Annotated in this window: 51 protein-coding genes, 1 tRNA gene and 3 pseudogenes (2 of these 55 running past the window's edge); 31 read left to right on the forward strand and 24 right to left on the reverse strand. The window is 54.7% G+C overall.

The features are described from left to right. Nucleotides 1–379 carry the 5' portion of an AraC family transcriptional regulator gene (locus tag ACMGGH_RS20830; protein WP_045259735.1) on the reverse strand. Its footprint begins 419 nt before the window's first position, so the window shows 379 of its 798 coding nt (coding positions 1–379); the start codon lies at nt 377–379; its stop codon lies beyond the left edge, outside the window. 59 nt (nt 380–438) lie between these two features. Here ACMGGH_RS20830 and ACMGGH_RS20835 point away from each other — a divergent pair, with 59 nt between their 5' ends. From ACMGGH_RS20835 to ACMGGH_RS20860, 6 genes are all read left to right on the forward strand, one after another. Beyond that, the gene (locus tag ACMGGH_RS20835; protein WP_028013853.1) at nt 439–1,143 is read left to right on the forward strand and encodes a type 1 glutamine amidotransferase; all 705 of its coding nucleotides are present in this window, start codon (nt 439–441) and stop codon (nt 1,141–1,143) included. 190 nt (nt 1,144–1,333) lie between these two features. After that, nucleotides 1,334–1,729 (forward strand): CidA/LrgA family protein, encoded by a 396-nt coding sequence (locus ACMGGH_RS20840; protein WP_047363090.1) that lies wholly within the window; start codon nt 1,334–1,336, stop codon nt 1,727–1,729. Then, entirely contained in the window at nt 1,726–2,421 is a 696-nt protein-coding gene (locus ACMGGH_RS20845) for a CidB/LrgB family autolysis modulator (RefSeq protein ID WP_041909023.1), read from the forward strand. Before ACMGGH_RS20840 ends, ACMGGH_RS20845 begins: the two co-directional genes overlap by 4 nt. A 129-nt stretch (nt 2,422–2,550) precedes the next feature. Continuing rightward, nucleotides 2,551–3,435 (forward strand): cytidine deaminase, encoded by an 885-nt coding sequence (gene cdd, locus ACMGGH_RS20850; protein ID WP_126300525.1) that lies wholly within the window; start codon nt 2,551–2,553, stop codon nt 3,433–3,435. Nucleotides 3,436–3,561: 126 nt separating this feature from the next. Continuing rightward, complete coding sequence (gene sanA, locus ACMGGH_RS20855) at nt 3,562–4,281, forward strand: outer membrane permeability protein SanA (RefSeq protein WP_028013857.1); 720 nt, start codon at nt 3,562–3,564, stop codon at nt 4,279–4,281. A 121-nt stretch (nt 4,282–4,402) separates the two neighbouring features. Then, nucleotides 4,403–5,791, forward strand: coding sequence for a glutamine synthetase family protein (locus ACMGGH_RS20860; protein WP_193051510.1), 1,389 nt, complete (start codon nt 4,403–4,405; stop codon nt 5,789–5,791). A gap of 49 nt (nt 5,792–5,840) precedes the next feature. Here the strand turns inward: ACMGGH_RS20860 and mglC are convergent, their stop codons facing one another. The 7 genes from mglC to ACMGGH_RS20895 all read right to left on the reverse strand — a co-directional run bounded on the left by mglC (nt 5,841) and on the right by ACMGGH_RS20895 (nt 14,033). After that, nucleotides 5,841–6,851: a galactose/methyl galactoside ABC transporter permease MglC gene (mglC, locus tag ACMGGH_RS20865; protein WP_013097952.1), complete on the reverse strand. Its 1,011-nt coding sequence runs from the start codon at nt 6,849–6,851 to the stop codon at nt 5,841–5,843. A gap of 15 nt (nt 6,852–6,866) precedes the next feature. Then, entirely contained in the window at nt 6,867–8,387 is a 1,521-nt protein-coding gene (gene mglA, locus ACMGGH_RS20870) for a galactose/methyl galactoside ABC transporter ATP-binding protein MglA (RefSeq protein ID WP_028013859.1), read from the reverse strand. Between the two features lie 79 nt (nt 8,388–8,466). Further along, nucleotides 8,467–9,465, reverse strand: coding sequence for a galactose/glucose ABC transporter substrate-binding protein MglB (gene mglB, locus ACMGGH_RS20875; RefSeq protein ID WP_008500923.1), 999 nt, complete (start codon nt 9,463–9,465; stop codon nt 8,467–8,469). 294 nt (nt 9,466–9,759) lie between these two features. Continuing rightward, nucleotides 9,760–10,782 carry an HTH-type transcriptional regulator GalS gene (gene galS, locus ACMGGH_RS20880; protein ID WP_126300527.1) on the reverse strand — a complete coding sequence of 341 codons (1,023 nt, stop codon included), beginning with the start codon at nt 10,780–10,782 and terminating at the stop codon, nt 9,760–9,762. Nucleotides 10,783–10,937: 155 nt separating this feature from the next. Next, nucleotides 10,938–12,095: a DUF418 domain-containing protein YeiB gene (yeiB, locus tag ACMGGH_RS20885; protein WP_028013861.1), complete on the reverse strand. Its 1,158-nt coding sequence runs from the start codon at nt 12,093–12,095 to the stop codon at nt 10,938–10,940. Between the two features lie 18 nt (nt 12,096–12,113). Beyond that, a complete protein-coding gene (gene folE / locus ACMGGH_RS20890) occupies nt 12,114–12,782 on the reverse strand; it encodes a GTP cyclohydrolase I FolE (protein WP_116338692.1) in 669 nt (222 codons plus the stop codon). A 102-nt stretch (nt 12,783–12,884) separates the two neighbouring features. Then, entirely contained in the window at nt 12,885–14,033 is a 1,149-nt protein-coding gene (locus tag ACMGGH_RS20895) for a YbfB/YjiJ family MFS transporter (protein WP_045259730.1), read from the reverse strand. Between the two features lie 138 nt (nt 14,034–14,171). On the opposite strand from ACMGGH_RS20895, the gene fghA reads away from it, so the two are divergent. Beyond that, nucleotides 14,172–14,999, forward strand: coding sequence for an S-formylglutathione hydrolase (gene fghA / locus ACMGGH_RS20900; RefSeq protein WP_028013863.1), 828 nt, complete (start codon nt 14,172–14,174; stop codon nt 14,997–14,999). Between the two features lie 268 nt (nt 15,000–15,267). Next, nucleotides 15,268–17,253 (forward strand): ligand-gated channel protein, encoded by a 1,986-nt coding sequence (locus tag ACMGGH_RS20905; protein ID WP_028013864.1) that lies wholly within the window; start codon nt 15,268–15,270, stop codon nt 17,251–17,253. A 54-nt stretch (nt 17,254–17,307) separates the two neighbouring features. On the opposite strand, the pseudogene ACMGGH_RS20910 reads toward ACMGGH_RS20905, so the two are convergent. Both ACMGGH_RS20910 and yieE read right to left on the reverse strand, forming a co-directional pair. Beyond that, nucleotides 17,308–18,778, reverse strand: a pseudogene (locus ACMGGH_RS20910) (amino acid permease). A 158-nt stretch (nt 18,779–18,936) separates the two neighbouring features. Then, nucleotides 18,937–19,803 (reverse strand): DNA-binding transcriptional regulator YeiE, encoded by an 867-nt coding sequence (yieE, locus tag ACMGGH_RS20915; protein ID WP_048960972.1) that lies wholly within the window; start codon nt 19,801–19,803, stop codon nt 18,937–18,939. Nucleotides 19,804–19,900: 97 nt separating this feature from the next. On the opposite strand from yieE, the gene ACMGGH_RS20920 reads away from it, so the two are divergent. Both ACMGGH_RS20920 and nfo read left to right on the forward strand, forming a co-directional pair. Next, complete coding sequence (locus ACMGGH_RS20920) at nt 19,901–20,947, forward strand: YeiH family protein (RefSeq protein ID WP_028013867.1); 1,047 nt, start codon at nt 19,901–19,903, stop codon at nt 20,945–20,947. 64 nt (nt 20,948–21,011) lie between these two features. Then, on the forward strand, nt 21,012–21,869 hold the full coding sequence (gene nfo / locus ACMGGH_RS20925) for a deoxyribonuclease IV (RefSeq protein ID WP_048960970.1): 858 nt from the start codon (nt 21,012–21,014) through the stop codon (nt 21,867–21,869). A 44-nt stretch (nt 21,870–21,913) separates the two neighbouring features. Here nfo and fruA read toward each other — a convergent pair whose 3' ends face one another. Genes fruA through fruB form a run of 3 tightly spaced genes read right to left on the reverse strand, consistent with a single transcriptional unit; the run spans nt 21,914 to nt 25,684 of the window. Next, the gene (gene fruA, locus ACMGGH_RS20930; protein ID WP_028013869.1) at nt 21,914–23,599 is read right to left on the reverse strand and encodes a PTS fructose transporter subunit IIBC; all 1,686 of its coding nucleotides are present in this window, start codon (nt 23,597–23,599) and stop codon (nt 21,914–21,916) included. A 16-nt stretch (nt 23,600–23,615) separates the two neighbouring features. Beyond that, on the reverse strand, nt 23,616–24,554 hold the full coding sequence (gene fruK, locus ACMGGH_RS20935; protein WP_010433510.1) for a 1-phosphofructokinase: 939 nt from the start codon (nt 24,552–24,554) through the stop codon (nt 23,616–23,618). Beyond that, entirely contained in the window at nt 24,554–25,684 is a 1,131-nt protein-coding gene (fruB, locus tag ACMGGH_RS20940) for a fused PTS fructose transporter subunit IIA/HPr protein (protein WP_028013870.1), read from the reverse strand. The genes fruK and fruB overlap by 1 nt, the downstream gene beginning before the upstream one ends. Nucleotides 25,685–26,045: 361 nt before the next feature. Here fruB and setB point away from each other — a divergent pair, with 361 nt between their 5' ends. After that, nucleotides 26,046–27,227, forward strand: a complete 1,182-nt coding sequence (gene setB, locus ACMGGH_RS20945; protein ID WP_193030466.1) for a sugar efflux transporter SetB — start codon at nt 26,046–26,048, stop codon at nt 27,225–27,227. On the opposite strand, the gene ACMGGH_RS20950 is transcribed toward setB, so the two are convergent. Next, nucleotides 27,224–27,478: a YkgJ family cysteine cluster protein gene (locus ACMGGH_RS20950; RefSeq protein ID WP_028013872.1), complete on the reverse strand. Its 255-nt coding sequence runs from the start codon at nt 27,476–27,478 to the stop codon at nt 27,224–27,226. The genes setB and ACMGGH_RS20950 overlap by 4 nt on opposite strands. Before the next feature lie 162 nt (nt 27,479–27,640). On the opposite strand from ACMGGH_RS20950, the gene yeiP reads away from it, so the two are divergent. Then, nucleotides 27,641–28,213, forward strand: coding sequence for an elongation factor P-like protein YeiP (gene yeiP, locus ACMGGH_RS20955; RefSeq protein WP_008500940.1), 573 nt, complete (start codon nt 27,641–27,643; stop codon nt 28,211–28,213). 45 nt (nt 28,214–28,258) lie between these two features. Here the strand turns inward: yeiP and uxuA are convergent, their stop codons facing one another. Then, a complete protein-coding gene (uxuA, locus tag ACMGGH_RS20960; RefSeq protein WP_048960966.1) occupies nt 28,259–29,449 on the reverse strand; it encodes a mannonate dehydratase in 1,191 nt (396 codons plus the stop codon). Between the two features lie 205 nt (nt 29,450–29,654). Between uxuA and ACMGGH_RS20965 the strand changes: the two genes are divergently transcribed. From ACMGGH_RS20965 to yejF, 9 genes are all read left to right on the forward strand, one after another. Continuing rightward, nucleotides 29,655–31,121: a mannitol dehydrogenase family protein gene (locus ACMGGH_RS20965; RefSeq protein ID WP_045629871.1), complete on the forward strand. Its 1,467-nt coding sequence runs from the start codon at nt 29,655–29,657 to the stop codon at nt 31,119–31,121. Between the two features lie 123 nt (nt 31,122–31,244). Beyond that, entirely contained in the window at nt 31,245–32,231 is a 987-nt protein-coding gene (locus ACMGGH_RS20970) for a CobW family GTP-binding protein (protein ID WP_048960965.1), read from the forward strand. A 33-nt stretch (nt 32,232–32,264) separates the two neighbouring features. After that, on the forward strand, nt 32,265–32,978 hold the full coding sequence (locus tag ACMGGH_RS20975) for a phosphatase PAP2 family protein (RefSeq protein ID WP_028013876.1): 714 nt from the start codon (nt 32,265–32,267) through the stop codon (nt 32,976–32,978). Nucleotides 32,979–33,393: 415 nt separating this feature from the next. Then, a complete protein-coding gene (gene mepS, locus ACMGGH_RS20980) occupies nt 33,394–33,963 on the forward strand; it encodes a bifunctional murein DD-endopeptidase/murein LD-carboxypeptidase (protein ID WP_028013877.1) in 570 nt (189 codons plus the stop codon). Between the two features lie 127 nt (nt 33,964–34,090). Further along, nucleotides 34,091–35,647, forward strand: a complete 1,557-nt coding sequence (locus ACMGGH_RS20985) for a cyclic di-GMP phosphodiesterase (protein ID WP_232948432.1) — start codon at nt 34,091–34,093, stop codon at nt 35,645–35,647. Nucleotides 35,648–35,721: 74 nt separating this feature from the next. Then, entirely contained in the window at nt 35,722–37,527 is a 1,806-nt protein-coding gene (locus ACMGGH_RS20990; protein WP_028013879.1) for an extracellular solute-binding protein, read from the forward strand. A gap of 9 nt (nt 37,528–37,536) precedes the next feature. After that, on the forward strand, nt 37,537–38,631 hold the full coding sequence (locus ACMGGH_RS20995) for a microcin C ABC transporter permease YejB (RefSeq protein WP_232948431.1): 1,095 nt from the start codon (nt 37,537–37,539) through the stop codon (nt 38,629–38,631). Further along, nucleotides 38,631–39,656 carry an ABC transporter permease gene (locus ACMGGH_RS21000; protein ID WP_028013881.1) on the forward strand — a complete coding sequence of 342 codons (1,026 nt, stop codon included), beginning with the start codon at nt 38,631–38,633 and terminating at the stop codon, nt 39,654–39,656. Before ACMGGH_RS20995 ends, ACMGGH_RS21000 begins: the two co-directional genes overlap by 1 nt. Before the next feature lies 1 nt (nt 39,657). After that, a complete protein-coding gene (gene yejF / locus ACMGGH_RS21005; RefSeq protein WP_232948430.1) occupies nt 39,658–41,247 on the forward strand; it encodes a microcin C ABC transporter ATP-binding protein YejF in 1,590 nt (529 codons plus the stop codon). Nucleotides 41,248–41,250: 3 nt separating this feature from the next. On the opposite strand, the gene ACMGGH_RS21010 is transcribed toward yejF, so the two are convergent. From ACMGGH_RS21010 to rsuA, 3 genes are all read right to left on the reverse strand, one after another. Further along, nucleotides 41,251–41,595, reverse strand: a complete 345-nt coding sequence (locus ACMGGH_RS21010) for a YejG family protein (RefSeq protein WP_028013883.1) — start codon at nt 41,593–41,595, stop codon at nt 41,251–41,253. Nucleotides 41,596–41,874: 279 nt separating this feature from the next. After that, nucleotides 41,875–43,071, reverse strand: coding sequence for a Bcr/CflA family multidrug efflux MFS transporter (locus ACMGGH_RS21015; RefSeq protein ID WP_048958051.1), 1,197 nt, complete (start codon nt 43,069–43,071; stop codon nt 41,875–41,877). Nucleotides 43,072–43,086: 15 nt separating this feature from the next. Further along, nucleotides 43,087–43,794 (reverse strand): 16S rRNA pseudouridine(516) synthase RsuA, encoded by a 708-nt coding sequence (gene rsuA, locus ACMGGH_RS21020; protein ID WP_232948429.1) that lies wholly within the window; start codon nt 43,792–43,794, stop codon nt 43,087–43,089. Nucleotides 43,795–43,946: 152 nt separating this feature from the next. On the opposite strand from rsuA, the gene ACMGGH_RS21025 reads away from it, so the two are divergent. Both ACMGGH_RS21025 and rplY read left to right on the forward strand, forming a co-directional pair. After that, on the forward strand, nt 43,947–45,707 hold the full coding sequence (locus tag ACMGGH_RS21025) for a DEAD/DEAH box helicase (protein ID WP_048958749.1): 1,761 nt from the start codon (nt 43,947–43,949) through the stop codon (nt 45,705–45,707). 125 nt (nt 45,708–45,832) lie between these two features. Beyond that, nucleotides 45,833–46,117, forward strand: a complete 285-nt coding sequence (gene rplY, locus ACMGGH_RS21030; RefSeq protein WP_028013887.1) for a 50S ribosomal protein L25 — start codon at nt 45,833–45,835, stop codon at nt 46,115–46,117. A gap of 50 nt (nt 46,118–46,167) precedes the next feature. Here rplY and yejK read toward each other — a convergent pair whose 3' ends face one another. Further along, nucleotides 46,168–47,175, reverse strand: coding sequence for a nucleoid-associated protein YejK (gene yejK, locus ACMGGH_RS21035; RefSeq protein WP_008500957.1), 1,008 nt, complete (start codon nt 47,173–47,175; stop codon nt 46,168–46,170). Nucleotides 47,176–47,309: 134 nt separating this feature from the next. On the opposite strand from yejK, the gene ACMGGH_RS21040 reads away from it, so the two are divergent. The 8 genes from ACMGGH_RS21040 (at nt 47,310) to ACMGGH_RS21075 (ending at nt 53,022) form a co-directional block, all read left to right on the forward strand. Beyond that, nucleotides 47,310–47,537: a YejL family protein gene (locus ACMGGH_RS21040; RefSeq protein WP_014884596.1), complete on the forward strand. Its 228-nt coding sequence runs from the start codon at nt 47,310–47,312 to the stop codon at nt 47,535–47,537. Between the two features lie 19 nt (nt 47,538–47,556). Further along, nucleotides 47,557–49,317: an LPS biosynthesis-modulating metalloenzyme YejM gene (gene yejM / locus ACMGGH_RS21045; RefSeq protein WP_232948428.1), complete on the forward strand. Its 1,761-nt coding sequence runs from the start codon at nt 47,557–47,559 to the stop codon at nt 49,315–49,317. 72 nt (nt 49,318–49,389) lie between these two features. Further along, nucleotides 49,390–49,466 (forward strand) — tRNA-Pro (locus ACMGGH_RS21050). A gap of 212 nt (nt 49,467–49,678) precedes the next feature. Further along, nucleotides 49,679–49,918: a DinI family protein gene (locus ACMGGH_RS21055; RefSeq protein WP_063157299.1), complete on the forward strand. Its 240-nt coding sequence runs from the start codon at nt 49,679–49,681 to the stop codon at nt 49,916–49,918. 226 nt (nt 49,919–50,144) lie between these two features. Continuing rightward, nucleotides 50,145–50,816, forward strand: coding sequence for an SOS response-associated peptidase (locus ACMGGH_RS21060; RefSeq protein ID WP_232948427.1), 672 nt, complete (start codon nt 50,145–50,147; stop codon nt 50,814–50,816). 248 nt (nt 50,817–51,064) lie between these two features. Continuing rightward, on the forward strand, nt 51,065–51,496 hold the full coding sequence (locus ACMGGH_RS21065; protein ID WP_232948426.1) for an AAA family ATPase: 432 nt from the start codon (nt 51,065–51,067) through the stop codon (nt 51,494–51,496). 162 nt (nt 51,497–51,658) lie between these two features. Continuing rightward, nucleotides 51,659–52,279: an AAA family ATPase gene (locus tag ACMGGH_RS21070; RefSeq protein WP_420299212.1), complete on the forward strand. Its 621-nt coding sequence runs from the start codon at nt 51,659–51,661 to the stop codon at nt 52,277–52,279. Further along, nucleotides 52,276–53,022 (forward strand): HNH endonuclease, encoded by a 747-nt coding sequence (locus ACMGGH_RS21075; RefSeq protein ID WP_142484301.1) that lies wholly within the window; start codon nt 52,276–52,278, stop codon nt 53,020–53,022. Before ACMGGH_RS21070 ends, ACMGGH_RS21075 begins: the two co-directional genes overlap by 4 nt. Nucleotides 53,023–53,160: 138 nt before the next feature. On the opposite strand, the pseudogene ACMGGH_RS21080 reads toward ACMGGH_RS21075, so the two are convergent. From ACMGGH_RS21080 to ACMGGH_RS21100, 5 genes and pseudogenes are all read right to left on the reverse strand, one after another. Then, nucleotides 53,161–54,430 (reverse strand): annotated as a pseudogene (locus ACMGGH_RS21080) (Y-family DNA polymerase). 2 nt (nt 54,431–54,432) lie between these two features. Further along, on the reverse strand, nt 54,433–54,852 hold the full coding sequence (locus ACMGGH_RS21085) for a translesion error-prone DNA polymerase V autoproteolytic subunit (RefSeq protein ID WP_232948424.1): 420 nt from the start codon (nt 54,850–54,852) through the stop codon (nt 54,433–54,435). A 184-nt stretch (nt 54,853–55,036) separates the two neighbouring features. Further along, nucleotides 55,037–56,191, reverse strand: coding sequence for a phage tail protein (locus tag ACMGGH_RS21090; protein ID WP_232948423.1), 1,155 nt, complete (start codon nt 56,189–56,191; stop codon nt 55,037–55,039). 71 nt (nt 56,192–56,262) lie between these two features. Continuing rightward, nucleotides 56,263–56,625, reverse strand: a pseudogene (locus ACMGGH_RS21095) (terminase small subunit); the annotation flags it as partial. Between the two features lie 536 nt (nt 56,626–57,161). After that, nucleotides 57,162–57,671: the 3' portion of a hypothetical protein gene (locus tag ACMGGH_RS21100; RefSeq protein WP_232948422.1), read on the reverse strand. Its footprint extends 420 nt past the window's final position; 510 of the gene's 930 nt are visible here — the last part of the coding sequence; its start codon lies beyond the right edge, outside the window — the gene reads right to left on this strand; its stop codon occupies nt 57,162–57,164.

Below are 57,671 nucleotides of genomic sequence, written 5' to 3' on the forward strand. Positions count from 1 at the left end.
GGTATTCCGCGCTGAACAGCCCGGCAATCAGCTCTTTGAACAACGCTGTGGCCATAATCACGTGAACCTCGTCTTTCCGCTTAAAAGGTTCGCATTGCGAAATCAGTGCCGGGCTAAACCAGACCGCGCGAAGCTCCGTTGCGGATAACACGCTGTAGGTATGCTCCTGAAAGGGAGGGATCCACAGCGCGCGCTGCGGCGGTATGACCCAGCGTTTGCTGCCGGTTTCAACCAGCATAACCCCCTTAATGGCAAACAAAAGTTGTCCCTGCGAATGCTGGTGAGGCGGATCGACTTCGCCGCGCGTATAGCGAATTGCCCCTCTTGACCATCCGATAGCATCGTCGTGAATTGGCGTTTTATCGATAACGGTTGGCATTTCACATTCCCCCCTTCCTCTTATGATGCTGCTTGTACACGTAACCAGAGAGAGACGCAATGCACATCCATTTTATTATTCATGAACATTTCGAGGCGCCAGGCGCCTATGAAATCTGGGGGAAAAGTCGCGGCTGCAGTCTGAGCTACACCAGAGTGTATCAGGGCGAACCTTTACCTGAGGAACTGGGGGGCACAGACCTGCTTATCATCATGGGAGGCCCGCAATCCCCCGCCACCACGCTTGAGGAATGCCCCTGGTTTGATGCGCAGGCGGAAAAGGCACTCATCAGCCGCGCGATAGAGGCAGGTAAAACGGTGATAGGCGTTTGTCTGGGCTCACAGCTTATCGGCGAAGCGCTGGGCGCAGCGTTTTGCCACAGCCCGGAAAAAGAGATCGGCAAATTTCCCGTCAGGCTCACAGATGCAGGCAAGGCGAACCCGCTGTTTGAGGACTTTGGCAGCGTGCTGAACGTCGGTCACTGGCATAACGATATGCCTGGGTTGACGCCGCAGGCTAAGGTTCTGGCTTACAGCGAGGGCTGTCCCCGCCAGATCGTGCAATACAGCGAACGGGTTTACGGTTTCCAGTGCCATATGGAGCTGACGCCGGAGGTGGTAGAGTTGCTGATTGAGCATTCGCAGAATGACCTCCGCCGTGCGGGTGAATTCCGTTTTGTCGAAACGGCGGAAAAACTCCGCTCGCATGATTATCGCGAAATGAACCAGGTGCTGTTTTCTTTTCTCGATAAACTGACCGCCTGACGCTGATACCTTCTCTGGCGCGTGACTTCGCCAGCGCAATCCCTTTCCTCTAAACTGTAGCCTGCACCAGTAAGGTGATACCGGACGTTCCATTCCGGAATGTCTGGTATGCTCAAAATTCATGATGTGATCCGTGGCACATTTTTAGGTTTAATTGTATGATGAATGCGTTTCAGCAAGGACTATCACCATGAGCAAATCATTGAACATTATCTGGCAATATCTGCGCGCATTCGTCCTGATTTACGCCTGCCTGTATGCCGGCATTTTCATCGCGTCGCTGCTGCCCATCACCATTCCCGGCAGCATTATCGGTATGCTGATCCTCTTCGTTTTACTGGCGCTGCAAATTCTGCCTGCAAAGTGGGTTAATCCAGGCTGCTTCATTCTTATCCGCTACATGGCGCTGCTGTTCGTGCCTATCGGCGTGGGCGTCATGCAGTATTTTGATTTGCTCAAGGCGCAGTTCGGCCCGATTGTCGTTTCCTGCGCGGTCAGCACGCTGGTGGTTTTCCTGGTGGTGAGCTGGAGTTCTCATCTGGTACATGGAGAACGTAACGTGGTCGGGGAGAAAACAAAAAAATGATGGCTAATATCTGGTGGTCACTGCCGTTAACCCTGCTGGTATTCTTCGCCGCGCGCAAGCTTGCCGCACGATTTAAAATGCCCTTGCTGAACCCCCTGCTGGTGGCGATGGTGGTGATTATTCCCTTCCTGCTGCTCACCGGCATTCCTTATGAGCGTTACTTTGCGGGCAGCAAAATTTTAAACGACCTGCTGCAGCCCGCCGTTGTCGCGCTTGCCTTTCCTTTATATGAGCAGCTGCACCAGATCCGCGCACGGTGGAAGTCCATCATTACTATCTGTTTTGTGGGAAGCTTGGTGGCGATGATTACCGGCACGTCGGTGGCGCTGTTGATGGGGGCCTCCCCGCAAATTGCCGCCTCTATCCTGCCTAAATCAGTGACCACGCCTATCGCGATGGCGGTAGGCGGCAGCCTCGGCGGTATTCCGGCCATCAGCGCGATGTGCGTGATTTTCGTCGGTATTCTCGGCGCGGTGTTTGGCCACACTCTGCTGAACGGGATGCGTATTCACACCAAAGCGGCGCGCGGGCTGTCGATGGGCACCGCCTCGCACGCGCTGGGTACCGCCCGCTGCGCGGAGCTGGACTATCAGGAAGGGGCGTTTAGCTCGCTTGCGCTGGTGATCTGCGGGATTATCACCTCCCTGCTCGCCCCGTTCATTTTCCCGCTGATTCTGGCGGTGATGGGCTAAAATTTGCGATGCGTCGCGCAAATTTCGTTTTGATTTCATAAGTTGCATACATAATGAGATGTGGATCACATATAAAGGCCTTGCGGCTCCGTAAACTACCGATCCATTAACCTTTATGAGGCAAACGCCATGCACCCACGTTTTCAAGCTGCCTTCGCTCAGCTTGCAGAGAATTTGCAGTCAGCCCTGGCTCCCGTTCTGGCAGATGCACATTTCCCCGCCCTGCTGACGGCGGAGCAGGTCACGGTGCTTAAACAGGCAACCGGGATGGATGAAGACGCGCTGGCTTTCGCACTGCTGCCCCTGGCTGCCGCCTGCGCCCGGGCCGATCTTTCCCACTTCAACGTCGGCGCCATCGCGCGCGGCGTCAGCGGAACCTGGTACTTCGGCGGGAACATGGAGTTCCTCGGCGCAACCATGCAGCAGACCGTTCACGCGGAGCAGAGCGCCATCAGCCACGCCTGGCTGCGCGGTGAGAAAGCCCTGAGCGCCATCACCGTAAACTACACCCCATGCGGCCACTGCCGCCAGTTCATGAACGAGCTGAACAGCGGGCTGCAGCTGCGCATTAACCTGCCGGGCCGCGCGCCGCACACGCTGGGCGATTACCTGCCGGATGCCTTTGGCCCGAAAGATCTTGAGATCAAAACTCTGCTGATGGACGAGCAGGATCACGGTTTCGCCCTGTCCGGCGATGACCTGAACCAGGCGGCCATACGCGCGGCGAACAAGAGCCACACCCCGTACAGCAACTCCCCGAGCGGCGTGGCACTGCAGTGCCGCGATGGCCGTATCTTCACCGGCAGCTATGCGGAAAACGCCGCGTTTAACCCAACGCTGCCGCCGCTGCAGGGCGCACTCAACCTGCTGAGCCTGAACGGCTACGATTATCCGGACATTCAGCGTGCCGTTCTGGCCGAAAAGGCCGATGCGCCGCTGATTCAGTGGGATGCCACCGCCGCAACGCTCAAGGCGTTAGGCTGCACGACGATCGACCGCGTCCTGCTGGCGTAAACCTTCCGGCGGACAGAAATGTCCGCCACGTTGCTGAAAAACCCCTCAGTTGAGTCGCTGTTTCTTGCGCTAACCAGGCGGGTAAAGTAGCCTGAGTTAAATTTCATCCACGAACGAGCCATCTTCATGTTAAAGCGCGTTTTTTACAGCCTGTCTGTCCTGGTCGGCATACTGCTGTTTATCGTGCTGGGTCTCGACCGCTGGATGAGCTGGAAAACGGCCCCCTACATCTTTGATGACCTGCAGGATCTCCCCTACCGTCAGGTGGGCGTGGTGCTCGGCACCGCCAAGTATTACCGCACCGGGGTTATCAACCAGTATTACCGCTACCGCATTCAGGGCGCGCTGAACGCCTACAACAGCGGCAAGGTAAACTACCTGCTGCTGAGCGGCGATAACGCGCTGCAAAGCTATAACGAGCCGGTGACGATGCGGAAGGATTTGATTGCCGCGGGCGTCGATCCGGCCGATATCGTGCTCGACTACGCCGGGTTCCGCACCCTGGACTCCATCGTGCGCACGCGCAAAGTCTTCGATACCAACGACTTCATCATCATCACCCAGCGCTTCCACTGCGAGCGCGCGCTGTTTATCGCCCTGCACATGGGCATTCAGGCCCAGTGCTACGCGGTGCCGTCGCCGAAAGATATGCTGAGCGTGCGCGTCCGCGAGTTTGGTGCCCGCTTTGGTGCCCTGGCCGATCTCTATATCTTCAAACGCGAACCGCGCTTTTTAGGCCCTCTGGTGCCCATTCCGGCGATGCATGAAGTGCCGGAAGACGCGCAGGGTTACCCGGCGGTGACGCCGGAGCAGCTGCTGGATATGCAGAAAAAAGAGAAAAAGTAGGCCTGCCTTTATACTTTCTTTACGCCGGCACTGACGCTTTTTATCCCCCCTTTACGCCAGCTCTTTTAACCTGAGTTCACTGCCGCTACGGCTTCATTGAAGAATGACTATGAACTCGATAATGAATGCGTTTTTCCTCAAAAGTCTCCGCCCTTACTTTAACTTTCCCGGATTATCACTCCCCGGCGCACTTAATTCTGGTCTCTGGCTGGATGAAAAAATTGACGCCCTCCAGCACAATATTGCCGTGGAAGTGGCCGACTATCTGGAACGCTACCCGCAGACGAAACACGTTGACGTTTACCTGAACGATATCAACGGCACGATGCGCGGCAAGCGCCTCACGGTGGAGAGCATGCTGAGTCTGGAAAAAGGCTGTTATTTTCCGCTTTCCGTCTACTCCATGGATCAGAAGGGAAAAATCGCAGCCCCGGTTTATGATGAACCCGACCGGCTGTGCGTCCCGGTCGCCGGTTCTCTGCGTCCCTGTCCGCAGGATCCGGAGCATACCGCGCAGATCCTGCTGACGATGAAGGATAGCGACGGTAACCCCTGCCCGCTTGAGCCACGCACGATACTGCAGAACGTCGTGGCCCGCTTCCACCAGCACGGCCTTTTTCCGGTCATTGCGCCGGAAATCGAGTTTTACCTGACGGGACAGGGCGATCGCGATCCGCAAAATCAGGGCTGTTTTCACATGGACACCTCGTCGGCGCACGCGGCGCTTTTTGACGAGCTGGAACAGCTGGCGCACCTTCAGCGCATCCCGCTGTCAGGGGTGGTAGCAGAAGCCGAGTCCGGACAGTACGAATTAAACCTGAAGCACAGCCAGCGCGTCGTAGAGATCTGTGATAACGTGCTGGCCCTGCGCCGCCTGACCCGCTATGTCGCTGAAAAGCACGGTCTTCAGGCTAACTTTATGGCTAAGCCTTTCAGCCAGCTCTCCGGCAGCGGTTTGCACATCCATTTCAGCCTTAACAACAGCCGTGGCGAGAACGTTTTTGCCTCGCCGGTGAACGCGCTGAGCAGCATGATGCGCTTGTGCATCGCGGGCCAGCTGGCGCTGATGCCCGCCTCCGTCGCCATTCTTGCGCCGGGGGTCAACGCGTTTCGTCGCCTGCGAAAAAACCTGACGGAACCCGTCTTTAACTCGTGGGGCTATAACACCCGCTCCGCCGCCTTGCGCATTCCCTGCTCGGAAGAGAGCAACCGTCGTATCGAGTACCGGCTTGCCGGAGCCGATGCGAATCCGTATCTGGTGGCGGCCACAATCCTGACCGGCATGCTGTACGGGCTGGAACATATCGACGAGGGGGAACTCCAGGAACCACAGCAGGATCAACCGGAACTCCCGCTGTTCCAGCAGGAGGCAATTGAGGCCTTCGCCCGCTGTCAGTATCTCACCGACAGCCTGGGCGACGCCTTTTCCGAACAGTGGGTCGCCTGCAAGCTTTCTGAACTCGAGTGGTTTGAGCGCATTGTGACGCAAGAAGAGTCCCATCTGGCATAGGCCATAAAAAAGCCCGCTCGGTGAGCGGGCCGGGTATGGCGAGTGACGATTACTTCTTACGGGCGTACTTCAGTGAATCCAGCGCCACCGCGAAGATAATGATGGCGCCCTTGATGATGTACTGCCAGTACGGGTTCACGCCGATGTAGGTCAACCCGTAGTTGATGACGGTAAAGATGATCACACCGGTGACCACGCCGAGCACGGTACCCACCCCGCCGCTGAAGGAGACGCCGCCGACCACGCAGGCCGCAATCGCATCCAGCTCGTACATGAAGCCAAGGTTGTTCGTTGCGGAGCCGATACGGCCTGCTTCCAGCATCCCGCCGAAGGCGTAGAACACACCGGACAGCGCGTAAATCATCAGCAGGTTCAGGGCAACGTTTACCCCGGACACTTTCGCCGCTTCCGGGTTACCACCGATAGCGAAGATGTTTTTACCGAAGCGCGTTTTGTTCCACAGGATCCAGACGAACGCCACCGCAATCAGCGCATAGAAGGTAATGTACGACAGGCGGAAGCTGCCCAGCGCGATAAACCCCTGCGTGAAGGTGGAGAAGCCGCTGTCAAAGCCCGAAATCGGCGACGCGCCCACAAAGTCGTAGTACAGGGAGTTGATACCATAAACGATGATCATCGTACCCAGCGTAGTGATAAATGGCGTCACGTTCAGGTACGCGATGATAATACCGTTGATCAGGCCAATCACCGCCCCGATGGCGCAGACAATCAGGATCACCACGAAAATCGGCATAGTCGCCATCTCCGGGAACACCTTGTTGGCGTTTTCCATCGACTGCAGCAGGGTTGCCGCAATAACCGCCGCCAGGCCGACCTGACGACCGGCAGAAAGGTCCGTCCCCTGGGTGACGATAAGGCCCGCCACGCCCAGCGCAATGATGATACGCACGGAGGACTGGGTCAGAATATTACTCAGGTTCAGCAGGCTTAAGAACGTAGGGTCCTGGAAAATAATAATGGCCAGCAGGACTAAAAGAACAACGTAAATACCGCCTTCTTTCAGGTAAGTGAGAAAACTTTTTTTATTTAACGCACTCATGAGGAGCCCCTGATCTTAAAGGTGCAAAGACGCAAGACGCAAAATTTCGTTTTGCGTTGTCGTTTTGGTGTCAACAATACCGGCAACGAGACCATTGCTCATAACCAGAATACGGTCCGTGATCCCTAACAGTTCCGGCATTTCGGAAGAAATAATAATGATCCCTTTATTCTTTTTCGCCAGCTCGGCAATCAGCTGATAAATTTCAAACTTCGCGCCGACGTCAATACCGCGGGTCGGTTCATCCAGCATCAGAATTTCTGGCTGGGTTAATAACCAACGGCCAATAATAACTTTTTGCTGGTTACCACCGGAAAGCGAACCGATTTGGGTACGGTGGCCTGGCGTTTTCACGCGCATGGAGTCAATTACCCACTGGGTATCGCTCTTCATGCGGGAGTTATCCAGCAGCCCGACTTTGTTTTTGTAATTGCGAATATTAGAGATTAACGAGTTAAAGTTAATATCCAGATAAGCATAAATACCGGTCGAACGACGTTCTTCCGTCACCAGCGCAAAACCGTTATTAATGGCTTCGTTGGCATTATGGTTGTTAATTTTCTTCCCGTGCAGCGTGATGGTGCCATCGGCCTTCTCGCGGATGCCAAACAGGGTTTCCACGATGTCGGTACGCTTTGCCCCTACCAGGCCAGCAATGCCAAGAATTTCGCCTTTGTGAAGGTCGAAAGAAACATCGCGGATGGACGGCTGGCGCAGCGAGGTCAGATTGCGCACTTCGAGGATTACTTCACCTGGCTTGTTCTCTTTGTCCGGGAAGCGCTGGTTCAGGGAACGGCCGACCATCATGGCGATGATCTTGTCCATGTCCAGCCCTTCAAGCGGCTGCGTGGCAATCCACTGGCCGTCGCGCAGGATGGTAATTTCATCGCACAGCTGGAAGATCTCTTCCATTTTGTGCGAGATGTACACAATGCCGCAGCCGCGCTCTTTCAGCTTACGAATAATGGTAAAAAGGTGATTAACCTCTTTTTCCGTTAATGACGAGGTAGGTTCATCCATGATGACGATTTTCGCATCATAGGAGAACGCTTTGGCAATTTCGATCATCTGCATCTGGGAAACGGATAATGTCCCCACGCGGGCGCGCGGATCGATATCAATATCCAGCTCATCGAAAATCGCTTTGGTGTCGCGATACATTTTATCCTGATCGACAAACACACCTTTAGTTGGGTAACGTCCCAACCACATGTTATCCATTACCGAGCGTTGCAGTACCAGGTTTAATTCCTGGTGAACCATCGAGATACCGTTTTCCAGCGCTTCTTTCGCTGAATGGAAATCGATCTCTTTCCCCTGAAAAAGAATGCTGCCAGAATCTTTTTGATAGATCCCAAAAAGACATTTTAATAACGTTGATTTACCCGCACCGTTCTCCCCCATTAATGCATGAATAGAGTGAGGACGGACTTTTAAATTAACATTATCAAGTGCCTTAACACCGGGGAAGGACTTGTTGACGCCTGTCATTTCCAACAAGTATTCACCGGACGACTGAGTAGTTGTGCTGACCATAATTATACCTTGTTGGCCTCGCATATCGCGTTATAAAAGGGCGCAACGAATTGCGCCCAGTGAAGACAAAACAAAGATCTTATTTACCGATAAACTCAGCCAGGTTGGACTGGTCTACGCCCACGTAAGGCACGCGAACGATTTTGTTGTCAATTTTCCAGTTGGTGCCATCCGCCGCGCCTTTACCGTCGGCGAGGTTTTTCGCCAGATCGAAGGTCGCTTTCGCCTGGTTGTTGGCATCGTTCAGAACAGTACCGGCCATTGCGCCAGATTTAACCAGCGCCAGCGCTTCCGGCAGGGCATCCACGCCAAATACCGGGATGGACGATTTATTGTGGGCTTTCAGCGCTTCAACCGCACCCATTGCCATCGCATCGTTGTTGGCAATGACCACTTCGATTTTGTTCGCGTTCGGGCCAGACAGCCACGCGTCCATCTTATCTTTCGCCTGAGCGGTGTCCCACATCGCGGTATCTAACGCCAGCTGCTGGGTTTTCAGGCCCTTGTCGTTCAGCTCTTTGATAACATAGGTGGTACGCGCTTCAGCATCCGGGTGGCCAGGCTCGCCTTTCAGCAGCACGAACTGGATCTGACCGTCTTTGTTCAGGTCCCAGTTCGGGTTCGCCGCCCAGTGCTTCGCGATCAGATCGCCCTGAATAATGCCGGACTCTTTAGAGTCAGTACCGACGTAATACGCTTTGTCATAGCTGTCCAGCGCTTTACGGGAAGGTTCTTTGTTGAAGAAGACGATTGGCACGTTCTGGCCGCGCGCTTTCTCAATAACCGTGCCTGCTGCAGCCGGGTCAACCAGGTTGATCGCCAGGGCCTTAACGCCTTTAGCCAGCAGAACGTCGATCTGATCGTTCTGTTTGGACTGGTCGTTCTGGGAGTCATTCATCAGCAGCTGTACGTCTGGCGCTGCTTTCGCATCTTTCTCAATTGCTTTACGCACAACAGACATGAAGTTGTCGTCGTATTTATAGATGGTCACACCAATACGGGTATCCGCAGCGTGCGCTGCTGCACCAAAAAGCATGCTTGCCATTACAGCAGACAGGGTCAACACCTTCTTATTCATGGTATCTCCGGTTTTTTTATGCAGGGTAGTTCTTGTGAATAACGATCGGCAGGCAGGTGTTAATAAAACGTTACTGACAGCCGACGTTCACTTATAAAATTTCTATCTTCCGTGGTCGGTAACGCTCCAGAAATGCGTTTTATTCGTTGTTTGCGGCACATTGGCTATGGTGAAAGCGAATAATCACCGTTACATAGCGTTTCAGCCCCTAAAACGCTGACATCATAGTCAGCGCCTTGTTAAGATACTGTGAATTTACTCACAGATTGAAAACGGTTACATCACCCGGTGTAATCAGTTAGTGATCGGAACCACAATTTGCCGGGCGGCGACGGAATGACGACGCACCAGCGTCGGCATGAAGCAGTGAGTTGCCCCCGGATCGAGCAGCCCAGCCGCTCCCTGTAGCGCCAGCTCGGTCGCCAGTTTTGCCATAGAAGCAATGGGATAGCGCACCGTAGTCAGCTGCGGGTCGGTGTAACGGGCAATCGGAATATCATCGAAACCAATCAATGACAAATGCTGTGGCACCGCAATGCCGTTATCCTTTAGCGCAGTCAGCGCGCCTGCCGCCATGCTGTCGTTATAGGCAAACACCGCAGAAAGCTGCAGATTGCGGCCCAGCAGTTCCACCATTGCCGCCTCACCGCCCTGCATATCCGGCGTGCCGGTGCCAATCCAGCTTTCTGATGGCGTAATACCGTGCTCTTTCAGGGCGTTTTGCCACCCCTCACGCCGCAGCTCGTCATCTTCAATGTGATGGCTGGATGCCAGATAGCCGATCCGCTGATGGCCGTTATTGATGAGCATTTTGGTGGCCATCATGGCGCCGCTGGCGTTATCCAGCCCGACACAGCGGTGGGCATAGCCCGGGACGATGCGGTTGATTAACACCATGCCCGGGATCTGCTCCATAAACCCGACCAGCTCTTCATCGCTTAAGGCTTTTGAGTGAACAATCAGGGCGTTGCAGCGCTGGCGGATCAGCACTTCAATGGCATAACGCTCCTTTTCCGCCTCGTGATAGCTGTTGCCAATCAGCACGTATTTCTGATGCTGCTGGGCGACCACATCGACCGCTTTCACCAGCGCACCGAAAAAGGCGTCCGAGACATCCATTACCACCACGCCGATGGTATCGCTGACCTGTGTTGCCAGCGCCTGCGCGTTAGCATTTGGCCGGTACCCGAGCTGGGTCACGGCTTTCATTACGGTTTCACGGGTTTCAGGGCTGACCAGCGCGCTGTTGTTCAGCACGCGGGAAACGGTAGCCACAGAAACGCCCGCCAGACGGGCGACGTCACGAATGGTGATCATATTCACCATCCTTCAAAGAATTGCAGCAACTCACAGACACCCCCTGTGTTTAGCAAGGTGGCTATTTTGGCAGCGAGAGAAAGGGGACTACGTGAAGAAGCTCACACTCATGAAAACGCTTACATCCGTTTTGTTAATGATTGTGATCCAGATCGTTATCTGGATGTATTACTCAATGATACCCCCGAAGCATGTGCGGTTAACTGACGCCACACCCACTCCAGCGGTCCCTGGCGGAAATAACGCAGCCAGATGACAGAAAACGCCAGGTTTACTATCCAGACCGGAATAACAAACGCCAGTAGTCCGAGGCGGTCGAATTTCATAAACAGGCCAAAGCGATAGAAAAGCGTGGTGCAGATCAGCGTCTGCAGAAGGTAATTGCTTAACGCCATCCGCCCAACGCAGGCTACGGCGCTGACGATCCACAGGCGAGAAAGCTGTGGCCAGAAACCATAGATCAGCGCCGCATAGCCGATGGTCTGGAACGGCGCGCTCAATTCACGCGGCGTCTGCAGCAGGAACGCGCACCAGCGGTAATCCCAGTGAAGGTGCCACTGCGCCATCACCGCCGGAAGGTTAATCAGCACGCCCAGCAGGACCAGCCCCGCGCCGGTGCGGCGGTAGTGCCGCAGGCTGAATTCCCCTTTCAGCCAGCCGGTGCGCATCAGTGACGCGCCCATCAGCATCATGCCCGCCAGCTGCCAGCCGTATTGCGCCCCCAGGGCAAGCAGATTGTCGCCCAGCATATCCGCACGGTTGCTTATCGCTTCCGTACCGCCCTTCAGCTTCCAGTACTGCTCGTACTGGAGGTTAGCGGCGTCCGGGATCCAGGAACGGTTTGTCGCGTCACCGGAGATCAGCCCCAGCAAAAGCAGTACGCCGAGTCCCATGAGATAGAGCATCACGCCGGTGTTAAACAGGCTTTTCACGCTGTGCGCGTCGCGAATCAGCCGCCAGCAGATCAGCCCGACTAACCCATAAGCGAGAAGAATATCACCATCCCAGAAGAACAGGCCGTGGATAAAGCCGAGGATTGCCAGCAGCGTTAAGCGCGACTGGATCCAGCGCGTGCCGCGTTTGAGCAGAAGCTGCAGGCCCGCGCCAAACAGCAGCGCAAACAGCGTGAGGAATTTAACCTGAGCAAACAGGTCGAGGATCGCCCACGTCCAGGCATCGCTTCGGGTGATGTCGCCGTACCAGGCGGGATTGAGGTAAGCGGCCTTCGGCAGACCGAAGGCGCTGATATTCAGCAGCAGGATACCCAGAATGGCGACGCCGCGAACAAAATCGAGCGTGACGTTTCGCTCCATGGTCCCTGCCCTGTCTGATTAGTTGTGGTGACGCACGGCGCGCAGGAACTCCTGGCGGGTGTTCTGGCTCGATTTAAACAGGCCGCCCAGCGAGGTGGTGGTGGTCGCACTGGTCGCATCACGCACGCCGCGCGCTTTCACGCAGTAGTGCACCGCATCAATAGAGACCGCCACGTTATTGGTACCCAGCAGCGTTTGCAGCGCGATCAGGATCTGCTGCGTCAGACGCTCCTGCACCTGGGGGCGCTGCGCGAAGAACTGCACAATACGGTTGATCTTCGACAGGCCAATCACCGTGTCTTTCGGGATATACGCCACGGTCGCTTTGCCGTCGATGGTCACGAAATGGTGCTCGCAGGTGCTGGTCAGCGTAATATCACGGACCGTCACCATCTCATCCACCTTCATCTTGTTTTCGATGACGGTAATTTTCGGGAAGTTGGCGTAATCCAGTCCGGAGAAAATTTCGTCAACGTACATTTTAGCGATACGCTTGGGCGTCTCCATCAGGCTGTCATCGCTCAGATCGAGATTCAGCAGTTGCATGATCTCGGTCATATGCCCGGAAATCAATTTTTTACGGGTTTCATTGTCCATATCCTGAACGGGCGGACGCAGTGGCGTTTCAAGACCGCGCGCGAGCAGGGCTTCGTGGACCAGGGCAGCTTCTTTACTGAGTGATGACATTTTGTTCTCCTGCAGGTGTGGCGTCTTTCGCCCTCGTTGTGGCAAAAGTATGCGCTCATTGTGCGTGAGGCGACGCACATAATCCAGTATTCACGACGATAATTATTGCAATTGCTGTTGCCTTTCAGCGTGGCGATTCCAGACCAGGGCACCCGCGACAAACAGCGCTACGCCAGCCAGCCCCAGCGCAGGCTCCAGACGGTGGGTTAGCCAGGTTGATAACGCCGAGGTCACCGGCCCCACCAATTGCCCGATGGCATACCCGGTGGTGAGCAGCCCCGCCATATAGCGCGTGTGGTTCGGTGCCAGCTCGCGGCCGTATAAAAGAGAGAGCTGCACCGCGCAGAGGAACCCGCCGCCGACCAGCAGCCCGCCCGTCAGCAAGCCGCCAATGCCCGGCAGCAGCCAGGCTGCCAGCACGCCCGCACCCTGTAACCACAGCACTATCGCCAGCCTGCGGTTAGCCGTTGAGGTGTGGCGCAAAAGAATGCTGAGCGCAATCCCCACCACGGCCGCGGCACCAAAAATCGGCCAGACAAACTGGGCAAACAGGCTGCCGGGAAAACGCACCGCCGCCATTTGCGAAAGAAAGGTCGCCGGAAGGATATAGCCAAATCCCGCCAGGCTGTAGCTCCAGACCAGGCGCTTGAGATCCGTCGTCAGCAACAGCGGCTCTGGCGCGCTGCCGGGTCGATGAAGCTGTCCGGAACGCGGCAAATAGCGCGCCACCAGCGCGACCAATACCAGCGCCAGCACGCCGTAGATTTGCCACGCCGCACCGGCCGAAAGGGATTTCGCCTGAATATAGACCGCGAGCAGGCCGCTCAGGGCGATGCCCGCGCCAGGACCGGCAAACACGGCGGCGCTGAGCCCCGGTTTACCCAGCTGCCCCAGCCGCTCGTTGCTCCAGGCGGCAATCAGCACCATTGACCAGCCGCTCATGCAGCCAATCACAAAGCGCAGCAGGCCGTGCACAACGGCGTTATCCGCGGCGGCGGAGAGCAGGGTCAATGCAACCGCACCGGTGATGCCAAGCCAGAGTCGCGTTTCAACAAAGCGGTGCGCCCGCATGGCATCCCATGCGCCCACCAGATAGCCCAGATAATTCATCGCCGCCACCAGACCTGCGCTGGTGAGCGTGAGTTGCCCGGCGGCAATCATCAGTGGCACCTGAGGCGTAAAGGCGAAGCGCCCTATCCCCATCGCCACCACCAGAACGACAAATCCACTAAGCGCAATACGCAGCGCCATGACCGCTCCAATTGTTAAAGAAAAGTAAATTTATGATGCAGCATCTCGCCGCTCCGCGAAAGTGAAAGTTGCTCACAGGTAAATGAAAACGCTGTATTATGGCTCTAATGAATAGCTATTCTCATTAAGGAGCCCTGCATGGAACTGCTCGAAGAGCACCGTTGTTTTGAAGGTCGACAGCAGCGCTGGCGGCACGACTCCACCACGCTGAACTGTGCCATGACGTTCAGCATTTTCCTGCCGCCGACGGAAAACCCGCCGGTTCTGTTCTGGCTTTCAGGCCTGACGTGTAATGACGAAAACTTCACTACCAAAGCGGGCGCGCAGCGTATTGCGGCCGAGCTGGGCATTGCGCTGGTGATGCCCGACACCAGCCCGCGCGGCGATGATGTGGCGGACGATGCCGGGTACGACCTGGGCAAAGGTGCCGGATTTTATCTCAACGCCACCGAGCAGCCGTGGGCGAGCCATTACCGCATGTATGACTACATTCGCGACGAGCTGCCAGCGCTGATTAAGGCCGAATTTACGGTGAGCGACCGCTGCGCCATCAGCGGGCACTCCATGGGCGGGCACGGGGCGTTAATCATGGCGCTGAAAAACCCGGGGAAATACACCAGCGTCTCTGCGTTCGCGCCGATTGTGAACCCAACGCAGGTGCCGTGGGGACAAAAAGCTTTCACAAACTATCTGGGTAAAGATGAAGAGAAATGGCAGGAATGGGACAGCTGCGCGCTGATGCTGGCAAGCCGGACGGAAGATGCGATTCCGATGCTTATCGACCAGGGTGATGCGGATCAGTTTCTCGCCGGACAGTTACAGCCTGCGGTTCTGGCTGAAGCGGCGCGCCAGAAGGACTGGCCGCTGACGCTGCGCATTCAGGCGGGATACGATCACAGCTATTACTTTATGGCGTCCTTTATTGAAGATCATCTCCGCTTCCATGCGGAACATCTGTTCAGGTAAGTTCAGCCTTTTTGCCCGGTAGCCTCCTGCATACCGGGCCTTTCCCCTTCCCCTCATTTACATAGTTCTATCCGCTTGAATCCAGGCTGGTTTCCTTCCACCCCCCTCAAACACAAATGATTTCAATTATCATTTGTGTTTACAATTCTACATTCTTTTGTACAATTCCAGGCTCTTCTCCATCTTAAAGAGTTCTTAAAAGACAAAATCATACAGTTCTCAGGGTTATCCCGATGGAGTTTTATTCATTTTTATACGGAATGTACAAATGACAATACCCCGCATTAAGCTCCTGGCCGTCGCCGTTGGCGCTGCCACATTCACCCCTCTCGTTCACGCAGCCGATCAGGACACCGTTGTCGTCACCGCGACGGGTTTTGAACAAAAGATCCAGAATGCCCCCGCCTCCATCTCTGTTATTTCGAAACAGCAGATTGAAGATAAAGCCTACCGTGATGTTACCGATGCCCTGAGAGACGTCCCGGGCGTGGTCGTCACCGGCGGCGGGAGTAGCAGTGATATCAGCATTCGCGGCATGGCATCTCAGTACACCTTGTTCCTCGTGAACGGCAAACGCGTCAGTACGCGAAGCACCCGCCCAAACAGCGACAACTCGGGTATTGAACAAGGCTGGCTGCCGCCGCTGGAGTCCATTGAGCGCATTGAGGTTATCCGCGGCCCAATGTCCTCACTTTACGGCTCCGATGCGATGGGTGGCGTCATCAACGTCATTACCAAAAAAGTCTCAAACACTAAAGCCTGGACCGGTTCGTTGCACGGCGATGCAACCTTCCAGGAAAACCATGATTCCGGCGATATCTTCCAGACCAACGCCTACGCTTCTGGTCCCCTGATTGACGGTCTGCTTGGCGCAAAAGTGACGGGGCTGTTGTCACGCCGCGCCGAAGATAAAATCGTGAACGGGTATAACGAGCAGAAAATGCGTAACGGTGGCATTACCCTGAACTTCACCCCGGATGAGAAGAACGATTTCGATCTTGATTTTGCTCGCGAGCTTCAGGACAGAAACAGCACGCCAGGGATGTCGAAAGCGGCTGAAACCTGCCGGGGAACGACCTGTAAGCCAAATACTAAAAGCGACTCACGCTATGAGCACACAACTTACTCCTTAACCCACAGCGGGTATTACGACGACTTCAATACCACCAGCTATATCCAGCAGGAAGAGACCAATAATCCAGGTCGCAAAATGCGCTCGTATAACACCACCTTCAACAACCAGAACCAGATTTTCCTCGGCGATCATACGTTGACCCTCGGCGGGCAGTATCGGTATGAGAAACTGCGCGACGAGGGCAATCAGCTGGAAGCTGCGGACGGCCTGAACAAACTGACGCGCTGGAGCTGGGCCCTGTTTGCCGAAGATGAATGGTCAATGACGGAAAGCTTTACATTGACCGGCGGCCTGCGTATGGACAAAGACCAAAACTACGGGACGAACTGGACGCCGCGCGGTTACGGCGTATGGCACCTGGCCGATCACTGGACGTTGAAAGGCGGGGTTTCGGCTGGCTATCGTGCGCCTGATCTGCGGCAGTCGTCTGCCAGTTGGGGCCAGGTAACGGGTGGCGGCCGTCTTGACGGTATCATCGTTGGCAACCCGGATCTGAAACCAGAGAAGAGCCTGAGCGAAGAGCTCGCCCTGCTCTGGGATAACAACGATAACCTGAATGCCGGCGTGACGCTGTTTAATACCGACTTCAAGGACAAGATTACGGAAGTTCGCCGCTGTAACAGCAGCGCCGATCCCGCCTGTACGATTGGCGATCACAGCTATGATTTCGTGAGCGACCGCGTTAACGTGGACAAAGCCAACATGCGCGGCGTGGAGTCCTCCTTCGGCTGGAAAATCTCGCGCGATGTAAACTGGACCGCAAACTATACCTATACCGAATCTGAGCAGAAGAGCGGTCAGTTCTCAGGCAAGCCGCTGAACAAGATGCCGAAGCACATGTTCAACACCACCCTGGACTGGCAGGCGACGCCCGACGTAGGTTTCTGGAGCCGTCTGAACCTTCGCGGTAAAACGTCTGAGTACCTGAGCCGCACGTCAATGTCCCAAGGCACACCGTCCTACACTCAGGTTGATGTCGGTCTGCGCTACAACGCGAACAAAAACCTGCTGGTTACCGCCGGTGTGTATAACGTGCTGGATAAGCAGATTGACTATGACACGTATGACACCGTGCTGGACGGGCGTCGCTATACGGTTGGCATGACCTACAGCTTCTGATCTGCCCATAAAAAAGCCCGCTCGGTTGAGCGGGCTGAAAGAGAGGAAGCGCGGTTATTGTTTAAATCGTTCCGGGAAATCCATTTCACTGTAGCGAACGAAGCGGGTTCCTTTCGTCAGTTTGTAGCCAAACCAGATGATCAGGAACAGCGGAATACCAATATAGGTCGCCGTGACGGCACCCCAGTCAATGGTGTCCGCAAGGAAGGCCTCATAGTTCTGACCCAGAGTAATGATCAGGCACAGAACGAAGGCGAAAATCGGCCCCAGCGGGAAGAACCCTGAACGGTACGGCAGGTTATTCAGGTCATGACCCTGCATGACGTAGCCGCGACGGAAACGGTAGTGGCTGATGGCAATGCCCAGCCAGGCGATAAAGCCCGTCATCCCGGAGGTGTTAAGCAGCCACAGGTACACCGTCTGGTTGCCGAACATGGAGGTCAGGAAGCACAGGCCGGCAATCACCGTGGTGGCATACAGTGCGTTGCGCGGTACGCCGCCGCGGGACAGTTTCGAGAAAATGCGCGGCGCTTTACCGTCGCAGGCCAGGGTATAAAGCATACGGGTGGAGGCGTACATGCCGGAGTTACCCGCCGACAGCACCGCCGTCAGGATCACCGCATTCATTACCGCCGCCGCTGAGAGCAGGCCCGCGTGCTGGAAGACCAAGGTGAACGGGCTGACGCTGATGTCTTTCACATCGTTACGCAGCAGGCTTGGATCGGTATACGGAATGATCAGGCTGATAATCAAAATAGCGAACACGTAGAACAGCAGGATACGCCAGAACACCTGACGCACCGCGCGCGGAATGTTCTTCTCCGGGTTTTCGGATTCACCGGCCGCGATACCAATCAGCTCCGTTCCCTGGAAGGAGAAGCCGACAATCATCGCCACGCCAATCATCGCCGAGAAGCCCCCGGCAAACGGCGCGTCGCCGATGGTCCAGTTACTCCAGCCCGCAGGTTCAGCCCCTTTGAAAATACCCACGATCATCGCCACGCCGACGACGATAAAGATGATGACGGTTGCCACTTTGATCAAAGAGAACCAGTATTCCGCTTCGCCAAAGCCGCGCACGGAGATGTAGTTCAGCAGGAAGATGACGGCGAGGAACAGGGCGCTCCAGATCCAGCCCGGCGTGTCCGGGAACCACCAGGGTCATCACCAGCTGCGCGGCGACGAGGTCCACGGCGATGGTGACGGCCCAGTTGTACCAGTAGTTCCAACCCAGCGCGAAGCCGAAGCCTTCCTCAACGTATTTTTGTCCGTAGGTCGAAAACGAACCTGACACCGGCATGTATGCCGCCAGTTCGCCCAGGCTGGTCATCAGGAAATAAACCATCAGGCCAATCAGGATATAAGAGAATAATGCCCCACCCGGGCCGGCTGCCGAAATCGTTGCGCCAGAGGCAACGAAAAGACCTGTACCGATTGAGCCGCCAATGGCGATCATCGTCAGGTGACGCGCCTTGAGTTCACGACGTAGCGTGGGCGCTTCTGTGGTTTTAGTTTCTGAAACCATGTGAAAATGCTGTCCATTTAATAAATGAGGCGCGATTGTAGCAGACGATCTGCGTTCCTTCCGGCAGAAATACCCTGTTATAAGAGAGCTTCATGACGCGTCCAGGATTATAAGTAACGCATTATTTTTCCCTCTCCCCTTTGGGGTGAGGGGCGCTTTTACATCTCGCAGTAGCGCAGAAAACGCTGCAGCGAACTGGACAGGTGTTTCTGACGATGGTGGATGCACCACAGCGTGCGCACAAGTTTTGGCAGCGGAACGGGGATTTCCACCAGCGATCCGGTCTCCAGCTGTTCGGCAATCACCCGCCGGGAAAGACAGCTGATGCCCAGACCATGACGCACCGCGTGCTTAATCGCCTCTGAGTTTCCCAGCTCCATTCCCAGCTGGAAATGCGGCAGATGCGACAGCAGCAGGTAGTCGACAATCTCACGCGTGCCGGAACCCTGCTCGCGGAGGATCCACTGCGCCTGCGCCAGCCGCTCCAGCGTCACCTCGCCCTGCAATAACGACGAGGCCGGAGACGCAAACACCACCAGCTCATCCTCCAGCCAGGGCTCGGCAATGATATCGACGTTGTGGCAAGGACCTTCGATAAGTCCGATATCCACGCGGAAATCAATCACCGCGTTGATCACGTCCTGGCTGTTACCCACGCTCATCTCCAGCGGCAGGGTCGGGAAATCCCGGCGGTAGCGGGCAATCACTTCCGGCAGGATGTAGTTGCCGATGGTGCTGCTGGCAAATACGCGGATCGCGCCGTTGTCCTCGCGGAACAGCTGCTCGATTTCAATAGCCTGCTCCAGCAGCGCCAGCGCGCGCGGGTAAAGCAGGCGGCCATGTTCGTTGACCACCAGTCGCTTCCCTACCCTGTCAAACAGCTGGACGCCCAGCTGGCCTTCGAGATCGGTCAACGCCGCGCTGACGGCAGACTGCGAGAGCGCCATCATTTGTGACGCTTGGGTCGTCGAGCCGCTTTTCAGCACCTCGGCAAACACTTCCAGCTGACGCAATGTAATGTGCATGGTTGCTTACCACTTATAAAGATTGATTATAAATATATAATCAATTTTATTTTTAAGCCAGCGCGCCGTAACCTTTAGCCAGACAAAGGAGAAGGTTATGTCAGAAATCACCTTACAACATCATCGTACAGTGTGGCACTTCGTGCCCGGCCTTGCGCTCAGCGCCGTCGTCACCGGCGTGGCCTTATGGGGCGGCAGTATTCCGGCAGTGGCCGGTGCAGGGTTCAGCGCGTTAACGCTGGCCATTTTGCTCGGCATGGTGGTCGGGAACACCGTTTACCCCCACATCTGGAAATCCTGTGACGGCGGCGTGATTTTCGCCAAGCAGCATTTATTACGTCTCGGGATTATCCTTTACGGCTTCCGTCTCACCTTTTCGCAGATTGCGGACGTGGGCGTCAGCGGGATTGCCATTGACGTCCTGACGCTGACCAGCACCTTTTTACTGGCGTGCTTTATCGGTCAGAAAGTGTTTGGCCTGGATAAGCAAACCAGCTGGTTAATCGGCGCAGGTAGCAGCATCTGCGGCGCGGCGGCAGTGCTGGCGACGGAGCCGGTCGTCAAGGCCGAAGCCAGTAAAGTGACGGTGGCGGTCGCGACGGTGGTTATCTTCGGTACGCTGGCAATCTTCCTGTATCCGGCCATGTACCCGCTGGTAGCGCACTGGTTTAGCCCGGAAACTTACGGCATCTATATTGGCTCAACCATGCACGAAGTGGCGCAGGTGGTGGCGGCAGGTCACGCCATTAACCCGGAAGCGGAAAACGCGGCGGTCATTGCCAAAATGCTGCGCGTGATGATGCTGGCCCCGTTCCTGATTTTCCTCGCGGCCCGTGTTAAGCAGCTGGCACCGGCTGGCGGCAGCGAGAAGAGCAAAATCACCATTCCGTGGTTTGCGATCCTGTTCATCGTGGTCGCTATCTTTAACTCCTTCCACCTGCTACCAAAAGCGGTAGTGGAGATGCTGGTGACGCTGGATACGGTGCTGCTGGCAATGGCGATGGCGGCGCTGGGGGTGACAACGCATGTCAGCGCGCTGAAAAAAGCCGGTGCGAAGCCGCTCCTGATGGCGCTGGTGCTCTTCATCTGGCTGATTGTCGGCGGCGGTGCGATTAACCTCGCCGTGCACAGCCTGATGGCATAAACCATCTCGTCCTTCTCCTGTTAACCCGCTATCATAAGCGTTTCGGGTTAACAGGAGTTTTTTTATGAAATACGTTGGAGCGCACGTCAGCGCTGCAGGTGGCCTCGCGAATGCCGCCATTCGCGCCGCCGAAATCGAGGCGACCGCTTTTGCCCTGTTCACCAAAAACCAGCGCCAGTGGCGCGCCGCGCCGCTCACCGCCGACGTGATTGATGATTTCAAAGCCGCCTGTGAAAAATACCATTACGGGCCGGGCCAGATCCTTCCCCACGACAGCTATCTGATTAACCTCGGGCATCCGGTGCAGGAAGCGCTGGATAAGTCCCGCGAGGCGTTCCTTGATGAAGTGCAGCGCTGCGAACAGCTCGGGCTGACGCTGCTGAACTTCCATCCGGGTAGTCATCTGATGCAGATTGATGAAGATGCCTGTCTGGCGCGCATTGCCGAATCCATCAACATGACGCTGGATAAAACCAAAGGCGTCACCGCGGTGATTGAAAACACCGCAGGTCAGGGCAGCAACCTCGGCTTTAGGTTTGAACATCTGGCGGCAATCATTGACGGCGTGGAAGATAAGTCTCGCGTGGGCGTGTGCATTGATACCTGCCACGCGTTTGCAGCCGGGTATGACCTGCGCACCACCGAGGCAACGAAAAACACGTTTGATGAGTTTGAGCGAATTGTCGGCTTTAAGTATCTGCGCGGTATGCACCTGAACGATGCAAAAAGCGCGTTCGGCAGCCGCGTTGACCGCCACCACAGCCTGGGCGAAGGCAATATCGGTCACGACGCCTTCCGCTTTATTATGCAGGACGCCCGCTTCGACGGTATTCCGATGGTGCTGGAAACCATCAATCCGGATATCTGGGCGGAAGAGATTGCCTGGCTGAAGGCGCAGCAAACCGCAGAACAGGCGGCATAAAAAAAGCCGGGTTGCATTAGCACCCGGCTTTTTTATTGCTTCGCTTACGCTGCTTTTGCCACAACTTCCGCTTCCGGACGTTTCAGCACCGCGTAAGACAGGCCCGCCACCAGCGTACCGGCAACAATCGCCAGCAGATAACCCAGTACCGGGGTGATGGCGCCAGGGATCAGCAGGACGAACAGACCGCCGTGCGGCGCCATCAGCTTCGCGCCAATCGCCATGGAGATGGCGCCCGTTACCGCGCCGCCGACGATACAGCACGGCAGAACACGCATTGGGTCACGCGCCGCGAACGGAATCGCACCTTCGGTGATGAAGCACAGGCCCAGCACCAGCGCCGCTTTACCGCCTTCCTGCTGCGCTTTGTCGAACTTGCGACGGGCAATAATCGTCGCCAGGCCAAGCGCCAGCGGTGGCACCATACCGGCCGCCATGATCGCCGCCATCGGCGCGTAAGTCTGGGTACTCAGCAGGCCAACGCCAAAGGCGTATGCCGCTTTGTTCACCGGGCCACCCATGTCGGTACACATCATGCCGCCGAGGATTGCGCCCAGCAGCACCGCGTTCGCCGTGCCCATGGTTTGCAGCCAGTGGGTCAGGCCCGCCAGGATACCCGCAACCGGTTTACCAATCAGGTAGATCATCGCCAGACCGACCACCAGGCTGGAGATGAGCGGAATGATCAGGATTGGCTTCAGCGCCTCCATACTCTGCGGCAGCTTCAGCTTCGAGCTAATCAGCTTCGCGACGTAACCCGCGAGGAAACCGGCGATGATACCGCCAATAAAGCCGGAGCCGGTGCTCACCGCCAGCATACCGCCGATAAGACCCGGGGTCAGACCCGGACGGTCAGCAATGGAGAAGGCGATAAAGCCCGCCAGCACCGGCACCATCAGCGCGAACGCTGAACCGCCGCCGATCTGCATCAGCGCAGCCGCAAGCGTCCCTTCTTCTTTAAATGCCGTAATACCAAACGCGAACGACAGTGCGATACACAGGCCGCCCGCAACCACCATCGGCAGCATGTAGGACACGCCGGTCAGCAGGTGACGGTATGCGCCCGCAGACTCTTTTTTGCCTTCGGTCGGCGTTTTTGCTGCGCCGGTGGCCTGATACGGTTTGGCTTCTGCCAGGGCCTTATCAAACTCCTGCGCGGTCTTTTTCAGCGCCAGGCCGGTAGAGGTGCGGTACATCGGTTTGCCGGCAAATTTCGCCAGATCCACTTCGATATCTGCCGCCACAATCACCAGATCGGCCTCAGCGACCTCTTCCGGCGTAATGGCATTGCCCGCACCCACGGAGCCACGGGTTTCAACCTTCACCCACCAGCCGCGTTTTTTCGCTTCGGTTTCAATGGCTTCAGCCGCCATAAAGGTGTGCGCCACGCCCGTCGGGCAGGCCGTGACCGCGACAACACGTTTCGGACCCGAGGCCGCAGCCGGAGCCGCTGCGACAGGCGCGCTGTAGACGGTCGCGTGACCTTTCGCTTCGCTCAGGAACAGTTCCGGGTGTGCCACCGCGCGATTAATATCGCCCAGCCACACTTTTTTGCCGTTCAGCGCGCTGTCAGCGGGAATTTTATCGCCCAGGACAATCGCCAGTTCGGCATCGCCTGGGTTATCAATGATGTCCAGGTGTGCTTTTTGTGCCGCCGCGCCCAGCAGGGTCTTCGCCATGTAGGCGCGAGCCTGTCCGAGACCGGAGTCAATGATCAGCAGCGTTTTCATTATTCCTCTCCTGCTGTTAGTTAAAAGGTTTTAAGTCAACGCGCGCCATCATCGCGGCTAACTGGGTACGATCGGTAATACCGACATTGCTCTGGCTCACGGCCAGGGCTGCAACGGCGGTGGCAAGACGTAACGTATGTTCACTGGATTCACGCATCAGCAGGCCGTAAATCAGGCCGCCAACCATAGAATCCCCTGCGCCAACGGTGCTCACTACTTCCATTGACGGCGGTTTGGCAATCCATTCACCTGAAGCGTTAACCCACAACGCCCCTTCTGCACCCAGCGAGATCACCACGTGAGCAATACCCTGCTCGCGCAGCGCATGGGCGGCCTCAATCACATCTTTTAATTCCGGCAGCTTACGGCCTGCCCAGATCTCCAGCTCGCGGCGGTTTGGCTTCACCAGCCACGGAGAGGCTTTCAGACCCGCCACCAGCGCATCGCGGCTGCTGTCGAAGATAATGCACGGGCACTGGCTGCGCAGGCGCGTCATCCAGTCGGTAAACGCTTCCGGGCTGACGCCGGACGGCAGGCTGCCGCTGACGCACACCATATCGAACTGGCCCAGCCAGGTCAGGGAGTCGGTCACAAAGCGCTCCCAGTCAGCTGGCGTCACTTCGAAACCGGAGAAGTTAAGATCGGTCACTTCGCCGTCTTTTTCCGTCAGCTTAACGTTGATGCGGGTACGGCCCTGCACAACCTGGAAACGGTTGGCAATGCCCAGCTCGCTGAACAGCTGCTGGAAGCCATCCTGGTTATCTTTACCGAGGAATCCGCCTACGGTGACGTCGATACCGAGATCCTTGAGCACCTTCGCGACGTTAATCCCTTTGCCCGCAGCATGCAGGCCAGTGGTACGCACGAGGTTAACTTCGCCGCGCTCAATTTCCGGGCAAAACCCCACCAGGTCATAAGCCGGGTTCAGCGTAATAGTCGCAACACGTCTGCTCATTATGCGCCCTCCCCCAGACCTGCCGCGATGGCGTCGCCAATTGCTTTCAGCGCCTGTTCAGCATCTGCGCCCTGCGCGGTGAAGCGCAGGCGATGGCCTTTCTTCACGCCCAGCGCGACGACTTTCATCAGGCTACGGCCGTTGGCCGGTTTGCCCGAACCATCCAGGTTGGTCACGGTAATCTCGCTTTCAAATTGTTTAATGGTGTTGACCAGCATGGTGCCCGGACGGGCATGCAGGCCGTGTTCGTTACGCACCACGAACTCGGCGTTCAGCACGTCGTCCGTTAGCGCGTCGTCGCTGGTCAGCAGCGCCAGCACGGTCGCCGCATCGGCGTTCAGCAGTTTTTCAGCTTTATTGTTCAGCAGCAGATCGCCCAGACGCTTCAGCACCGAAACCGGCTGCTCATCGTTCATCGCCACAGTCACCAGCATGGCTGCTGTCTCGCCCTCAACGTCGAACGCGGTGGCGGCGCGGCTCACTGCAATTGCGCTGCGCAGGTTGCCTTCAGCGCTGTCGTTCAGCCAGATGCCCTGGCCGAGATTCAGCGGTTTATCGTTAATCACGCGCGTCACAAAGGTGGCATCAGCGGCACCCGCTTCTTTCAGGCGACCCGCGTTCAGCGCCTGCAGCGTGACCAGATCGGAGGCCACAACATCCAGCGTCAGCGTGTCGTTATCCAGCTTCAGCGCTTCACTCTGTTTTTCGCCCATCAGCAACGCCCGCAGCTCTTCAGCGGTTGTTGCAGACTTCAGCTGTTCCGCCACGGAGTCATCGCTCAGGACATGCGTCAGCTGACGCAGCAGGCCTAAGTGTTCGTCGCTGCTCGCCGCGATACCGATAGCAACATAAGCCACCTGGCCGTCGCCCCAGAGCACGCCCTGCGGGAACTGATAGACCTTAACGCCGGTTTTCAACACCTGGTCGCGGGTGTCGGTTGTGCCGTGCGGAATGGCAATGCCATTGCCGAGGAAGGTGGAGGTCTGCTGCTCGCGCGCCAGCATACCGTTTACGTAGCCGTCCGCGACGTTACCCGCCTGCACAAGGGCAGCGGCAACCTGACGAATAGCCTCTTCTTTATCCCCGGCCTGAGCGCCCGGGTGAATATCCTGAACAGATAACTGGAACATGGTTCTCCTCTCCTGCTGAAAGTGAATCGTTTCAGCTTACATGAGAAAAAATGCGCTAGCCTGCTCCGTTTGTTAAAACAAGATAGCGCTGAAACGTTTCAAAAAGTCTTGCGCTTTCTGCATTGGCTTGCAAGAAATGTCGTATTTCCGATATCAGAATTTAGAGATACTGCACATTTCTTCTGCGTTCAGCTGAATTTTGCTGAACTTCAGCAAACCAGTTTCAGCTAAGTTCAGCCAGGTGGGGAGTAAGTTGAAATGCCATTTTGATTTTTCGTGGGGTAATTGACTTCACCCACTGTTTATTTTTTAACTGACGGCGTAAACTCCGCCCCTCTCTGTTACTCGCTAATTATAAAACATGCATAACACCCCTGCGGCCACCGCGCCGAAGCCCTTTGATTTAACGTCAACGGCGTTCCTGATTGTTGCCTTCTTTACGGGTATCGCCGGTGCGTTGCAAACCCCGACGCTGAGCCTGTTCCTGACTAACGAAGTTCACGCCCGTCCGGCGATGGTTGGCTTCTTTTTTACCGGAAGCGCCATCATCGGCATTCTCGTCAGCCAGTTTCTCGCCGGTCGTTCCGACCGCAAAGGCGATCGTAAAAGCCTGATCGTTTTCTGCTGTCTGCTGGGGGTGCTGGCCTGCATCCTGTTTGCCTGGAACCGTAACTATTTCATTCTGCTGTTCATCGGCGTTTTTCTGAGCAGCTTTGGCTCAACCGCCAACCCGCAGCTGTTTGCTCTTGCCCGCGAACATGCCGACCATACCGGGCGGGAAGCGGTGATGTTCAGCTCGATATTGCGCGCTCAGGTGTCGCTGGCATGGGTAATTGGCCCGCCGCTGGCCTACGCGCTGGCGATGGGGTTTGGCTTTACGGTGATGTACCTGAGCGCGGCGGTCGCGTTTGTGGCGTGCGGCGCAATGGTATGGTTTTTTCTGCCGTCAATGCGCAAAGAGCCCAAAGTGGCAACGGGCGTGCTGGAAGCGCCGCGTCGTAACCGCCGCGATGCCCTGCTCCTGTTTGTTATCTGCACGCTGATGTGGGGCACCAACAGCCTGTATATCATTAACATGCCGCTGTTTATTATTGATGAGCTACACCTGCCGGAGAAGCTGGCCGGCATTATGATGGGCACCGCCGCGGGTCTTGAGATCCCAACCATGCTGATTGCAGGCTATTATGCGAAGCGTTTTGGAAAGCGTTTTTTAATGCGCATCGCGGCCGTCGCCGGGCTGCTATTCTACGTTGGCATGCTGACGGTCCATACGCCAGCCCTGCTTCTTGCTTTACAGCTGCTGAACGCCGTGTATATCGGCATCCTGGCGGGGATTGGCATGCTCTACTTCCAGGATCTGATGCCGGGGCAGGCAGGTGCCGCCACCACCCTTTATACTAATACCACCCGCGTGGGCTGGATTATCGCGGGCTCGATGGCCGGTATCGTTGCCGAGATCTGGAACTACCACACGGTGTTCTGGATTGCGCTGGTGATGTGTACGCTGACGATTGGCTGTCTGGCGAGGATCAAGGACGTTTAAGGCGCGGTGAGCGCTTCCAGCTCCAGCAGCCATGTCATTGCCTGCGCGCGCGTGCTGCCGCACATTTCAGCTGATGGCTGAAGCCCGGAACAGACCTTCGGGCGCAGGGGAGACTCAAAGATCATACACAGGTTGGATTCAGAGAGCTGAACGCAGCGGGTATTGGCGGGCTTGCCTTCAGGCATGCCTGGAATGGGGCTTGAAATGGACGGAGCGGTACAGCACGCGCCGCAATCTGGACGACAATCCATACATGCTCTCTCGGTGGCGAACACCCGTACAGTCGGGCATCGGGCGCACAGTAACACCTTTTGCGTATTGATAGCAAAAGCCACGAATTCCACTTGCCTGAAAGGCCGCGCGCGAGTAATTTGGCGCGATATTTTTTACCTCCCGTAGACAGGATTACTGCAATGCCAAGAGCGAACGAAATTAAGAAAGGTATGGTACTGAATTACAACGGCAAATTGCTGATTGTGAAAGACATCGACATTCAGGCACCAAGCGCCCGTGGTGCAGCGACGCTGTACAAAATGCGTTTCGCCGATGTGCGTACCGGCCTGAAGGTGGAAGAACGTTTTAAAGGTGACGATATCGTTGATACCGTGACTCTGACCCGTCGCTACGTTGATTTCTCCTACATCGACGGCAACGAATACGTGTTCATGGATAAAGAAGATTACACCCCGTACATCTTCACCAAAGATCAGATCGAAGAAGAGCTGCTGTTCATTCCTGAAGGCGGTATGCCAGACATGCAGGTGCTGACCTGGGACGGCGTGCTGCTGGCGCTTGAACTGCCGCAGACCGTGGATCTGGAAATCGTTGAAACCGCGCCGGGCATCAAAGGCGCGTCAGCAAGTGCGCGCAACAAACCAGCGACCCTGACTACCGGGCTGGTTGTGCAGGTGCCGGAATATCTCTCCGCTGGCGAGAAGATCCGCATCCATATTGAAGAAAAACGCTATATGGGTCGTGCTGACTGATTATGGCATTTGTCGGGTGGCGGCTTCGCCACCCGACAATTCCGGTTACAAAAGCTCCGGATACTTCGTCATCTTCAGCGCCAGCTCGACCCCTCGCACTTCCGCCATCCCCTTCAGGCGGCCAATCGCCGAATAGCCCGGGTTGGTTTTCTTACGCAGATCGTCCAGCATCTGGTGTCCGTGATCCGGACGGAACGGAATAGGACGCATATCGCCCGTCTGCTTGCGACGCGCCTCTTCAGCCAGAATAGCGTCCACCACCGCGACCATATTCACATCACCGCCAAGGTGCGCGGCCTCGTGGAAGGTCTTTGGATTCTCCTCCCGGCAGGTCGCACGCAGATGCGTAAAGTGAATGCGATCGCCAAAGGTTTCTATCATCCGTACCAGGTCGTTATCAGCGCGCACGCCGTAGGAGCCGGTACACATGGTAAAGCCGTTGTGGATGCTGTCGACCGTCTCTTTCAGCCATTGCATATCTTCAATCGTAGACACGATACGCGGCAGGCCGAGGATAGGACGCGGCGGATCGTCCGGGTGTACCGCCAGACGCACGCCGGCTTCTTCCGCAACCGGAACGATAGCGCGCAGGAAATACGCCATGTTTTCACGCAGCTGCTGCTTATCAATATTGCCGTATTCCGCCAGACGCGCGCGGAACTGGTCCAGCGTGTACCCCTCTTCCGCACCCGGCAGGCCAGCAATGATATTGCGGGTCAGCTTCTCAACGTCCGCTTCACTGGCGGCATTGAACCATTCAAGGGCCTGCTGCTGCTCTTCAGCGGTGTAATCCGCTTCGGCGCCCGGGCGTTTCAGAATGTGCAGCTCAAACGCCGCAAAGGCAATCTGGTCAAAACGCAGCGCCTTCGAGCCGTCCGGCATCTGATATTCCAGGTCGGTACGCGTCCAGTCCAGAATCGGCATGAAGTTATAGCAGACCGTATCAATGCCGCAGGCCGCCAGGTTGCGAATGCTCTGCTGATAGTTTGCTATCCAGGTCCGGTATTCCCCGGAATGGGTTTTGATATCTTCGTGAACCGGAATGCTTTCTACCACAGACCAGGTTAACCCCTTCTCCGCCAGCAGCGCCTGACGCTGTTGAATCTCCTCAATCGGCCATACCTGGCCGTTAGGAATGTGATGCAGCGCCGTGACGACACCCGTTGCGCCAGCCTGACGCACATCATCAAGAGAAACCGGATCGTTCGGCCCGTACCAACGCCAGGTTTGTTCCATTGCCTCATCCTCTCAAGTTGTTATACCAATATGGGTTACTGCAATGACGACTACCATACATGTTTGCCGTGAAGGGTCAACACGCCGCCACACATTGATTGATCAAACTCACAGAACGGGGATATTTACGGCTTACCAATTTTATTTGCTGTCATATAACTTTAGACTGGCATTGTTAATTAATGGTTAATCAGGTGTGTATTTCATGAAGACAATTGCCTCAACCGCCCTTCCAGCCCAGGTTCAACAACCGCGCTACGATCGTCATCAACTGCGCTCCCGCATCGTCCATTTCGGCTTCGGTGCGTTTCACCGCGCGCATCAGGCATTGTTAACAAACCGGGTGCTGAATGAAAAAGGCGGCGACTGGGGAATTTGTGAGATTAGCCTGTTCAGCGGCGACGTGCTGATGAGCCAGCTGCGCGCGCAGGATCACCTGTTTACCGTGCTGGAGAAAGGTGCTGAAGGAAATCAGCCGATTATTGTCGGGGCCGTACATGAATGCCTGAATGCAAAGCTGGACTCTCTGCCCGCGATAATAGAGAAGTTTTGCGAGCCGCAGGTGGCGATTGTGTCGCTCACCATTACGGAGAAAGGCTACTGCATCGATCCCGCGACCGGTAAGCTGGATTTACAAAACGCCCGGATCGTCCACGATCTGGAAAATCCCGCTGAGCCGCATTCCGCGCCGGGGATCCTGGTCGAAGCCCTTAATCGCCGCCGCGAGCGCGGCTTGCCTGCGTTTACCGTGCTTTCCTGCGACAACATTCCGGACAACGGCCACGTGGTGAAAAATGCGGTGCTTGGCATGGCGCAAAAGCGCTCCCCGGCGCTGGCGGAGTGGATCGAGGGCCACGTGAGTTTTCCGGGAACGATGGTCGACAGAATTGTTCCCGCCGCGACGGAGGCCTCGCTTGCGGAAATCGCCGACGCGCTCGGCGTTGACGATCCCTGCGCCATAAGCTGCGAGCCGTTTATTCAGTGGGTAGTGGAAGATAATTTTGTCGCCGGGCGTCCGGAGTGGGAAGTGGCGGGCGTTCAGATGGTGCAGGACGTTCTGCCGTGGGAGCAGATGAAATTACGCATGCTTAACGGCAGCCACTCTTTCCTGGCGTATCTGGGGTATCTCGCCGGGTACGCGCATATTAATGAATGCATGGAGGACGCCACCTTCCGCGAAGCTGCCCGGCGGCTAATGCTGGATGAACAGGCGCCTACGCTGCGTATAAAGGATGTCGACCTGACTGCCTATGCCGACAGCCTGATTGATCGCTTTGCTAACCCGGCGCTGCAGCACCGTACCTGGCAAATCGCGATGGACGGTAGCCAGAAGCTGCCGCAGCGAATGCTGGATGGCATCCGCGTCCACCTTGAGCGTAAAACAGAATGGCCGCTGCTGGCGCTGGGCGTCGCTGGCTGGATACGCTACGTCAGCGGGTTCGACGAACGCGGCAACGCGATTGACGTTCGCGATCCCCTCAGCGATAAAATCCGCACGATTGTCGAGGCCAGCAGCGACGCCGACCGCGTCAATGCGCTGCTGGGGCTGAGCGAGGTCTTCGGTCACGATCTCGCGCAAAATAGCGTTTTCGCTGAGGCTGTCAGCCAGGCCTACCAGCGCATCACCCGCCGTGGCGCACGCCAGGCTGTTATTGAAACGTTAAATCTTTAGCGATTATTGCGCTTAATGCGAACGGACATTGCCTCCGTTCGCCCTCCCCCTTCTCATTGCGCCCGTTTTTCGCCAGGATAAGAGCATAGTGTTATAGCATCACAATTCTCTTGCGGAGCGCACGTGACCAAAACCAACCTCATCACCGGTTTTCTCGGCAGCGGTAAAACCACCTCTATTCTTCATCTGCTGGCGAATAAAGATCCCGCCGAGAAATGGGCCGTGCTGGTCAATGAATTCGGCGAAGTGGGGATTGATGGCGCGTTGCTATCATCCAGCGGCGCAATGATTAAAGAGATCCCCGGCGGATGCATGTGCTGCGTAAACGGCTTACCGATGCAGGTAGGCCTCAATACGCTGCTGCGTCAGGGCAAACCGGACCGCCTGCTGATTGAACCTACCGGTCTGGGCCACCCGAAGCAGATCCTCGATTTACTGACCGCCCCGGTTTACGAGCCGTGGATCGATCTTCGCGCCACGCTGTGCCTGCTCGATCCGCGTCAGCTTCTGGATGAAAAAGCGGTGGCCAATGAGAACTTTCGCGATCAGCTCGCCGCAGCAGACGTTATTGTCGCCAATAAAGAAGATCGCGCCACGGCGGAAAGCCGGGCCGCGCTGGACGCGTGGTGGCAGCATTTCGGCGGCAATCGGACGCGGGTGCAGGCCACGCAAGGGAATATTGATAGCGCCCTGCTGGATCTTCCGCGCCTGAACCTGGCGCAACTCCCGGCCAGCGCAGAGCATGCGCATCACCATTCTGCAAAGCAGGGTCTGGCCGCGCTTAGCCTGCCGGAACACCAGCGCTGGCGTCGTAACCTTAACAGCGGTCAGGGGTATCAGGCCTGCGGATGGATTTTCGATGCCGATACCGTTTTCGATACCATTGGCATCCTTGAGTGGGCCAGGCTTGCGCCGGTCGACCGCGTGAAAGGGATCATGCGCACGCCAGACGGGCTGGTGCGGATCAACCGCCAGGGCGACGATTTCTTTATCGAAACGCAAAACGTCGCGCCACCTGACAGCCGAATAGAGTTAATTAGTGCGGTTAACGCCGACTGGAATGCCCTGCAGTCCAGCCTGTTGAAGCTTCGTTTAAGTTCGGGCGGCTAACGTTGCCCCAGTTTTCACTCAATGCAGAACGTTATGACGACTCGAATTCCCCAGATACTACTGCTTAATGTCGCCGGTCTGGCGCTCTTTTTCTCCTGGTATATCCCGGTGAATCACGGTTTCTGGTTCCCGCTGGATTCATCCCTGTTTCATTTCTTCAACCAGGGGCTGGTGAAGAGTGACGCCTTTCTGTGGCTGGTGGCAATTACCAATAACCGCGCCTTTGACGGCTTTTCCCTGCTGGCCATGGGCTGCCTGATGCTCTCTTTCTGGCTCAAAGAGGATGACACGGGGCGTCGCCGCATCCTGATTATCGGACTGGTGATGCTTCTGGCTGCGGTGATCATTAATCAGCTGGCGCAACATCTGATGCCGGTAAAACGTGCAAGTCCTTCGCTCTCTTTCCCGAATATTTATCGCGTGAGTGAACTGCTGCATATTCCAACAAAAGATGCCTCGAAGGACAGTTTCCCGGGCGATCACGGCATGATGCTGCTTATTTTTTCTGGGTTTATGCTGCGCTATTTCGGTAAGAAGGCGTTCGCAATCGCCCTGCTTATTGTGGTGATATTTGCCTTCCCACGCGTGATGATTGGCGCGCACTGGCTGACGGATATTGTCGTGGGTTCCCTTTCCGCGGTGCTGATTGGTCTGCCGTGGGTTCTGATGACGCCTTTGAGCGATCGCCTAATTACCCTTTTCGATCGCTATCTTCCGCGTAGAAAGCAACAAAAATTGAACAAATAATTACCGTTTTTTAACGTAAACTATCGGGGATCATCACGATCCCTGATAATGCCCTTCCCGCGATCTTTCTGCGCTGTCATATTCTTGTCATCACATTCGTGATAAAAATGAATCAATTGCACGATTACGCGGCGGATCTGCCGCTATTTTGTGCAATGACAAATTTTTACTTTCTGTATCACAATTTCTTATAAAAAAAAGGCTCTTTTTACTCGCAATAGCCCTGGCAATCGGTTAATCTCGAACTCGTTTTGCCCCATGGAGATAATTATTTTGATGGTGAATAATTTTGTGCGCTGCACCACAAATGTCACCAGAAACAATTGTCTCAATGTGAACAGATAATTAGTCTCGTCACGTTTGGCATTTTTATAACGATATTTGTCGTTAAGGACTTCAAGGGAAAATAAACAAAATGGTCAAATCTCAACCGTTTCTGAGATATATCTTACGGGGGATCCCGGCGATAGCAGTCGCGGTACTGTTATCTGCATGTAGTACATCGAACACCGCAAAGAATATGCATCCTGAGACGCGTGTTGTGGGAATGGAAGATTCCTCTTCACTGCAAGCCTCTCAGGATGAATTTGAAAATATGGTACGTAATCTGGACGTGAAGTCCCGCATTATGGACCAGTATGCTGACTGGAAAGGCGTGCGTTACCGTCTTGGCGGCAGCACTAAAAAAGGCATTGATTGTTCCGGCTTTGTACAGCGTACCTTCCGCGAGCAATTTGGGTTAGATCTTCCGCGTTCGACCTACGAACAGCAGGAGATGGGCAAGTCGATTTCACGTACCAAACTGCGCACCGGCGATTTAGTGCTGTTCCGTGCAGGTTCTACCGGTCGACATGTGGGCATCTACATTGGTAATGACCAGTTTGTACATGCCTCCACCAGCAGCGGTGTGACCATTTCCAGCATGAATGAACCGTACTGGAAGAAGCGCTACAACGAAGCGCGCCGCGTACTGACCCGCAGTTAATATGATAATTGTATCGTTGGTTATCCCTTGGCTGGCGATACAATAAAAAAAAGCACTGCTTCGGCGGTGTTTTTTTTTGCCCGTTACAATGAATACAATCAGCGGCAATTCAGGAACCACGACGTTTATGCTCACCCGCTACTTCTCCAGTCATCGAAAGATACTGTTCCTCAGTATCATTACCGGCCTGATCGCCGCCCTGCTCCTGGGTTCATTGCAATTTTTCTGGAGCTACCACAAGCGGGAAATCCGATTCGATACGTTGATCATGGATGTGCGCATCTACATGGAGAGCTATTTTGACGAGCTGAAAGCCTCCATCGACGTGCTCCAGCCGCTGACGCTCAATAATTGTCAGGATGTTAACGCGGAGCTGACCTCGCGCGCGGCCTTCAGCCTCAACGTACGCGCCTTCCTGCTGGTCAGAGACAAAATGGCGTTCTGCTCGTCAGCCACAGGGCCAATGAATGCCCCGATGGAGGAGCTGATACCCGAGCTGCACATCAACAAGCAGGTTGATATCGCACTGCTCCCCGGCACGCCCATGCTGCCCAATAAGCCCGCGATTGCCATCTGGTATCGTAATCCGCTTGTGAAGGACGGCGGCGTATTCACCTCGGTGAATCTCAACCTGACGCCGTACCTGCTTTACACCGCGCGCCAGGACGAGTTTGCGGGCATCGCGATCGTCATCGGCGACAATGCGTTATCCACTGCCTCAAGCGCCCTCGTCAAAGCGAAGGATTTACATGAAACGCCGGCGCGCACCGCGACGCTCAAAGACGTTCCTCTGACCATCAAACTGTACGCCGAGGAGTGGACGACCGATGAGATACTTTACGCCCTGTTCTTCGGGCTGGTGTGCGGGATTGCGGCAGGGTCGCTTAACTTCTACATCCTCACGACGCGTCTCAATCCGGGCAAAGAGATTCTGAGCGCCATCAAGCGCGGCCAGTTTTATGTCGTTTATCAGCCCGTTGTCGATGCCAAATCGCTCAGGATGACCGGGCTTGAAGTGCTGATGCGCTGGAAGCACCCGACCATGGGTGAGATCCCGCCGGACGCCTTTATCAATTTTGCCGAAGCGCAGAAGCTGATTGTTCCGCTCACGCTGCATCTTTTTGACCTGATTATTCACGATGCGCCAGTGCTACAGACCGTGCTGCCGCCGGGTGCCAAAGTGGGCATTAATATCGCGCCGGGGCATCTGCATGCGGAAAGCTTCAAAGACGATATGCGCACCTTCAAAGCCCTGCTGCCGCCTGATTACTTCCAGATCGTACTGGAAATTACCGAGCGCGACATGCTGAACCATCGGGAAGCTAACAGCCTCTTCGAATGGCTGCATAACGAAGGGTTTGAAATTGCCATCGACGATTTCGGCACCGGCCACAGCGCGCTGATTTATCTTGAACATTTCACCATGGACTACCTGAAAATCGACCGTGGTTTTGTCAACGCCATTGGCACAGAAACCGTGACCTCCCCGGTGCTGGATGCTGTACTGACGCTGGCAAGACGACTGAATATGTCGACCGTTGCGGAAGGGGTGGAAACACCGGAACAGGCGGCCTGGCTGCGCGAGCATGGGGTTAATTATCTGCAGGGTTACTGGATTAGCCGCCCGATGCCGCTGGAGCAGTTCCGCACGTGGCAAAATACGGTGTCGCCTGACGGGGAATAATTTCACATTGCCCGTGGCGTCACTTATTATTCAGCTTAACTGAGCCGGTCTGTAAAAGAGGGAGCCGCCGCGAGATGTTTATGCGCTTTATGTTGCTTTGGTTGGCAGTCGTGAGCCTGTCCAGCCAGGCGCAAACCATCAAAGAGAACATCGCGTTCGCCGTGATTGGCGAGCCAAAATACGCGGTCAATTTTACGCACTTCGATTACGTCAATCCTGCCGCCCCTAAGGGTGGAAAGGTCACGCTCTCGGCTACGGGAACGTTCGACAACTTTAACCGCTTCGCCCTGCGCGGCGTGGCCGCGGCGCGAACGGAATCGCTCTATGACACGCTTTTTGTCACGTCTGATGATGAGCCCGGCAGCTATTACCCGCTGATTGCCGATAACGTGCGCTACGCGGATAACTTCGCCTGGGCCGAAATTACCCTAAACCCCCGGGCCCGCTTTCACGACGGCACGCCGGTCAAGGCCAGCGACGTCGCTTTTACGTTTCATAAATTTATGACCGAAGGCGTTCCTCAGTTCCGCATTGTGTATAAAGGCGCAACGGTGCGCGCCATTGCCCCCCTCACCGTACGCATTGAGCTGAGCGAACCGAACAAAGAGAATATGCTTAGCCTGTTCTCGCTGCCGGTTATGCCTGAATCGTTCTGGAAAAACCATAAGTTAAGCGACCCGCTCTCCACGCCGCCGCTGGCCGGTGGCCCTTACCGCATTACCGACTGGCGCATGGGGCAGTACGTGGTCTATTCCCGCGTGAAAGATTACTGGGCGGCTAACCTGCCGGTAAACCGCGGGCGCTGGAATTTCGACACCCTTCGCTATGACTACTACCTCGACGATAACGTGGCGTTTGAAGCGTTCAAGGCCGGCGCCTTCGATTTACGCGTGGAGAACAGCGCCAAAAACTGGGCGACCCGCTATATCGGCAAAAACTTCACGAAAGGCTACATCGTGAAAGACGAGCACAAAAACGAATCCGCCCAGGACACGCGCTGGCTGGCGTTTAATATTCAGCGCCCGGTATTTACCGACCGCCGCGTTCGGGAAGCCATTTCCCTGGCCTTCGATTTTGAATGGATGAACAAAGCCCTGTTTTACGGAGCATACAGCCGCGCGAACAGCTATTTCCAGAACACCGAATATGCCGCGCGCGACTACCCTAAAGCCGACGAACTGCTCCTGCTGGCGCCGCTGAAAGCGGAAGTGCCGCCGGAGGTGTTTACCACGGTGTTTCAGCCGCCTGCTTCAAAGGGTGACGGCTACGACCGCGACAACCTGCTGAAGGCCAGCAAGCTGCTGGATGAGGCAGGCTGGCAGCTGAAGAACCAGAAACGCGTCAATGCGAAAACCGGCAAGCCTTTAAGCTTTGAACTGCTGCTCTCCTCCGGCGGCAACGATCAGTGGGTGCTGCCGTTTAAGCACAACCTTGCGCGGCTGGGGATCACCATGAACATTCGCCAGGTCGATAACGCGCAGATCACCAACCGCATGCGCAGCCGCGATTACGACATGATGCAACGCCTGTGGCCCGCGCAGCCGTGGCCCAGCTCGGATCTGCAAATCTCCTGGGCCTCCAGCTACATCGACTCCTCGTACAATGCGCCAGGCGTAAAAAGCCCGGCGATTGATGCCCTGATTGCAAAAATTGTGGCGGCGCAGGGCGATAAAGATAAGCTCTTGCCGCTTGGTCGCGCCCTCGACAGGGTGTTAACCTGGAACTACTACATGCTGCCCATGTGGTATATGGGCGAAGACCGCCTTGCGCGCTGGGACAAGTTCTCCGTGCCTGCCGTGCGCCCTGTCTATTCTCTGGGCTTTGACACCTGGTGGTATGACGTGAATAAAGCCGCCAGACTGCCCGCCGAGCGGCGATAAGGAATTTTCATGGGTGCCTATTTAATACGCCGACTTCTGCTGGTCATTCCCACGCTGTGGGCCATTATCACCATTAACTTTTTTATCGTGCAAATTGCCCCGGGCGGGCCGGTCGACCAGGCCATTGCCGCCATTGAGTTTGGCAACAGCGGCGGCATGCCCGGCGGCGGCGGAGAAGGCATGGGCGCCAGCCATGCGCGAACCGGCGTGGGGAATATTAGTGAAAGCCACTACCGCGGCGGGCGCGGGCTGGATCCTGAAGTGATCGCCGAGATCACCCATCGCTACGGCTTTGATAAGCCGATACACGAGCGCTATTTCAAGATGCTCTGGGATTATATCCGCTTTGATTTTGGCGATAGCCTGTTCCGCAGTGCGTCCGTATTAACGTTGATCAAGCAAAGCCTGCCAGTTTCGGTCACGCTGGGGCTGTGGGGCACGCTGATTATCTATCTGGTCTCTATACCGCTCGGGATCCGAAAAGCGGTGCATAACGGCAGCCGCTTCGATATCTGGAGCAGCACCTTCATCATCATCGGCTATGCTATTCCGGCGTTTCTGTTTGCCGTTCTGCTGATTGTCTTCTTTGCCGGAGGCAGCTATTTCGACATCTTCCCGCTGCGGGGGCTGGTCTCCGCCGATTTCAGCACGCTGCCGTGGTACCAGAAAATCACCGACTATCTCTGGCATATCACGCTGCCGGTGCTGGCGACGGTGATCGGCGGGTTTGCCGCCCTGACCATGTTGACCAAAAACGCCTTTCTCGATGAAATCCGCAAGCAGTATGTCGTGACCGCCCGCGCCAAAGGGGTCAGCGAGAAGCAGATTATGTGGAAACACGTTTTCCGCAACGCCATGCTGCTGGTGATTGCCGGATTTCCAGCCACGTTCATCAGCATGTTTTTTACCGGCTCGCTGCTGATTGAGGTGATGTTCTCGCTCAACGGTCTCGGCCTGCTGGGCTACGAAGCCACCGTATCGCGCGATTATCCGGTAATGTTTGGCACGCTCTATATTTTCACCCTGATTGGCCTGCTGCTGAATATCATCAGCGATATCAGCTATTCGCTGGTCGATCCCCGAATTGATTTTGAGGGCCGCTGATGCCGCGTTTAAGCCCCGTTAACCAGGCCCGCTGGGCCCGTTTTCGCCATAACCGCCGCGGCTACTGGTCGCTGTGGATTTTTGCTGTCCTGTTTGTCCTGAGCATGTGTTCGGAGCTGATCGCCAACGACAAACCGTTGCTGGTGCACTTTAACGACCGCTGGTACGTGCCGGTACTGGCTAACTACAGTGAAAGCGACTTCGGCGGCCCGTTTGCCACCCCGGCGGAGTACCAGGATCCGTGGCTGCGCCAGCAGATCGAACAGCACGGCTGGGCCCTCTGGGCTCCGGTGCGCTTTGGCGCCAACAGCATTAACTTCGCGACCACAACCCCCTTCCCTTCTCCGCCCTCTGCGCAAAACTGGCTGGGAACAGACGCCAACGGCGGCGACGTGCTGGCGCGCATCCTCTACGGTACGCGGATTTCTATTCTCTTTGGATTGATGCTGACCGTCTTCTCCAGCGTAATGGGCGTAGTGGCCGGCGCCGTTCAGGGCTACTACGGCGGAAAAATTGACCTGTGGGGGCAGCGTATCATCGAAGTCTGGTCCGGTATGCCAACGCTGTTTCTGATCATTCTGCTTTCCAGCGTGGTACAGCCGGGCTTCTGGTGGCTGCTGGGCATCACCGTTCTGTTTGGCTGGATGGCGCTGGTGGGCGTGGTGCGGGCAGAGTTTCTGCGCACCCGTAATTTCGACTATATTCGCGCCGCGCAGGCGTTAGGCGTGAGCGATCGCGCAATCATCTTCCGCCATATGCTTCCCAATGCGGTGGTGGCAACCCTCACCTTCCTGCCCTTTATTCTGTGCAGCTCCATCACCACCCTCACCTCGCTGGACTTTCTGGGCTTCGGCCTGCCGCTGGGGTCGCCGTCGCTCGGCGAACTGCTGCTGCAGGGCAAGAACAACCTGCAGGCGCCGTGGCTGGGCATCACCGCCTTTCTTTCCGTGGCCGTGCTGCTTTCGCTGCTGATTTTTATTGGCGAAGCCGTGCGCGATGCCTTCGATCCCAACAAGGCGGTATAAGATGACGCAGCCTCTTCTCAGTATTGATCGCCTGTCGATTGCCTTCTCGAAGCAGGGCGAGACCCGTACCGTGGTCACCGACCTGTCGCTGCAGATCCAGCGCGGTGAAACGCTGGCGCTGGTGGGTGAATCCGGTTCGGGCAAGAGCGTCTCGGCGCTCTCCATCCTGCGTCTGCTGCCCTCCCCGCCCGTGAGCTATCCGCAAGGGGATATTCTGTTCCACGGCAGTTCGCTGCTGCACGCTGATGAACATACCCTGCGCGGTATTCGCGGCAATAAGATCGCCATGATCTTCCAGGAGCCGATGGTGTCGCTCAACCCACTGCATACGCTGGAAAAACAGCTCTATGAAGTGCTGTCACTTCATCGGGGGATGCGCAAAGAGGCCGCGCGGGGCGAAATTCTGGATTGTCTGGAACGTACAGGCATACGCAACGCGGCCAAACGGCTGAATGATTTTCCGCATCAGCTCTCCGGCGGCGAACGCCAGCGGGTAATGATTGCCATGGCCCTGCTCACGCGCCCCGAACTGTTGATTGCCGACGAGCCGACGACGGCGCTGGACGTCACGGTGCAGGCGCAAATTCTGACGCTCTTGAGGGAGCTGCGTGACGAGCTGGACATGAGCCTGCTGTTTATCACGCACAACCTGAGCATCGTGAAAAAGCTGGCCGACAGCGTCGCGGTCATGCAAAACGGGCGCTGCGTTGAACAGAATACCGCGTCCACGCTGCTGAACGCGCCGCAGCATCCCTATACGCAGCGCCTGCTCGACAGCGAACCTTCCGGCGACCCGGTGCCTCTCACGGCAGACAGCACACCGCTGCTGCGCGTCGATGATTTATCCGTCTCGTTCCCGATCCGCAAAGGCGTTCTGCGGCGCATCGTTGACCAGAACCCGGTGCTGAAAAATATCCGCTTCTCGCTGCGACCGGGTGAATCCCTGGGGCTGGTGGGCGAATCCGGTTCGGGGAAAAGCACTACCGGTCTGGCGCTGCTGCGCTTAATTGCCTCTCAGGGCGAGATCCTGTTTGACGATATGCCGCTGCACCGCTGGAACCGCCGCCAGATGCTGCCCGTGCGGCCCCGCATGCAGGTGGTATTTCAGGATCCCAACTCCTCGCTTAACCCGCGCCTCAGCGTGTTGCAGATTATCGAAGAGGGCCTGCGCGTTCACCAGCCTGGCCTGAGTGCGCAACAGCGGGAACAGGAGGTCATGCGGGTGATGGCGGAAGTGGGCTTAGATCCCGACACTCGCCACCGCTACCCTGCGGAATTTTCCGGCGGACAGCGCCAGCGTATCGCCATCGCCCGCGCGCTGATCCTGAAACCGGAGCTGATTATTCTGGATGAACCGACCTCGTCTCTGGACAGAACCGTACAGGCGCAGATCCTGGCGCTGCTCAAAGGGCTACAGGAAAAGCACCGGCTGGCCTATATCTTCATCAGCCATGATCTACAGGTGGTGCGGGCGCTATGCCATCAGGTGATTGTTCTACGACAGGGTGAGGTGGTCGAACAGGGTGATTGCCAGCGCGTATTTGCTGCGCCAACGCAGAGCTACACGCGCCAGCTGCTCGCGGCAGACTAGCGCTTAAAACGGATACTGGCCGGAGAAAGGTTCAGCAATCGCAACGCCAAAATTTTTCAGGCGGCAGGTCGCGGCGAATTCGTCCTGGCTTTTGACAAACAGGCACGGCTCCCCTTCGCACTCCAGTACGGAGCTGTCCACTTCGATATCCGTCAGGGCCTGGCTGAGACGCTCCATCACCCGCCACGCATTTTCGTCGCTCGGGCTCAGCAGCTTGAGCGCCACCAGGCAATTCTCACAGCCCGCGACGCTTTGCGGAATCGGTTCAACTTTCGAACCTGCAAAACCCGCCGACCAGCGATAGCTCTGGGGCAAGCGATGGACAATGGAGAGTTGTAATGTATTCACGTTCGTTCCCCGGAAGCAAAATTTACTTCACAATTTATTTACATTTATAGTAACACATCATCGCCAACCTGCACTATTCAGCGCTTTTTTATCGGTATCGAGGCTCGCGTCGGCGCTATATGTACCCGTTTCTGCGATCTAACTCAACCTTTTTGAATACAATGATGTGACTTTTTACATAAATAGATTTTACATAAAATAAACAAACACGGAATAAACGAACGCGAGTTTGGTTGATATGCGTCAACAAAAAAGGCCCTTTCGGGCCTTATCTGCGCGTTAGTGCGCCGCTTTTCGCGGCCGGCTGGCGTAAAGACAGAAAAGCACAGAGCTGGTTGCGCAAAAAGCCATCGCCCACAGCATAGGCCAGGCAGTAGTAAAGGTCGCCATAGAGAGTAACGCCCCGACGATGGCACCAATCCCGAAGCGGAAGGTTCCCGCCAGTGACGATGCGGTTCCCGCCATGTGCGGAAATTCGTCGAGGATCACCGCCATCGCATTGGACGAGATCATCGACACGCAGCCGACAAAGGCCGCCACGCCGATCACCAGCGCCCAGAAGCCCACGCCCAGAAACGCGCTCACCACCAGCCAGACCGCCATCACAAACTGGATCCACAGCCCGGCGCGGAACATGTTCAGCGCGCCCACCCGCCGGACAAAGCGGCTGTTAATGATGGTCAGGACAAACAGGAAGACGATATTGAGCGCAAAATAATAGCCAAAGTGCTGCGGCGAAACGTGGTTCAGCTCGATATAGACAAACGGCCCGGCACTCAGGAAGGAGAACATTCCGGCGAAGCTGAACCCGCTCGCCAGCATGTAGCTCAGCACCCGCTTGTGGCGAAAAAGCGAGGCAAAGTTGCCTATCGTGGTTCGAATATGAAATTTCTGGCGGCGCTCGACGGGCAGCGTTTCATCAATAAAGAAGAAAATCATCGCCGAGGCCAGCAGCGCGGCCAGCGCCAGGATCCAGAAAATCGCGTGCCAGCTAAACCACACCAGCACCGCACCACCGGCCATCGGTGCCACCAGCGGCGCAATCGTCGTCACCAGCATGACGAACGACATCATGCGGGAGAACTCTTCTTTCGGGTAGATATCACGCATCAGGGCGTTGATCACCACGCTCGCGGCAGCGGCGGCCAGCCCGTGCAGGAAGCGCATGATAATCAGCTGATCGATACTCTGCGCCAGCGCACAGGCGACCGCTGCGGCCGCAAAGACCAGCGTCCCGCCAAGAATAACCGGCTTACGCCCCAGGCTGTCGGCCATTGGGCCATACAGCAGCTGTCCGAGCGCGAAACCGAGAATATAGGTGCTGAGCGTCATCTGCGCGCTGCCTGCCGGTACGCCAAACTGGGCGGAAATCACCGGCAGCGCAGGCAGATACATGTCGATAGACAGCGGCATCAGCATCGCCAGCAGGCCAAGAATGAAGACAATTTTGAACGACGAGTGTGGCCTGGTGGTCACAGGGTTCTCCTGAAATTAGTGAGAAGGCAGACCGACGCTGGCAATCTCTTCTTCCGTCAGCGGACGATATTCACCGGGTGCCAGGTCGGGATCGAGCGCAATCGCACCGATGCGTTCACGGTGCAGGCCCACAACGTGGTTACCCACGGCGGCAAACATGCGTTTCACCTGATGGTAGCGTCCTTCGCTGATGGTCAAACGGACCTCCGTCGGGGTGATGACCTCAAGCACGGCGGGTTTGGTCAGATCCTTTTCATTATGCAGCTGAACGCCTTTCGCGAATTGCTCTGCCGTGTCATCCGCAACCGGTGACTCCAGCGTGACCAGATAGGTTTTCTCACAGTGGTGGCGCGGGGAAGTGATGCGATGCGACCACTGTCCGTCGTCGGTCATCAGCACCAGACCGGTGGTGTCGATGTCGAGGCGGCCTGCGGCATGCAGCTTGTGAGCCACCGGCTCGTCGAGGAAATAGAGCACCGTCGGGTGATCCGGATCGTCCGTTGAGCAGACATAGCCTTCCGGCTTATTGAGCATGAAATAGCGGGGACCGTGCTGCTGGGTCAGCGGATTGCCGCCGTACTCAACCTGATGGTCAGGCTGCAGTTTGAACGCGCTGTCTCGCACAATGTCGCCATCCACGGTAACGCGGTTGGCGCGAATTTCGCGCCCGGCAATAGCGCGGCTTACGCCGAGTTGCTGAGCGATAAACTTATCAAGTCGCATGAAATCTTTTTAGCCTTAATGGTGCTGGATGTCGGACCGTGCGTCCGAAAAAAGAAGCAGTCAGGAACGGTTCAGTATAATGGTCTGGTTGCGCCACTCAAGGGAAAAAGTTTCGTGGCATACTATATGCGGATTAACGAAACCGAGACCCCATGACTTTTACACTTCGTCCCTATCAGCAGGAAGCCGTTGACGCGACGCTCGCCTGGTTCCGTAAACACCGGGAACCGGCGGCCATTGTCCTCCCGACCGGTGCAGGCAAGAGCCTGGTCATTGCCGAACTGGCGCGCCTGGCGCGCGGTCGCGTGCTGGTATTGGCCCACGTCAAAGAGCTGGTGGCGCAAAACCATGCCAAATATTGTGCGCTGGGGCTGGAAGCCGACATTTTCGCCGCCGGGCTGAAGCGCAAAGAGAGCCACGGCAAAGTGGTTTTCGGCAGCGTACAGTCGGTGGCCCGTAACCTGGATCTGTTCCGCAGCGAGTTTTCGCTGCTGATTGTCGACGAATGTCACCGCATCAGCGATGACGACGACAGCCAGTATCAGCAAATCCTCACTCACCTTAAAGAGGTGAACCCTCACTTACGCCTGCTCGGCCTGACGGCAACCCCGTTTCGTCTGGGCAAAGGCTGGATCTACCGCTTTCATTATCACGGCATGGTGCGCGGCGACGAGAAAGCGCTGTTCAGCGACTGTATCTATGAACTTCCGCTGCGCTACATGATTAAGCACGGCTACCTGACGCCGCCCGAGCGGCTGGATATGCCGGTCGTGCAGTACGATTTCAGCCGCTTACAGGCGCAGAGCAACGGGCTGTTCAGCGAGGCGGATCTTAACCATGAGCTGAAAAAACAGAAGCGGATCACGCCGCATATCATCAGCCAGATTGAAGAGTTCGCGCAAACGCGTAAAGGGGTGATGATTTTTGCTGCCACCGTCGAACACGCGCGCGAAATCACGGGACTGCTACCCGCTGACGACGCGGCGTTGATCACTGGCGAAACGCCCGGCCCGGAGCGCGACAGGCTGATTGAGGCTTTCAAAGCCCAGCAGTTCCGCTACCTGGTGAATGTCTCCGTATTAACCACCGGGTTTGACGCCCCGCACGTCGACCTGATTGCGATTCTGCGCCCGACGGAATCCGTCAGCCTGTATCAGCAGATTGTCGGCCGTGGCCTGCGCCTGGCGCCGGGCAAAACCGACTGCCTGATACTGGATTACGCCGGCAACCCGCACGATCTGTACTCCCCGGAAGTGGGCGCGCCAAAAGGCAAAAGCGACAACGTGCCGGTACAGGTGTTTTGCCCGGCCTGCGGCTTTGCCAACACCTTCTGGGGAAAAACCACCGCCGACGGCACGCTGATTGAACACTTTGGCCGCCGCTGTCAGGGCTGGTTTGAGGATGATGAGGGACATCGCGAGCAGTGCGATTTCCGCTTCCGCTTCAAAAACTGCCCGCAGTGCAACGCCGAAAATGACATCGCCGCCCGCCGTTGCCGCGAGTGCGACACGGTGCTGGTGGACCCGGACGACATGCTGAAAGCGGCGCTGAAGCTGAAAGATGCGCTGGTGCTGCGCTGCTCCGGCATGGCGCTGCAGCCCGGCGCGGATGAAAAAGGCGAGTGGCTGAAAATCACCTATTACGACGAGGATGGCGCTGACGTCAGCGAACGGTTCAGGGTTCAGACGCCTGCTCAGCGCACGGCATTTGAGCAGCTGTTTATCCGGCCGCATACCCGCACGCCTGGCGTGCCGCTGCGCTGGATAACCGTGGCGGATATCGTGCATCAGCAGGTGCTGCTGCGCCACCCCGACTTCGTGGTCGCCCGTAAGAAAGGCCAGTTTTGGCAGGTTCGCGAGAAGGTCTTTGACTATGAAGGTCGCTTCCGTCGGGCAAATGAATTGCGCGGTTAACGGGACTTTTCATTGATGTGCGGGGCATTTGAGTATAAAATGCCGCCCGCTTCACATCCGTGGGGCAGAACACTCACCTGCTGCTGGGTCGCCTGTAGTAGGGTTTTAAATACAGAGAGAAATCAATGTTCACTATCGAAGCAGAAGTACGTAACGTGCAGGGTAAGGGTGCGAGCCGCCGCCTGCGTAACGCTAACAAGTTCCCGGCTATCGTTTACGGTGGCGAAGCTGCTCCAGTTGCTATCGAACTGGATCACGACAAAGTGTGGAACATGCAGACCAAAGCTGAGTTCTACAGCGAAGTTCTGACCATCGTTGTTGGCGGTAAAGAAGAAAAAGTGAAGGTTCAGGCTGTTCAGCGTCACGCGTTCAAGCCAAAACTGACTCACATCGACTTCGTTCGCGCGTAATCGCAAACCTGTCGAGAAAACCCCGCTTCGGCGGGGTTTTTTTATGGCTGCTATTTACCGCCAGACGTGCGGCGCTGAAGCTGATCGCGCAGGTTCGGTGGCGTACCTTTGATGGTCAGGGTATCGGTGGCCGGATCCCAGAAGATGCGTTCCCCCAACAGCATGGCGTCAAAGTTGATGGTTAACCCACCGCCGCTGCCGGCAAATTTGGTTAACTGACGCAGCGTGCTGCGATCCGCCGGGAAGCTCTCCTCAAGCTCATAGCCCTTCTCCGCAGTGAATTCCTGGAAGCTCACTTCGCTGACGCCCGCCAGCTCTTTTGACAGGGACTCCAGTTCAATCTCTTCCCCCGCCTGCAGCTGCTCGTTGCAGTAGCTGTAAACCTGCTGACGCACGGTCTGGCGTTCAGATTTATCGAGTTGCGCTTCCGCCGTGAAGTCATCAACGGCCTGCAGCAGCCCTTTGTTCTGCGCTTTGGCGTTCAGGCCTTCGCTGGCACCGAGGAAGTCCATAAAGAAATCCGCCACTTTGCGGCCCACCCGCCCCTTCAGGAAGGTGAGGTAGCGGGTCGACTCCGGGTTAGTTTCCCACTCGGTCAAATCAATACGTGCCACAATATCCGCATGGTTGATATCCAGATAGTGCGTTGAGCTGATGTCCAGCTGCTCGTTCACGCGCATGCTGCTTAAGTTATTCAGCACGGTAACCAGCAGGTACTCGACCGCCAGGTAACGATAGTGGCAGAACAGGACAATACCGCCGTCGGCGAACGGATATTTCGCCAGCTCGTCGCGCAGACGCCCGGTTGCCGCGCGGCTAAACGCCAGGAAATCCTCTTCGCCCTGACGCTGCAGGCGCAGGCTATCGGCCAGCTCACTCTCTTCGCTGAACAGACCATAGGCTTTATTTTTAGCGCTGTAGACGCGATGCAGCTCTGCCATCATTTCCACAACGGTTGCCGTGGGTTCCAGTAACGAATCGCGTAGCACCACTTCAAGGGTTTGCTCATCACGCTTGATAAGCTGGTGCAAGGCAATCTGGTTGATTTCCAGACTCATGATAAACTCTCCTTTTAGACCGGGCGGTATTCAACCACCACCAGGACATGTGTGCAACAACAGATAAAAAAGGGGAAAAAAAGCTGTTGCTACGGTAATATGTTGCCCTTTCATCAACAAACTGATTTTGATTTATGCCACAACATTCCCGCTACAGTGATGAACACGTTGAACAACTGCTCAGTGAGCTGGTCAACGTACTGGAAAAACATAAAACGCCGACCGATCTCTCCCTGATGGTTTTGGGAAATATGGTCACCAACCTTATCAACACCAGCGTTGCTCCGGCTCAGCGTCAGGCGATCGCCAAATCTTTCGCCCAGGCGTTACAGTCATCCGTCAGCAACGACCAGGCCCATTAAGGGAAACGAACAACAGTTTATGGTGACGAATCGTCAGCGCTACCGTGAAAAAGTCTCCCAGATGGTCAGCTGGGGACACTGGTTTGCCCTGTTCAACATTCTGCTAGCGACGGTAATTGGCTGTCGTTATCTGTTTGTCGCAGACTGGCCCACAACGCTAACCGGGCGTATCTACTCCTGGATAAGCGTTGTTGGTCACTTTAGCTTTTTGGTATTCGCCACCTATCTGCTGATCCTGTTTCCTCTGACGTTTATCGTCATGTCGCAGCGTTTGATGCGGTTCTTGTCCGCAATCCTTGCGACGGTGGGGATGACGCTGCTGCTTATCGACAGTGAAGTGTTCACCCGGTTCCACCTGCATCTCAACCCTATCGTCTGGGAACTGGTGATCAACCCCGACCAGAACGAAACGGCCCGCGACTGGCAACTGATGTTCATCAGCGTCCCGGTGATCCTGTTGATCGAGATGCTGTTTGCCACCTGGAGTTGGCAAAAGCTCCGCAGCCTGACCCGACGCCGCCATTACGCGAAGCCCGTCGCCGCGCTCTTTTTCGTCTCATTTATCAGTTCGCACCTCATGTATATCTGGGCGGATGCGAACTTCTATCGCCCTATTACCATGCAGCGCGCTAACCTGCCGCTCTCTTATCCGATGACGGCCCGTCGTTTCCTTGAGAAACACGGCCTGCTTGATGCCCAGGAGTACCAGCGCCGTCTGGTCGAACAGGGTAATCCGGAAGCGGTTAGCGTGCAGTATCCACTGAGCGATCTGCGCTATCGCGATATGGGTCGCGGGCAAAACGTCCTGCTGATTACCGTCGATGGCCTCAACTATTCTCGCTACGAGAAGCAGATGCCTGCGCTGGCCGATTTCGCGAGTCAGAACGTATCATTTACCCAGCATATGAGTTCAGGTAACTCAACCGATGCGGGTATCTTTGGCCTGTTCTATGGCATTTCTGCCGGATACATGGACGGCGTGCTGTCTGCGCGCATTCCTGCGGCGCTGATCACCGGGCTTAATCAGCAGGGCTATCAGTTAGGGCTGTTCTCATCGGACGGCTTCAACAGTTCACTGTACCGCCAGGCGCTGCTCTCTGATTTCTCTCTGCCTGCCGCGCAGAGCCAGTCTGATGCCCAGACCGCAAACCAGTGGATAAACTGGCTTCAGCGCTACGCGCAGGAAGATAACCGCTGGTTCTCGTGGGTGGCCTTTAACGGCACAACGCTTAACGACAGCAACCAGGCAGGCTTTGCGCGCCGCTACGGCCGCGCGGCCAGCGATGTTGACGCACAGATTGGCCGCGTGCTTGACGCGCTACGTGAATCAGGCAAGCTTGATAACACGGTCGTGATCGTGAGCGCGGGGCATGGCGTACCCTTAGGCGACGAGACGAAGAGCATGAGCTGGTCACGTCCAAACCTGCATGTTCCGCTGGTAATCCACTGGCCGGGAACGCCGGCGCAGCGCATCAATATGCTCACAGAACATAAAGACGTCATGACGACCCTGATGCAGCGCCTGCTGCACGTCAGCACGCCAGCAAACGAGTATTCGCAGGGGCAGGATCTCTTCAGCGCCACGCGCCGCCATAACTGGGTGACTGCAGCTGATGGCAACACGCTGGTGGTGACCACGCCGAAGCTGACGCTGGTGCTGAACAGCAACGGGAACTATCAGACCTATAATCTGCAGGGTGAACGGCTGAAGGACCAGAAACCACAGCTTAGCCTGCTGTTACAGGTTCTGACGGATGAGAAGCGCTTCATCGCTAACTGATTAATAATAAACCAGTTAGCGACGGATTCCCTTGCATTCGAAACGGAATCGAGTAGTATTCTTTCTATGCGTCGGCACGTAGCGCAGCCTGGTAGCGCACCGTCATGGGGTGTCGGGGGTCGGAGGTTCAAATCCTCTCGTGCCGACCAAAAACACATTGAAAACCAGTCTCTTATGGCTGGTTTTTTTATTGGTTATTTTCTTGTGGGGAAACATTGGGGAATAACTGGGGAATAACTACCGATAATTTCTCTTCAATCGGACGAAAAAATCCCATCCTGTAGATCGTATCATTCGCTTGACACTGTATGCATTTACAGTAAAAATATAACCTCCTCTCACAGAGATTAAGAAGACTGTTATGTTTGTTGAGTTGGTTTACGATAAGCGAAATGTTCAGGGCTTGGATGGCGCCAGAGAAATTATTTTGGCTGAGCTGACGAGGCGAGTTCATAGCATATTCCCTGATGCTGAAGTGAAGGTTAAACCTATGCAGGCTAACGGATTGAATAGCGATGCCAGCAAAAGTGACCGTGAAAAGCTGAATCGTATGCTGGAGGATATGTTTGAAGAGTCTGATATGTGGCTTACTAATGAATGAATTTCTATATTGTCATCACAGCGGAATCGGATCCCCTACCGGATTTAGCGTTCTCTTTTGGCATTGTCGCAACTTTGCGTAGCTCCTTCCAGTTTCACAACGTATCGCTTTACGCCTCTCTTCCTCGTCAGCATAATCGCCACGAACCCGTTTGTAAGACTTAACCAGCGCGCTGATTTTTCTCCCTACCCTATACTTTCAGTCTGACATCCGACTGGAGGTTTCTATGTGTGGACGTTTTGCACAATCCCAAACTCGTGAAGAATATCTTGCTTACCTGGCAGATGAAGCCGATCGTGACATCGCATATGACCCAGAGCCTATTGGTCGGTACAACGTCGCGCCCGGTACAAAAGTCCTTCTGTTGAGCGAACGCGACGAGCAGCTACATCTCGATCCGGTGCTTTGGGGTTACGCGCCCGGGTGGTGGGATAAGCCGCCACTGATTAACGCGCGTTTAGAGACGGCGGCCACCAGCATAATGTTTAAGCCTCTCTGGCAACATGGCCGAGCGATTTGCTTCGCTGGCGGCTGGTTCGAGTGGAAGAAAGAAGGAGACAAAAAACAGCCCGACTTCATTCATCGCGCTGACGGCCAGCCGATATTTATTGCGGCTATTGGCAGCAAGCCATTTGAGCGTGGAGACGAAGCTGAAGGTTTTCTCATCGTGACGTCTGCAGCTGATAAAGGTCTGGTCGATATTCACGATCGCCGACCACTGGTTCTGACTCCGGAAGCAGCACGCGAATGGATGCGACAGGATATATGCGGGAAAGAAGCTGAAGAGATAGCAGCCGACAGTGCCGTGCCAGCCGACAAGTTTATCTGGTATGCCGTGACGCGCGCCTTGGGCAATGTGAAGAACCAGGGTCCGGAGCTAATCGAGGCATCACAATAGTACGGTCAAAAGAGACCTGTCACTTCCGAAATGAGCGAAAAGCGGAAGTTCTCATTTCTTATTTTCAGAACGTTGTTCAGAACAAACATCGAGATGTGCGAATCCACTGGAAGCAAGTCAGGTCAAATTGTGTGAATCTCGTAGCGTAAAATGAGTGCAGTAAAGGTATACTAACCGGAGATTCGAACATTGTGAAAATGAAGGTGAATAATGCACCGCCCCAACGGTCCTTTTATTCCTAGAAATGTATGCAGTTTTTAGATGAGGGAAGAATATTGAAAGTCAAAAACATAGAAATCAACAACATCGGTGGAATAAAGAACCTAAAAATATCTTTTTCCGAGGCGATGAATATCATTTGCGGACCTAACGGGATAGGTAAGTCGACTATACTTGATGCAATTGCATTTATGTTCATCAGACATGGATCGAATATCAAAAAAAACGTTATGAGTGAGGAGAATGGTAATGTAAAAATTGCTATTCTTTTTGACGACTCAGTTACCGAATTCATTTCAAACGTTGAGCCCATAGCCCCAAGTGTACAACCAAGCTATCATACTCAAATACGTGATATTCGCTATCTTATTCGCTTCGACATCGAAAGAAATCTTCCCTATTCCAGACTTTCCAATATAGGTGAAGATCCCGAAAGAGATGAAAGTAACATTTCTCATTAGAACAGTAAAGGTGTTTTATTTAACGATTTAAAAGGGTGGCTTGCTAAGCGCTATCTGCTGGAAGATTCACAAAAAGGAATATTCACGGAAAACTCAAAAAGAAATCTATCGCTGGCACTCTCATGCATTTATCAACTAAATCAAGATTATAGTTTCAGTCGTATTGATGGGCGTAATTTCGATATCTTTGTGAACACTCCTAATGGAGAAATATGGTACGAGTATCTTTCATCTGGATTCAAATCCTGCATGGCAATCATCATTGGAATTATCAAAGAGATTGAGCTTCGCTTTATCAAAGAAGATATTTATGCAGCTGATTTCGATGGCATCATCATCATTGATGAAATTGAGATGCATCTCCATCCTGAATGGCAAGCACGCATCACTGAAGTGATAACGAGAATGTTCCCTCAAACACAGTTTATTGTGACTACCCACAGCCCACATGTAGTACAGAATGGTAAGCCTGAGCAGATCATTGCATTGGAACAGGCAGAAAATGGTGAGACCAAGGTGCGCAGTCATACGGGGCGTGAGAATGGCTATACGGGTTGGACTATTGATGAAGTGCTGCGCGATGTGATGGGGATGGAAAGTACATTAAGTAAAGAGCTTGAGCATAAGCTCCAAGAATTTTATCGTTACATCGATGCGGAGGATCATGAAAATGCCCGCGTATCTTATATGTATCTGGACACTATCTTGCATCCGAAGAACGTGCTGCGAAAATCTTTAAGTATGAGCATTGATATGTTAGAGGACAGCGGGGAAGACTCATGATTAAGGTCGACCGTAATTTCACGCCTGTCTTTTTTCATCCTAATAAGGTTGCTGAACTAACCCAATTATATAAATCCAATAAAACTCATGTGTGGCAGAATCAGGATGTTAAAGACGCATGCCTTACGTTAGGGAACAATAAGTGTGTCTATTGCGAAGTAATTCTTAATCAGAAAAGCACATATCTAGAAATAGACCATTTCAAGCATAAAGATGATTATCCAGATGATGTCATAGAGTGGAATAATCTCTTACCTGCTTGCCGACACTGCAACGGTACAAAAAGCGATCATGATGTCGTTGCCGAGCCTATTATCAATCCTGCCGTCGATAATCCAGCAGATTACATTTATTTAAAAGCTTATAGATTGAAGGGAAGAAATCCGACGGGTGTTATGACCGTAGATGTTCTTAATTTAAACGACAGTGAACATTACGTTACGGAACGCTGTAAAGTTGGGACACTTATTGAAGAATGGATTGAAAAAGCAGAGGAAAAATTAAAAAACTATCTGGCCTCTCCAATTCCTGCAAGGAAAAGAGAGTTAAATAAAATTGTTAGGGCCCTTTTGAATCAGTGTCAGAAAAGCGCACTTTTTTCAGCAGTTTCGTCAGCAACACTTCATGACAGTGAAGAGTATGCGACGATCCGAACTACTATGGAGGCTCTAAATATCTGGTCGGAGCTATTTGAGGAATTACATCAGAATTCTTTGGCGCTCAGACTTCCCACTTCAAAGTAAAAAAAGATTGTTTCTCCCATTAGAGCCTTGTTTCCTCCAACCAGGCTCTAACGGATATAACCTGATCTTTCTCTACATAGAATACTATTGTCCCAGTTTTCGCTTCTGGCACACAGCGGACCAAGACATCAGGAAAATTTATCGGACTCTAAGCAGATCTGAATATCTCGTCGTATATCGAGGCGACAACATTTCTCGCTTCATTTGCCACTGTTGCTGAATGCCTTGCCCGGCAAAGTAGAGCGTTCCTCTGCCGTCTCTGGCATTGAGTTGATCAAGAACCTCCATCAGTTTATCGCTACCGGCCCGCGGCGCGTTTTCATCGAATAAGTTGAGCTGGGGCCCCCCCCTGACTGAAGAAATCACCCAGCATAATGCCGGCTTTCTGATACCTGTGGCCATCCTTCCAGATTTTGTCCAGGCACTTTACCGCGGCGTTGATGATGTCGCGGGAATCCTGTGTAGGGGTGAGAAGATTCATTGACGCACTGTTGCCGTAATATGGCTCATTTAGGGCGAAAGGTGAGGTCTTCACGAACGCCGAGATAAAGCGGCAATACTGGTGCTCACCACGCAGTTTTTCAGCACCGCGGGCAGCATAACTGCAGATAGCCTGACGCATCTGTTCGTACTCGGTGACGCGTTCGCCAAATGACCGACTGCAGACGATTTCCTGCTTAGCTGGCGCAAACTCTTCCAAATCAAGACAAGGCTCGCCACGCAGCTCCCGGACGGTTCGCTCGAGAACAACGTTAAAGTGCTTCCTGATTATCCATGTGCTCTGCTCCGATAGGTCTTGGGCAGTTTTAATGCCCATGGCGTTAAGCTTCTTGCTGATGCGCCTGCCGACACCCCAGACATCCTCCACAGGCACAATAGCCAACAACCGGCGCTGGCGATCGATATTGGACAAATCGACCACCCCGCCGGTCTGGCGCTGCCATTTCTTGGCGGCGTGATTTGCCAGCTTAGCGAGGGTTTTCGTCTGCGAGATGCCAACCCCGATAGTCAGGTGCGTACGCTTCAGAACCGTAGCGCGGATCTCTTTACCGAACTCCGTCAGGTCCCGGCAGTTACGAACACCTGTCAGGTCGCAAAAAGCTTCGTCAATGCTGTAAATTTCGACGCGGGGACTCATTTCCTCAAGCGTCGTCATTACCCTGTTGGACATGTCAGCGTAAAGCTCGTAATTGCTGCTGAAGCAAACCACACCTGCGCGCCTGAACAACTCCTTTTGCTTGAAGAACGGCTCTCCCATGGTAATTCCAACCGCCTTGGCCTCGGCGCTGCGTGCGATTACACAGCCATCGTTATTTGACAGAACAACTACCGGCCGCCCCCTTAGATCGGGCCGAAAAACCGTCTCGCATGATGCATAGAACGAATTCACATCACAGAGCGCGAACATACTTAGCTCGCCGATTTAACGATGAAAGTAACAACGCCGAAAACGTCCAGAGTATCTTCGTTGCCAACAACGATCGGACTATAAGCGCTGTTCATAGGATTGAGCTGCACGGTCGGGCGCAGCTGCAGGCGCTTAACAGTGAACTCCCCTTCCACCGCGGCGATGACAATGTCACCATGCTCAGCTGTGCGTGAGCTGTCCACCACCAGCAGATCACCGTCGCTGATCCCGGCTTCGATCATTGAATCACCCGCGGCTTTAACGAAGTATGTGGAGCTCGGGTGAGCAACAAGTAACTCATTGAGATCAATACGCTGTTCAACGTAATCAGCTGCAGGGCTGGGGAAACCACACTGTACTAAGTCACTGAAAAGCGGAAGAGCGATAATTTCTCGCAGTTCTGTTGGCCTGATGAATTCCATTACACACACCTTAAATACTGTTTTTATATACAGTAGTTTCATTTGAATGAGCGCGCAAGACAGAGGTACTACCCTGACTGCTTAAAGCTTCGCCGTTTCGTTTCTAAGTTTCTATGTCGCTTCGAATTATGGCTTTTGTAAATTTTTCGACAATGGCCTTGGGTGAGCAGAATTAAGCCATCTGTTAAACAGATTGTTCCGGCTCGTCATTAAGTGCAGTTCTGGTCGCATCAAGTTTCTTATTCCAGATGCTGTTAGCTGGCATTTCTACACGGACACTGACGAACTGATCTGCCGGGATATCAACCGGATCGCCATCCTTAATCCCCTCCAGCTCGTTTCGTGCAAATTCAGGAGCGGATGAATGCGTGCGGTGATAGGTTTTCACCAACACTGAACCGTCAGCATTAACCTCAAAATCCAGCCAGATTAAAGGCTGCTTATTTCGATCAGCGGGTATTTCAAAACCGCCATCTATTCCGCCCCAGGCGGCATCTGAATTCAATCCCATACATCCTTCTATCAGATATACTCCCTTGTCGATGCGCTGTACGGTTACTCCATCGGACTCTTCGTTAGTTGCCGCACTTCCATCCCCATAAATATTCACTATGGGTGATGCTTTCTTGATGAACCCGTTTCCATCAACTGTGACGCTCTTTCCAATCATGCAAATTTCTGCCGCGTTGCTGTACGCCCCGTTAACTACTGACTGGAAAAAGGCTCTGCCGCTCGTGTCGCCCATCCACCGGGAAACAAATTGTGTGTTCGAAGGGTAAGGTACATTGATAATTGTTCCCTGCTGGCTTCCTGGGAACCATGAGTACGGCGCGTCAGTAGCAAGAAAAATAGCGCGATCATAGTATTGGTTGAAGTTATTGATTTGTTGAGCAAATCCAAAACCCAGTGTGCCAATTAACGGTACTTCTCCTTTTGAGGTGCCAGTATTTTTGGTTGCAGCAGTTCCTAACTCGAGGTTTACACGAGCGTCAGCAGCATTCGTTGCCCCCGTCCCGCCCTGCGTAATAGGAGTCGCTCCATTGCTCCCTTTTTGAACCAGTTTGCCGATGCCCGGGATTGTTATCGCGGTGCCGTTGATTGTAACGGTGATATTCTGGTTGGCTGAGGTAGTGGCGAACGTCTCCCACGCGCCAATGTTCTCGTCAAACTCCTTGATGAGCTGTGACATCGCCTGTGCCAGTCCGTCAACTGAGATATTGTCGGACACCAGGATTCCATACTTCTGGCCGCTTAACGCCGGTGATGCAGCTGGCGTAACAGTCATGGACGTTGCGCTGTTCACGGATGAAATCTGGAACATCTGCACCGGGTTAGACATGACGATAATCGTCTGGCCAGCGCGGACCTGGCTGGCCGCAGCGGTCCAGTTTGTGCCGGTGCCGGTTGCGGTATCCGCGACAGCACGAACGTGCAGAATGCGGTCTCCACCACCTCAGCGGACTCTTTTGCATTTTTTAGTTCCTGAGCATCAGCCTGGGCTCGGGTAAGCCTATGGCGCTCATAATCAATCGTGCCAGGCACAAGGTCTGATTCTGAATCAACTCTCAGCTGTTCAACCTCTTTGCGCAGCTTTTCGTTTTCTATCGCTGCGTCACGGGCGGAATACCATTCGATTACGGCGGCAGAGTCATAAAGCACTTCATTACCTTTTCCACCACCGCGCGCAACTGGCATTCCCTGATCCTGCCAGTTCTGGATCGTGCGGATGCTGACACCAAAAATCTCCGAAAGGCGTTTTTTATTGACCTCCATGACGAACTCCAGGCGAAACACAGGGTAAGGAAACCATGCCGGGTAAAATGACTACTACCAGGCTTTAACACTTCCTTTCTTGTTGTGGGTTATACCCAGCAAAGACAGATATTTAGCAAGAAGAAGAACGGAAAAGGCAAAATCCTGAAAATTTTCATAAATAGAGAGAACCTGCGAGGTCGCCGCCCCGTAACAGGGCGGATCGCCGGAAAGGACCCGTAAAAGATAACAAATATCATTTGCATAATGTGATTAGCTGCTAACCTCTTTTCAAAATTAGTCAGCAAGGTATAGGTTCGCGTATCCAGCACATAAAAAAGCCCAATTAAAAGGGCGTTTTAAATATTTTTGACCGAATAACTTTTGGACATGATCATCACCTGAAATAACGATTACAACTCTCCCTGCATTCATTTTGACAGAGCTTCCCTACATACCTAACAATGTTTGTTTTCCTCATAAAACCTTAGCGGAACACTATTTGCAACCTCCCCTTTACTAAAAAACGAACTGCCAACTCATTGATAGATAAGATTTTAAATTTGAGGGTAAATTTTAACTCTATTCCTTATATATAATGATAACTTTAGTACGCTTTTATAAAATGAATCACGCATCAGAGTATGAGTGATGTTTCTTTGTTGCAATAACAATAAAAACTCTTCAGATGGGTATGGATCGACAATTATTAATTCCGGGGCTGAATCAAGTATTACATCCCATATGTGGTTATCATGCGCAATATATTTAACCCCAACAATTATTAACGTCTTAGTATTTGAGACAACGTCTGCATATTCCTTCCTCTTTGACTCAAGGTATTTAGGGTTAATCACCACACGTTTCTCTTTGTTATACATACACATTATCGGACTGAGATCCGAGTTTTGGCGTGAATCACACCACTTTATGATTTCTTCATGGCTATTTAATGAAAGTATCTGATTAGTTTCAATAAATGCACCACAACCAATGGATACATTACCCTCAAAGATAACATTAGGTGCTAGTACTGGCACAAAATTAGCAGAGCCATGAACTTTCAA

Source organism: Enterobacter sp. BNK-16, from assembly GCF_048684955.1.
Classification (GTDB): domain Bacteria; phylum Pseudomonadota; class Gammaproteobacteria; order Enterobacterales; family Enterobacteriaceae; genus Enterobacter; species Enterobacter bugandensis.

Excerpts from the sequence above, each read along its gene's own strand:
- ACMGGH_RS20835 (WP_028013853.1), top strand. The coding sequence starts at position 439 with ATGCACATCCATTTTATTATTCATGAACATTTCGAGGCGCCAGGCGCC.
- ACMGGH_RS20840 (WP_047363090.1), top strand. The coding sequence starts at position 1,334 with ATGAGCAAATCATTGAACATTATCTGGCAATATCTGCGCGCATTCGTC.
- ACMGGH_RS20845 (WP_041909023.1), top strand. The coding sequence starts at position 1,726 with ATGATGGCTAATATCTGGTGGTCACTGCCGTTAACCCTGCTGGTATTC.
- cdd (WP_126300525.1), top strand. The coding sequence starts at position 2,551 with ATGCACCCACGTTTTCAAGCTGCCTTCGCTCAGCTTGCAGAGAATTTG.
- sanA (WP_028013857.1), top strand. The coding sequence starts at position 3,562 with ATGTTAAAGCGCGTTTTTTACAGCCTGTCTGTCCTGGTCGGCATACTG.
- ACMGGH_RS20860 (WP_193051510.1), top strand. The coding sequence starts at position 4,403 with ATGAATGCGTTTTTCCTCAAAAGTCTCCGCCCTTACTTTAACTTTCCC.
- mglC (WP_013097952.1), bottom strand. The coding sequence starts at position 6,851 with ATGAGTGCGTTAAATAAAAAAAGTTTTCTCACTTACCTGAAAGAAGGC.
- mglA (WP_028013859.1), bottom strand. The coding sequence starts at position 8,387 with ATGGTCAGCACAACTACTCAGTCGTCCGGTGAATACTTGTTGGAAATG.
- mglB (WP_008500923.1), bottom strand. The coding sequence starts at position 9,465 with ATGAATAAGAAGGTGTTGACCCTGTCTGCTGTAATGGCAAGCATGCTT.
- galS (WP_126300527.1), bottom strand. The coding sequence starts at position 10,782 with ATGATCACCATTCGTGACGTCGCCCGTCTGGCGGGCGTTTCTGTGGCT.
- yeiB (WP_028013861.1), bottom strand. The coding sequence starts at position 12,095 with ATGGAGCGAAACGTCACGCTCGATTTTGTTCGCGGCGTCGCCATTCTG.
- folE (WP_116338692.1), bottom strand. The coding sequence starts at position 12,782 with ATGTCATCACTCAGTAAAGAAGCTGCCCTGGTCCACGAAGCCCTGCTC.
- ACMGGH_RS20895 (WP_045259730.1), bottom strand. The coding sequence starts at position 14,033 with ATGGCGCTGCGTATTGCGCTTAGTGGATTTGTCGTTCTGGTGGTGGCG.
- fghA (WP_028013863.1), top strand. The coding sequence starts at position 14,172 with ATGGAACTGCTCGAAGAGCACCGTTGTTTTGAAGGTCGACAGCAGCGC.
- ACMGGH_RS20905 (WP_028013864.1), top strand. The coding sequence starts at position 15,268 with ATGACAATACCCCGCATTAAGCTCCTGGCCGTCGCCGTTGGCGCTGCC.
- yieE (WP_048960972.1), bottom strand. The coding sequence starts at position 19,803 with ATGCACATTACATTGCGTCAGCTGGAAGTGTTTGCCGAGGTGCTGAAA.
- ACMGGH_RS20920 (WP_028013867.1), top strand. The coding sequence starts at position 19,901 with ATGTCAGAAATCACCTTACAACATCATCGTACAGTGTGGCACTTCGTG.
- nfo (WP_048960970.1), top strand. The coding sequence starts at position 21,012 with ATGAAATACGTTGGAGCGCACGTCAGCGCTGCAGGTGGCCTCGCGAAT.
- fruA (WP_028013869.1), bottom strand. The coding sequence starts at position 23,599 with ATGAAAACGCTGCTGATCATTGACTCCGGTCTCGGACAGGCTCGCGCC.
- fruK (WP_010433510.1), bottom strand. The coding sequence starts at position 24,554 with ATGAGCAGACGTGTTGCGACTATTACGCTGAACCCGGCTTATGACCTG.
- fruB (WP_028013870.1), bottom strand. The coding sequence starts at position 25,684 with ATGTTCCAGTTATCTGTTCAGGATATTCACCCGGGCGCTCAGGCCGGG.
- setB (WP_193030466.1), top strand. The coding sequence starts at position 26,046 with ATGCATAACACCCCTGCGGCCACCGCGCCGAAGCCCTTTGATTTAACG.
- ACMGGH_RS20950 (WP_028013872.1), bottom strand. The coding sequence starts at position 27,478 with ATGGATTGTCGTCCAGATTGCGGCGCGTGCTGTACCGCTCCGTCCATT.
- yeiP (WP_008500940.1), top strand. The coding sequence starts at position 27,641 with ATGCCAAGAGCGAACGAAATTAAGAAAGGTATGGTACTGAATTACAAC.
- uxuA (WP_048960966.1), bottom strand. The coding sequence starts at position 29,449 with ATGGAACAAACCTGGCGTTGGTACGGGCCGAACGATCCGGTTTCTCTT.
- ACMGGH_RS20965 (WP_045629871.1), top strand. The coding sequence starts at position 29,655 with ATGAAGACAATTGCCTCAACCGCCCTTCCAGCCCAGGTTCAACAACCG.
- ACMGGH_RS20975 (WP_028013876.1), top strand. The coding sequence starts at position 32,265 with ATGACGACTCGAATTCCCCAGATACTACTGCTTAATGTCGCCGGTCTG.
- mepS (WP_028013877.1), top strand. The coding sequence starts at position 33,394 with ATGGTCAAATCTCAACCGTTTCTGAGATATATCTTACGGGGGATCCCG.
- ACMGGH_RS20985 (WP_232948432.1), top strand. The coding sequence starts at position 34,091 with ATGCTCACCCGCTACTTCTCCAGTCATCGAAAGATACTGTTCCTCAGT.
- ACMGGH_RS20990 (WP_028013879.1), top strand. The coding sequence starts at position 35,722 with ATGTTTATGCGCTTTATGTTGCTTTGGTTGGCAGTCGTGAGCCTGTCC.
- ACMGGH_RS20995 (WP_232948431.1), top strand. The coding sequence starts at position 37,537 with ATGGGTGCCTATTTAATACGCCGACTTCTGCTGGTCATTCCCACGCTG.
- ACMGGH_RS21000 (WP_028013881.1), top strand. The coding sequence starts at position 38,631 with ATGCCGCGTTTAAGCCCCGTTAACCAGGCCCGCTGGGCCCGTTTTCGC.
- yejF (WP_232948430.1), top strand. The coding sequence starts at position 39,658 with ATGACGCAGCCTCTTCTCAGTATTGATCGCCTGTCGATTGCCTTCTCG.
- rsuA (WP_232948429.1), bottom strand. The coding sequence starts at position 43,794 with ATGCGACTTGATAAGTTTATCGCTCAGCAACTCGGCGTAAGCCGCGCT.
- ACMGGH_RS21025 (WP_048958749.1), top strand. The coding sequence starts at position 43,947 with ATGACTTTTACACTTCGTCCCTATCAGCAGGAAGCCGTTGACGCGACG.
- rplY (WP_028013887.1), top strand. The coding sequence starts at position 45,833 with ATGTTCACTATCGAAGCAGAAGTACGTAACGTGCAGGGTAAGGGTGCG.
- yejK (WP_008500957.1), bottom strand. The coding sequence starts at position 47,175 with ATGAGTCTGGAAATCAACCAGATTGCCTTGCACCAGCTTATCAAGCGT.
- ACMGGH_RS21040 (WP_014884596.1), top strand. The coding sequence starts at position 47,310 with ATGCCACAACATTCCCGCTACAGTGATGAACACGTTGAACAACTGCTC.
- yejM (WP_232948428.1), top strand. The coding sequence starts at position 47,557 with ATGGTGACGAATCGTCAGCGCTACCGTGAAAAAGTCTCCCAGATGGTC.
- ACMGGH_RS21055 (WP_063157299.1), top strand. The coding sequence starts at position 49,679 with ATGTTTGTTGAGTTGGTTTACGATAAGCGAAATGTTCAGGGCTTGGAT.
- ACMGGH_RS21060 (WP_232948427.1), top strand. The coding sequence starts at position 50,145 with ATGTGTGGACGTTTTGCACAATCCCAAACTCGTGAAGAATATCTTGCT.
- ACMGGH_RS21065 (WP_232948426.1), top strand. The coding sequence starts at position 51,065 with ATGCAGTTTTTAGATGAGGGAAGAATATTGAAAGTCAAAAACATAGAA.
- ACMGGH_RS21075 (WP_142484301.1), top strand. The coding sequence starts at position 52,276 with ATGATTAAGGTCGACCGTAATTTCACGCCTGTCTTTTTTCATCCTAAT.
- ACMGGH_RS21085 (WP_232948424.1), bottom strand. The coding sequence starts at position 54,852 with ATGGAATTCATCAGGCCAACAGAACTGCGAGAAATTATCGCTCTTCCG.
- ACMGGH_RS21090 (WP_232948423.1), bottom strand. The coding sequence starts at position 56,191 with ATGTCTAACCCGGTGCAGATGTTCCAGATTTCATCCGTGAACAGCGCA.